The organism is Streptomyces sp. NPDC053432 (genome assembly GCF_055585365.1).
This window is the reverse complement of record NZ_JBVJKF010000024.1, coordinates 52,149-106,592: the sequence shown is the minus strand read 5'-3', so window position 1 is coordinate 106,592 and position 54,444 is coordinate 52,149. Positions and strand designations below refer to the sequence as shown.

The following is a 54,444-nucleotide window of genomic DNA, read 5'->3' as shown; positions in this document are numbered from 1 at the left end:
GCCGCCCCGTCCACCCCGCCGCCGGTGCGGGAGCCCGGTCCGGAGGAATGCTGGAGCACGCCGACGGGGCGCCCGAGGCCGCCGAGTTGGCCCGCCCGCGGCTCCCGCGGAGCCCGTTCTGCCAGCTTTCCCGACGCCGACGAGCGGGCCGGTGCGGCACGGGACATGGCGTTCCGTGCCGGAGGGCGACGAAATGTGTGTCGCTGCGCGCGGTCTCCGGTTCCGGCTCGCGCTGGGGCCGCTCCCCGCCCGGGGGCGCGGGTGCGGCCGATCCGCTGAAATCCGGGGGTTGCGCGCATCGCCCGCGGGCCGGGCGGGCAGCCAGCCACCGTGGTCCGTCCCGCCTCCCGTCCGAAGAGCCGGCCCGCCGCGGCGGCCGTGGCCGTGCGCCCGCCCACCGTCCGGCGCGCCCTCGTCGCCGCCTCCGTCGGCAACTTCGTGGAGTGGTACGAGTTCGGCGTCTACGGCTCCTTCGCCACCGTCATCGCCGCCCGTTTCTTCACCCCCGAAGGGGGCGACCGGGGGCAGGCGCTCATCGCGGCCTACGCCGCCTTCGCCATCGCCTTCTTCTTCCGCCCGCTGGGCGCCCTGCTCCTCGGGCGGCTCGCGGACCGGGCGGGCCGCCGGCCGGCGCTCGTGCTCGCCGTCTCCCTGATGACGGGCGCCACCGCCCTCATCGGCGTCCTGCCCGCGTACTCCGCCGTCGGCGCCCTCGCGCCCTGGCTGCTCACCCTGCTGCGCTGCCTCCAAGGGCTCTCCGCCGGAGGCGAGTTCGGAGGCGCCGTGAGCCTGCTGACCGAGACCGCACCCCCCGGCCGGCGTGGCCGCCACGGTGCCTGGCAGTCCTTCACCGTCGCCCTCGGCCTCCTGACGGGCGCCGGTCTCGCCGCCGCACTGGCGACCCTGCTCTCCGAGAGCGCCCTCTACGCGTGGGGCTGGCGCGTACCCTTCCTGCTGGCCCTGCCCCTGGGCGCGGTGGCGCTGTGGCTCCGGCTGCGCCTGCCGGAGGACACCCCACCGCCGCGCCTTCCGCACCGCCCCGCTCCGGCGACGATGCCGCGCGTCGTCGTGCTCGGGGTCGGCCGGATCATGGGATGGTCCGCGGCCGGGTACACCTTCCTCGTCGTCCTGCCCTCCTACCTCCAGGCCACCCTCGGCACGAGCTTCCGGACGGCCCTCGCCGCCACCTTCGTCGCCAACCTCGGCTTCGCCGCCGCGATCCTCCCCGCCGGTGCGCTCAGCGACCGCGTGGGCCGCCGGGCCGTCATGCTCGCCGGCAGCCTCCTCGTCGTCGTGACCGCCCTGCCCCTCCTGCACCTGCTGCGCGACCCCGGCACCCCCACCGCGGCCAGAGCGGCCCTGCTGGCAGCGGCCGGCGCGATGACCGGACTGCTCGCCGGACCGGGCCCCGCCCTGCTCGCGGAGATGTTCCCGGCAGCCGTGCGCAGCACCGGACTGGGCCTGGCCTACGCGCTCTCCAACGCCGTCTTCTCCGGCTGCGCGGGCCTCATCGTCACCACGCTCGTACGGCACACCGGCAACCCGGACGTCCCCGCCCTCTACGCGGCGGGCGCCTGCGCACTGGCCGTACCCGCGCTGCTCACCCTGCGCCCCGACGACCACCTGAGGCCCCTGAGATGACCCCGACCCCCGTGCCGGCCACCCCGCGGGCGACCCGGACCACCGTCATCGGCCTGATGTCCGGCACCTCCTGCGACGCCGTCGACGCCGCGGCCGCCCGCATCACATACGACGGCACCGCCCTGCGCCTGACCCCGCTCGGCATGGTCAGCGCACCGTACGACGACGAGCTGCGCCACGCGCTCGCCGAGGCGCTCCCGCCAGGCCGCACCACCCTCGCCGACGTGTGCCGCCTCGACACCCGCATCGGGCAGGCCTTCGCCCGGCTCGCCGTCCGGGCCGACCGCGAGCTCTGCGCGGGGCGCGCCGAACTGGTCGCCTCCCACGGCCAGACCGTCTTCCACTGGGCGGACGGCGGCCGTGTGCACGGCACGCTCCAGCTCGGCGAAGCCGCCTGGATCGCCGAGGCGACCGGACTGCCCGTCGTCTCCGGCTTCCGCACCCGGGACGTCGCCGCCGGCGGACAGGGCGCACCCCTCGTCGGCCTGATCGACCGCCTGCTGCTGCGCGGACACCCGGGCGTCCCGGCCGCCCTGAACGTCGGCGGCATCGCCAACGCCACCGTCCTCACCCCCGACGGCACCCCGGCCGCGTTCGACTCGGGCCCCGGCAACGCGCTCCTCGACGCGGCGGCCCGCCACCTCACCGCCGGCCGGCTCGACCACGACACCGACGGCCGCCTCGCGGCCCGCGGCACCGTCCACCCGCCGCTCCTCGACCGGCTGCTCGCCGAGCCCTACTACGGGCTGCCCGCGCCCAAGACCACCGGCCGGGAGCTGTTCCACTCCGGCTACCTGCGGACGGCCCTGGACGCAGTCGGGCCGCTCCCCGCCCCCGACGTACTGGCCACCCTCACCCGGCTCACGGCCCGTACGATCGCGGACGCGCTGCGCCCGTTCGGCGTCACGGAGGTTCTGGCGTCCGGGGGCGGCACCCGCAACCCCGCGCTCATGACCGCACTCCGGCAGGAACTCGGTGCCGCGGTACGGCTGCGCACCTCGGACGCGCTCGGACTGCCCAGCGCCGCCAAGGAGGCGTACGCCTTCGCGGTACTGGGCTGGCTCACCCTGCACGGCCTGCCGGGCACCCTGCCGCAGTGCACGGGCGCCGCGGGCCCGCGGGTCCTCGGCAGCATCACCCCGGGCCGTACGCCCCTGCGCCTGCCCGCCGGGCCGGCGGAGGCACCCCGCACCCTCACGGTCGACCCGGCACCGCTCACTCCGCGTCGACGCCGGCGGCCCTGGGCGCCCGGGCCGTGACCAGCAGGCCCGCGGCCAGTGCCGCCAGCAGCAGCGCGCCGGCCGCCCACGCCAGGGTGTCCGTGTAGCCGTGCATCATCGCCTCGGCCTGGCTGTCCTCCGACGAAGCGGCCAGACGGGAGCTGACGAGGCCGACGAGGAGCGCCGCACCGATCGCCTCGCCCAGCTGCTGGGCGGTGACGACGATCGCCGAGGCCGCGCCGGAGTGCTGCGGGGCGACGCCCGCGGTGGCGGTGGCGAAGAGCGGCCCGAACGCGAGTCCGCTGCCGAACCCGGCGAGGACCATGCCCGGCACCAGCTGGGGACCGTACGCGCTGCCGGAGTCGACGAGGGCGAGGACCAGCAGCCCGGCCGCGGCGGTCACCAGGCCCGACACGATCAGCACGCGGGGCGCGGTGCGGTGCTGCAGGCGCGCCGAGACCTGAGTGGCGGCGATGACGGCCGCGGCGGCCAGGGGCAGGAGCATCACGCCGGCGAGGATCGGGGCGTAGCCGAAGACGTACTGCAGGCAGACGGTGAGCGCGGGGAGCAGCGGCAGGAGCCCGGCGCCGGCCAGGACCGCCGCCAGGACGCCGCCGAGGCGGTCCCGGTCCCCGGTGAGGTAGCCGGCGGACAGGGAGCCGGCCGTGGCCTGCCGCCACAGGAAGGCCACGAGCAGCAGGACGCCCGCCGCGACGAGACCCGGGGCCAGGGGAGTGGTCCAGCCGAGCCGGCCGGCCTCGTCCAAGCCGTAGATCAGGGCGGCGAGTCCGGCGGTACCGAGCAGGACGGCGAGCCAGTCGGAGCGGGCACCTGCGCGGGCCGGGCGGCCGGGCAGCAGGGTGGCCGCCCCCGTCAGCGCCAGCGCCGCGAGCGGCACGCACGCGTACTGGGACACGCGCCAGGACGCCATCTCCGCGAGCCAGCCGCCCGCCAGTACCGCGACGGCCCCGCCGCCGGAGGCGACCGCCCCGTAGATCCCGAAGGCCCGGGCGCGTTCCCTCGGATCGGTGAATCCGGAGGAAAGCAGGGACAGCGCGGAGGGCGTCAGCAGCGCGGCGAAGGCACCCTGCAGGGCGCGCGCCGTGATCAGCAGGACGGGACCGCCGGCCGAGCCGCAGAGTACGGACGCCAGCGCGAAGCCGCCCAGACCGATGACGAGGGCCCGCTTGGCCCCCACGAGGTCGGAGATCTGCCCGCCGAGGAGCAGCAGCCCGCCGAAGGCGAGCACGTAGGCGGTGACCGGGTTGAATCCGTCGCTCGCGAAGCCGAGATCGGACTGGACGGTCGGCAGGACCGTGCTGAAGCCCATCACGTCGAGCAGCACCAGCAGCTGCGTCAGGGCGATCACGGCGAGGCCCCACCAGCGCCTGGGGTGGGGGGCCGCCGGATCCGCAAGGGCGGCCGGGGGCGGCCCGAAGCCCTGCGCGGGGACGGAGCGCGGCTCGGCCGGGGTCGTGGGCGCGTACGGCGGCGGGGCCGGCACCGGCTGGTGCTGGCGGGGCACGGAGGGGATGCGGGGGTCCGGCCGCGCGGCAGGCTCCACCTCGGCCACCACGACGGGATCCGTGGCCGGCTCCGCGGCCGGTGTCTCGGGGGCCCAGTCCAGCAACCGGGCGGCACGCCGCCCGAGTTGGGCCAGAACCGTGCCAGGCAGCCACTCCTCGGCCTGGTCCACCGACGTCCGGTCCGCGACCTCCCGCGGGGTGGGCCGGGCGGCCGGGTCCTTCTCCAGGCAGGCGCGGACGAGACCGGTCAGCGGCTGCGGCACGTCGGTGAGGTCCGGCTCCTCCTCGGCGACCCGGAAGAGATGGGCGTTCAGCCCGGAGTCGGCGGCACCGAACAGCAGTCGGCCGGTGGAGGCGTACACCAGGACGGCACCGAGGCAGAAGACATCGCTGGCGGGGGTCAGTTCGCGGCCGCGGACCTGCTCCGGAGACATGAAGCCGGGCGATCCGATCAGCATGCCGGTGCGCGTGTGCAGGCTGTCCCCGGTGAGGCTGTCCATCGCGCGGGCGATGCCGAAGTCGATGACGCGGGGGCCGTCGACGGTGACCAGGACGTTGGACGGCTTCAGGTCACGGTGGATCAGACCCGCGTCGTGCACGGCCTGCAGGGCGACCGCGAGCCGGTTGGCGAGGGTGTGCACCGAGTACTCGGGCAGCGGCCCGAAGTCCTCGGCGACCACCGTGCGCAGGTCCGGCCCCGGGATGTACTGCGTCGCCACCCACGGAACGGCGGCCTCCGGGTCGGCGTCGAGCACGGCGGCCGTCCAGTCCCCGCCCACCCGCCGGGCAGCCGCCACCTCGCGGGCGAAACGCCTGCGGAACTCGGGGTGCCCGGCGTGCTCGGCCTGTACGACCTTCACGGCGACGGTGCGCCCGCCCTCGGAACGGCCCAGATAGACCAGGCCCATGCCGCCCTCGCCCAGCCGGGCGATCAGACGGTACGGGCCGATGCGGGTCGGGTCTGCTGCGATCAACTGGTCCACGGGAGCGAAGTATGCCAACAGTCCGGCGGGGGCGGACCCGGCACCGGACACCCGTACCCGGAATGTAGTCTCTGCCCTTCCGCACGCGGCCGGACTGCCGATCGGACGCGTGGAGCAGCCGGTGACGGGAGGCGGGCCATGGGGACGGTCGAGGAGCTCTGGCGGGCCGGGGAGATGCCGCTCCGCGACGGTCTGTACCGCCCGGACGACACCGCCTCGGAACTGCACGTCGACGGTCCGGGGGCCTACCACCCGGACGCCGGCCGGCCGATTCCCTTCCGTATCGGAGGGCCGTTCGACGTGGCCCCGGCCATCGACGAGGACGGCGTCGAAGAGGTGGACACCCGTTTCACGGCCCCGCTTCCGGACGGCTCCGGGTGGATGTCCGGCGGGGGCGGCGGCATGGGCAACATCGGCCACCTCGCCCGCCTCGGCGCCGACGGCTCCCTGCGGTGGATCGCCGTGATGTTCCACTCCAACCCGTTCGTCGGGGTGCGCTATGAAGGCACGCGTGCCGTCTTCACCAACGACTGGGGGAACCGGCTGACGCTCGACCTCGCGAGCCCCGCACTCGGCTGACCGGCCGTGCCCCGCCCCCGCGTCCGGGCGCGGCGCGGCGTCGGGCTACCGGCCCCGCCCCCGCCGGTGCGGTATAGGTCCTGTGAGGGCCACCCGATGCCGGCGAGAGGGAGTGGTTGCCGTGGAGCGTACGAGCTGCTGCGTGGTGGGCGGTGGGCCCGCCGGGATGGTGCTGGCCCTGCTGCTGGCCCGCGCCGGGGTCGAGGTGACCGTCCTGGAGAAGCACGGTGACTTCCTGCGCGACTTCCGCGGCGACACCGTGCACCCCTCCACCCTGTCCCTGCTCGACGCGATCGGCCTCGCGGACCGGTTCGCCGAGCTGCCGCAGCGACGGGTCACCTCGGTGCAGCTGCCCATCGGCCCGGACCGGTCCCTCATCACGGTGGGGAACATCGGCGCGCTCCCCGGGAAGTACAACTACATCGCGATGGTGCCGCAGTGGGACCTGCTGGACCTGCTCGCCGACGAGGCCCGCCGCGAGCCTTCCTTCACCCTGCGCATGAACACCGAGGCGACGTCCTTCCTCATCGAGCGCGGGCGGGTCACGGGCGTGCGCTACCGCACGGCCGGCGGCGCCGCCGGTGAACTCCGCGCCTCGCTGACCGTCGCCTGCGACGGACGGGGCTCGCTCGCACGCGGCCTGCCCGAACTCGGGCTGGAGGACTTCCCCTGCCCCATGGACGCGTGGTGGTTCCGGCTGCCACGCCGGGAGGACGACCCGAGCGGCCTCGTGGGCGGTCTCGGGGACCGCTTCTTCACCGCGCTCATCGACCGCGGCGACTACTGGCAGTGCGCCGCGCTCATCCCCAAGGGCACCGACACCGAACGCCGCGCCGAGGGCCTGGAGCGCTTCAACGCCCGCTTCGCGGAGGCGGCCCCCTGGCTCGCCGACCGGGCCCACTCCCTCGGCTCCTGGGACGAGGTCAAACTGCTCGACGTACGACTCGACCGGCTGCGCCGCTGGCACCGCCCGGGGCTGCTGTGCATCGGCGACGCCGCCCACGCCATGTCGCCGGTGTTCGGCATCGGCATCAACCTCGCCGTACAGGACGCCGTCGCCGCGGCCCGCCACCTGGTGCGCCCGCTGCGCGACGGAACCGTCGGACTCGGGGACGTACGCCGGGTACAGCAGCGCCGACTGCCCACGACGGTGGCGACCCAGGGCCTCCAGCGCCTCGCCCACGCCCAGGTCATCGAACCCCTGCTGGCCGGCCGGGTCGCCTTCGGCAACCCCCGGCGGGCCGAGCGGCTCACCGGGCTCGTCACCGGGTCACGGTGGCTGAACCGGCTGCCGGCCTATTTCCTCGCCTACGGGGCCCTGCCCGAACGTCCTCCGAGGGAATCACTCCGTACGAGCGGCTGACCGGAGGGACCGCCGGGTCGAGACGGGCGGTCAGGGTGACGGCGTCCACGGCGTGGCCTCAGTACGCCTCGGTGAGAACGGCGGTCAAGGCCTGCGCGATGTCCGCCCGCAGAGCGTCGTGCCGGGGCCCGAGGCGGCGTTCAGCGGCCCTGCGTTCCTCGCCGTAGTCCCAGACCGGGCCGTGCAGGACGGCGGGCGGCTCCCATCGGTAGCGCGGGTGGACGTGCCCGTGCAGGAGCACCGTGGGATTCTCGCCGCGCTCGGCCGCACCCAGGCGGTCATCCGTCCAGTGGGGTCATGTTCCATGCATACCAGCCACTGCCCGCGAGATCCCCAGGGAGCCGTGAGAAGCACATGCCGGACATTCGCCCGTACACCTCCCTCTCCGCCACGGACATCGCCGGCCTGGTCAACCAAGGCGAGGTCACGGCGAGCGAAGTCGTCCGCACCGCGCTGTCGTTGAGCACCGGCCGCGACCGCGCCCTGCGTGCCTTCACCGAGCTGTGGGCCGGCCCGGCCCGGGCCGCGGCCGCCGAGGTCGATGCCGCGGTGGCCGGTGGGGCGTTCCTTCCCCTGGCCGGGGTGCCGATCGCGGTCAAGGCGAGCGAAGGCGCCGACTCCGTACAGAACCGGCGTCTGGTCGCCGCCGGGTGCGTCCCGATCGGAGCCACGTCCGTCCCGCGCGCCGGCTCCGGCTACCAGACCTACGGCGTCACCGACCGCGGCCCCACCCTCAATCCCCTCGACCCGGCCTGGTCCCCGGGCGGATCATCGGCCGGGTCCGCGGCCGCGGTCGCCGCGGGTCTTGTGCCGCTCGCCACCGGATCGGACGGGGCCGGATCCGTACGCATCCCCGCCGCCTGGTGCGGCGTCATCGGCTTCAAGCCCACCAACGGTCTCCTGCCGGCCCGGGACCGGGCCGGACTCAACAGCCCCGGCGTCCTCACCCGTACCCCGGCGGATGCCGTGGCCTACCTCCGCGCCGTAGTCCCCGGCGGCCTCCCGTCGATTCCGGCGCCCGGAACGCCCGATGTCGCCTGGACATCCACCCTCGGCTACGCCGACACCGACCCGGCCGTCGCGGACAGCGCCCGCCGGGCCCTCGACCGGATCGCGTCTGCCGGCCTGTGCCGCCTCGTCCGCCACCCCGTCCGACTCCGCGACCCGGCACCGGCCTGGACCGCCCGGCGCACCGGCACCCCAGACCGGGACACCGAGGCACTGATCCAGGCCAACGCACAGGTCCTGCACGAGGTCTTCGAGGAAGCCGACTTCCTCGCCACCCCCACCACGCCCCACCCACCGCACGGCCACGACGGCCCGGGGGCCCGCATGAGCGTGGCCCTCACCTGGGCCTTCAACCTCTCGGGCCACCCCGCGATCACCCTGCCCGCCGGCACGACACCCGACGGCGAGCCGGTGGGCCTCCACCTGATCGCCCGCCACCACGCGGATGCCGCACTCCTCCACACCGCCGAGAGATGGTTCTCACCACGGCCGCACGGCCGGTGAAGGCCGCGCCGGGCCGGCGGCATGTTCCGTTCGGCCTGCTGAGGCCCGGCGCGGAATGGCGAGGTGGACGACGGGAACCGGTTCTTCGGCCGCCACCTGAAGTGAGGCCGGAAGGTCACGGCCGGAGGCCGGCCCGCCGGAGGGCCACCCTGGACAGGTCGTCGATGACCTGCGCGTCGCCCCGGCGCCACGCATCGGCGAGGCCCCCCGGCGGAACGGCGACCGCGGCGAGGTCCTTCACCGGCCCGGTCAGGGCGCGCAGGGCGAGCAGATCGGCACCGCCGGGGGCGTCGAGGAGGCCCCGGACACGAGCACTGCGCCGGATCCAGCGCACGCGCGGCGGAAGCCAGAGGGCCAGTACGAAGGCCACCGAGACGACGATCAGCGTGACCGCGGTGAGGTCGGCGACACGGCCCACCAGGTCCTGCATGGACTGACCGGCGTCGGCAAGCCCGTCGCTGGCTTCGGCCGCGGACTGGAGCGGCTTCTTGAGGATGCCCCCGACCAGCGGAACGTCCGAGGCCGCTTCGCCCGCGTCGCCGAGGCCGGAGGCGAGACTGTCACCGGCGTCCTCGACCTTCCGTCCCGGCCCGGCCAGCAGCATGATCACGTCGCGGACGGAGAGCGCGAACCACACGGCCGCCGCCACCAGGACCACGGCGATGATATCCGCGAGGATCTGCCGGCAACGACGTGTTCGGGTCTGGGCGTAAAGGCGCATCGGGGCGCTCCTGTTCCGGCGGCATCGAAGACAAGGACCGGGCTCCAACGGGGCGGGGCGGGCGTCCGTGACCGCGAGCCACGACCCCACGCCCCACCCCCCGACCGTACGCGCCACCCGCTTCGGCCGGAGGCCATCGCACGGCGACGCCACCGACATCCGACACGTTCACCCCGGACCGTTGCCCGGGTCCGCGCCCCGCGCACGGACCCGTTCCGGGGCCCCGCCTCACGCCCCCGGACCCATCGGGCCCCCGGACCCATCGGGCCTCAGACCCCTCAGGCCCGGCCGAGCAGGCCCGCCCCGGCCGTGCTCTCGGTACGGGCGGTGAAGAAGTCGCAGAACGCGGCGACGAACTCCGCCTCCTCGACCTGCCCGTCCCCGTCCGCGTCCAGCTGCCGGAACCCGTCGTTCAGTTCGGCCGGATGTACCCGTGGCCCTCCGAACAGCTTCCGGTACTCGTCCGCCCCCAGCCGGCCGCTGCCATCGGCATCGGCGGCGTGGAACAGGGCCCGCACCGCCGGTACGAGACCCTTCTCCAGGTACCCGGGGTCACGGTCCACCCCGGCCAGCATCGCGGAGACGAACTCGCGGCAGTCCACGCCCCCGTCGCCGTCGGCGTCGGCCGCTTCCCGGAGCTGTCGCCACCAGCCCTCGAACGCGGCGTAGATCTCGTCCTCCCGCTCGGCGGGCAGTTCGAGCCGCCAGCACATGGCGTGCACCATCGCCTGCAGGTCGGCGGAGTCGACGCGGCCGTTGCCGGTCTGGTCCAGCACCTGGCGGTAGAACGCCTCCAGCCGGGCCGGACGCGCATCGCCGCCGCCGCGGGCCTTGGGCACCACGACCCGCGCGGGCGCGCCGCTCACGGACCGGCGGCGGTAGCGCACCCGGTCGGGAGCCAGGTTCATGACGTGGCGCAGCCCGTGGTGCAGCGTCCACGAAAGCGCCGCGCCCCCGGGCCCGCGTGACGTCCCGAACCGCTCGTGCCAGGCCGGCGGCAGATCGCTGACGGTGAGGGCGGCCAGCGCGCGGGCGACCACCACCCGCAGCAGCGGCCACGCGGGCGCCAGCCGTCCCAGCCGACGCGGTACGGGGGCCTGGCGGAGCATCCCGTACAACATGTCGCGGACCTCGGGCCCGTACTCCAGGACCTCCCGCACCATCCGCTCGACGTACGCCGGGACATCGGCGGCGGTCGCCGGCAGGACCTCGCCCGGAATCCCGAGGGCGGCGCACACGTCCAGGAACTCCGCGTACAGCGCGTCGCGTTCGGCGTTCGACAGCGGGTCCCCGGACAGCTCGCGCATGGCGGTCATGGACTCGTACAGCGTCACCATCACCCAGCCGCGGACCTCGGGATCCTCGGCGCTGTACGCCCGCCCGGCCGCGTCGGTCCCCTGGATCCGGCGGTGCGTCCGCTGGAGACGGGCCACTTCCAGGCGCCGCTCCTCGGGCCCGGCGAAGAACAGCCGGCTGCCGCTCTCCATGGTGTGCTCGATCCGCCGCCAGGGGTGGGCGCGGTAGGTGGAGTAACGGTCCATGCCCGCGGCGACGACGGGATGGGCGATCTGCAGCACGAGCAACCGCCACGCAACGAGGCCCATGCGCCGCTCGCCGAGGGTCCGCCGCAGGAGGGTCTCGACAGCGGGTAACGCCACAGAGGTCACAGGAGATTCCTTTTCTCACAGAGATACCGACTCCCCGTACAACGCCCCGGCGCCCCGCCCGACTCACCCGCACCCCGCCCTCCACCCTGACGTGCGTCCCCCCGAACGCCCGAACGCCCGAACCCTTGGCTGAGCAGCGCGCGACAGTGTTCGGCGGGCCGCTGCCCCGCGCGGTGCACGTCGCGGCGGCCGCGACTACGTCGGCAGCCGCGGCCCGGCCGGGCGCTGGGCCCGCAGCCAGGCGTCGGCGGCCCGCGGCGAGCGCAGGCGTACCACCTGCAGCGGGGCGTACCGCGTGTCGCCGGCGAGCCGGCCGATCTCCGTGCGCCGGGACGCGTACCTCGACCAGGCCCACCACACCGGGTGATCGGCGCGCAGCCACTCCCGCCACCGCTCCCGGTTGCCGCCGAAGAGCCGTTCCCGGGTCAGGCTCCGCCTCAGTGAGCGCAGAAGGACCCGGCGCATGACGACACGGCGCGGGTGGTCCAGCCACACCACCGTGTCGGCCCGCCGCCACAGGAGGTCGCGCGCGGCTTCGGGCCCGTGGGAGTCCAGGACCCACCGCTCGCCCGCCGCGATCGCGGTGACGTCCGCGGCGTACGAAGGGCTGACGGCCCACCGCGGTCCGGAGAAGTGGAGCGCGTCCACTTCGTGGTGGGGAAGCCCGAGCCGCCGTTCCAGCTCCCGGGCCAGGGTCGACTTGCCGGCTCCGCTGATGCCGACCACGAGTACACGGTGCATCGGCGGAGCCTACGACGACTGGTCCCGGCGCGGAGGGTGGAGTCCCTCCCGCGCCCGCCTTTCGTCCCAGCCGCCGGCCCGGCAACGCTGATCACGACCGCCGAAAAGTCGCTGGCCTCCCCTTCCCCGCAGCGGCGAGACTTGCGTCGTGACGCTTCACGAGGACGAGATCCCGGTCGACGAGAGGCTGGTCCGGTCGCTGCTGGAGGCGCAGCGCCCGGAGTGGGCCGACCGGCCGCTGACGCCCGCGGGCGCGGGCACCGACAACACCATGTACCGACTGGGCGACGACCTTCTCGTGCGACTCCCGCGGACCGCGGGCACCGCACAGGCGGTGAGGAAGGAGCAGGAGTGGCTGCCCCGCCTGGCACCGCTCCTGCCCTGTCCGATTCCTCGGCCCGTCCACACGGGGACGCCCACCGGCGCCTTCCCGCTCGCCTGGTCGGTCTACCGCTGGATCGACGGTGACGAGGCCGGCCCGCACAGCGTCCGGGACTGGGCCGCCTTCGGGGCCGACCTGGCGGAGGTCGTCGGCGAGCTCCACGGCATCGACCTCATGGGAGCGACTCGCGCGGACGGCCTCAGCTGGTACCGCGGAGGCACTCTGGAGCCGTGCGACGAGTGGGTCAGCAGGTGCTTCGACGCGTGCCGGCCCCTCGTGGGCTCCGAGCTCGACATCGACACGCTGGAACGGCTGTGGCGAGCCGCGCTGGCACTGCCCGAGCCCTCCGGCCCCCACGTCTGGCTCCACGGGGACCTCAAGCCGACCAACCTGCTGGTCCGCGACGGCAGGCTCCACGCGGTCATCGACTTCGGCGGACTCTCGATCGGCTTCCCCGACGCAGAGCACTCCACCCTGTGGGACCTGCCGGCACCGGCTCGACAGGCCTACTGGGACGCCCTGAACCTCGACGACCGGACCTGGACCCGCGCCCGCGCCTGGGCCATCGCGGTGGCCGTCAGCGGGATCCCCTACTACTGGCGCACGCTCCCCGCGTTCGTCGCCGAATGCGGGGCGCGCCTCCGGGCGGTCCTCACCGACGCCGCCGCACGCTGACCGGGGCGCCGAGGCTCAGCTCCGGGGCGCCACCGCTTCGAGTTCGTCGACGGTGCCGGACATGACGACCCGGATGTGCCGCGTGAGGTGCTCGACGGGCCAGTCCCACCAGGCGATGCCGAGCAGGCGGGCGACGTCGCCTCCGGGATGGCGCGTACGCAGGACCCTGGCCGGGTTGCCGCCGACGATCGCGTAGTCGGGGACGTCGTCGACGACGACCGAGCCCGAAGCGATGACCGCGCCGTTGCCGATGCGGACTCCGGGCATCACCGTGCTCCGGTAGCCGAACCAGACGTCGTGACCGACGACGGTGTCACCCCGGCCCGGCAGCCCGGTGATCAGGTCGAAGTGCTCGGCCCAGGCGCCGCCCATGATGGGAAAGGGGAAGGTGGAGGGCCCGTCCATGCGGTGGTTGGCGCCGTTCATGATGAACCGCACACCGGTGCCCAACGCGCAGAACTTGCCGATGACCAGCTTCTCCGGCCCGTAGTGGTAGAGCACGTTGCGCGTTTCGAACCCCGTGGGATCCGTCGGGTCGTCGTAGTACGAGTACTCGCCGACGTCGATCAAGGGCGACGTCACCAGCGGCTTCAGCAGCACCACGCGCGGCTGGCCGGGAAACGGGTGGAGCACCGTCGGGTCCGGGGGAAGTCGTGTCACGGCAGTCTGCTTTCGACTCGGCGGCGGTGGCTCGTGCGGGCGCGCCGACGACCGGGCGGCCCGGCGACGAGGAGCCCTCCCGGCTGCTCCGGAAAGGGCTGATCGGGAGGATCGCCGGGCCGGGTGGGCGGAGACGGGCAGGACCGGCCGGATTCGAACCGGCGTCCTCACGGTTTTGGAGACCGCGCGCGACGACCTCTGCGCTACGGCCCCGCCCGCCCGGAATCCTACGGATCAGCCGGCCCCCTGAACAGCTCCCGCCCGCGGCGCCCCGTCGACCGCCCCGGCCGGTCAGCCGGCCAGCCGGTCAGCTCAGGGGAGTGAAGTCCCGCGAGGCGATGTATCCGGGACGGCGCACCGGAGCGGCGAAGGGCTTCACCGGCCGGTTCTCGACGCTGTTGAAGACGAGGAACACGTTGCTGCGCGGGTACGGCGTGATGTTGTCGCCCGAGCCGTGCATCGCGTTGCAGTCGAACCAGGTGGCCGAGCCCGCCCTGCCGGTGAAGAGCCTGATGCCGCAGGCCGAGGCGAACTTGGTCAGGGCCTCGTCCGACGGGGTGCCGGCGTCCTGCATCTGGAGGGACTTCTTGTAGTTGTCCTTCGGCGTCGCACCGGCACAGCCCAGGAAGGTCCGGTGGGAGCCGGGCATGATCATCAAGCCGCCGTTGGTGGCGTGGTTCGGTGTCAGGGCGATGGACACCGACACGGTGCGCATGTTCGGCAGGCCGTCCTCGGCGTGCCACGTCTCGAAATCGGAGTGCCAGTAGAAGCCGCTGGCGCCGAAGCCGGGCTTCACGTTGATCCGGGACTGGTGCACGTACACCTCCGAGCCCAGGATCTGCCGGGCGCGCCCCACCACCCGCGGATCGGCGGCGAGGGCGGCGAACACCTTGCTGATCCGGTGGACTTCGAAGACGGAGCGCACCTCCCGGGACTTCGGCTCCACGATCGACCGGTCGTCGGCCAGCGTCGAGGGGTCGCGCAGCAGCCGGTCCATCTCGGTCCGGTAGACCTCCACCTCGTCGGGCGTGACGAGCTCGTCGACGGACAGGAACCCGTCGCGCTCGTAACTCTCCAGTTCGTGGGCCCACATCGGGCCGGGCGTGCCGGGCTCGGACCAGACGACGGGGTCCGACCGGCCCGTCAGCACCTCCTGGGCGCCGCGGGTGGGATAGAGGTCGTTCACCGTGCGGATGGATGTGCGGGTCATGGTGGTGCCTGCCTCTCCTCTCAGGGCGTGTGCGTACGTCAGCGGCTGTGGTCGGGCTCGGTGAGCAGGGGGTACACGCCGTTCTCGTCATGGTCCTCGCGGCCGGTCACGGGAGGGTTGAAGACGCACAGGCAGCGGAAGTCCCGCCGCACGCGCAGGGTGTGCCGCTCGTGGCCGTCGAGGAGGTACATGGTCCCCGGCGTGATCGTGTAGGTCCGGCCCGTCTCCTCGTCCGTGAGCTCGGCCTCGCCCTCCGTGCAGACCACGGCCTCCACGTGGTTCGCGTACCACATGGACGTCTCCGTGCCGGCGTACAGGACGGTCTCGTGCAGGGAGAACCCGACGCGTTCCCTGGCCAGGACGATGCGCTTGCTCTCCCAGGTGCCGGATGCCGCCCTGACGTGGCGGTCGGTTCCCTCGATGTCCCGGAACGATCGGACGATCATGGTGGTGCCCTTCGTGATGTCTGGCGGGGTGCTGGTCAGGCGGTGGCACGGACGGACCGGGCCAGGACGGCGAGGCCCTCCTCGAGCTCGTCGCCGCTGACGGTGAGCGGCGGGAGCAGCTTCACGACCTCGCCCTCCGGGCCCGAGGTCTCCAGGAGGAGCCCCTGCTCGAAGGCCCTGCGGCACACCTCCGCGGCGCGCGCCCTGTCGGCGAACTCGATGCCCCAGACCAGTCCACGGCCCCGGTACGCCGCGCCCGACCCGGCGTGTTCGGCGCACAGCTCGCGCAGCTCGCTCTCGACGCGCCTGCCGAGGATGAGGGTCCGCTCGCGCAGGACGCCGTCGCTCCAGTACGTCTCCAGGGCCGCGGTCGCGGTGACGAAGGCCGGGTTGTTGCCGCGGAAGGTGCCGTTGTGCTCGCCGGGCTCCCACAGGTCCAGTTCGGGCTTGAACAGGCACAGGGACATGGGCAGTCCGTAGCCGCTGATGGACTTGGACAGGGTGACGATGTCGGGCGTGATGCCCGCTTCCTCGAAGGAGAAGAACTCGCCCGTGCGGCCGCAGCCCATCTGGATGTCGTCGACGATCAGCAGCATGTCGCGGCGCCGGCACAGGTCCGCGAGGGCGCGCAGCCATTCCGCGCGGGCCACGTTGATCCCGCCCTCGCCCTGGATCGTCTCGACGATGACCGCCGCCGGATGGTTGAGCCCGGAGCCCTGGTCCTCCAGCAGCCGCTCGAACCAGAGGAAGTCGGGCGTCCTGCCGCCGAGGTAGTTGTCGAAGGGCATCGGGGTGCCGTGGACCAGGGGTATGCCGGCACCGGCCCGTTTGAAGGCGTTGCCCGTGACGGCCAGGGAACCGAGCGACATGCCGTGGAAGGCGTTGGTGAAGGACACGACCGCCTCGCGGCCCTTGACCTTGCGGGCCAGCTTCAGCGCCGCCTCGACGGCGTTGGTACCGGTCGGGCCGGGGAACATCACCTTGTAGGGCAGGGCGCGGGGTTCCAGGACGTGGGACCGGAAGGTCTCCAGGAACGCCCGCTTGGCGGTCGTCGACATGTCGAGCGCGTGCGTGATGCCGTCGCGCTCCAGGTAGTCCAGCAGGGCCCGCTTGAGGACGGGGTTGTTGTGGCCGTAGTTCAAGGATCCGGCGCCGGCGAAGAAGTCCAGGTAGCCGCGGCCCTGTTCGTCGTACAGCCGGCTTCCCGAGGCGCGCTCGAAGACGACGGGCCAGGCCCGGCAGTAGCTGCGGACCTCGGACTCGACGGTCTCGAAGACGGACGTGACCGGCTCGGTGATGGTCAAGACAGTTCTCCAGTGGGTGCGGGGGGTGTGGGGGGTGTGGGGCGGGACGGGGCCGGGTCAGAAGTGGAGCGGCCCGATGCGGTGCAGGACCTCCGGGGCGTGCCCGCCGTCCGGGAACTCCTCGGCGGTGAACAGCACCTCGCGCGTGACCGCGGCGTGGTGGCGTGTGGCGTACGCGTCGAAGAGCCGCTCCGAGGCGAGGTTCCCGGGCGAGATGGTGGTCTCCAAGGACCTCAGCCCGTGTTCGTGTTCCGCCGCCACGCGGGCGGAGAGTCCGTCGAGCAGCGCCCCGGCGACGCCCAGACCGCGGACGGATTCGTCGACGGCGATCTGCCAGATGAACAGCGTCCCGGGGCTCTCGGGCCGCATGTATCCGCTGACGAATCCGACGGCGCGCCCGGACCGGTCACGGGCGACGGCCGACGTGCCGGCGAAGTCACGGCACCAGAGGAGGTAGCTGTAGGAGGAGTTGAGATCCAGGACCCCGGAGTCGCGCGCCAGGCGCCACAGCGGCGGGCCGTCACCCGGGCGAGGGCGGTCGATGCGGGTGGCGGGAGTGGGCGTGGCGGGCGGGGTCGGTGGGAGGGTCTTCCTGTAATGGGCCAGTTCTGCATGAGCGGTCATGCAGGCCGAAGCTACCCAGGGCTGGAGCGAAATGCATGGCCCTGAGGGGTTACGGGGGCAGGGTGAATCGTGATAGGTGCGGGGCCCACACGGGGGGTGGTGAAGTGCAGGAGTCACGCCAGGATATCCATGAAAAATACCGACATTTACACCCCACTCCCGCTAAGGTAACGAACGGATAACGTCTTTTCCCTGTCTCACTTTCACCCCTTGAAATGTGATGCCTTCCTCAGCCGTTCGGGGTTTCGATCGCGGCGACGGGGGTGCGAGCCACCCGGCAGTCCTCGCCCGCCGCGCTGGGACGGTCGCGCCAGTACGGGCGTGCTCACTCCCCCCTGCTCCAACCGACCCGCTCGACCGGGATCCACAGCTGGGAGCGGGTATCCGCGCCGAGTTCCACCGGCCGGGTCCGCAGGAGCTCCGGGCCCGGCCGGCTCGTGTACGGGCCGGAGGGGAACCACTGCGCGAACACGTCCCGCCACAGTCGCTGCAGCGCGGCCGGATAGGGGCCGTGGTCGTCGAAGACCGCCCAGGTCCCGGCCGGCACGTCCAGGGCGTCGAGTTCCCCGGCGGCCGTCCCGGGACCGGCGGCCACGCCGACCCAGTAGTCCGCCTCGGCGCCTTCCTCCCGGCTGTCGGTCAGGTACACCGCCGCCGACAGGATCCCCTCCGGCTCTCGGCCTGACAGCTCCTCGATCCGCTTCATCCGTGCGACCGTCCGCTCGTCCAGGCTCTGGACGTGCGCCGCTGCGGCCGCGTTGAGGCCCTCTTGCACGAGCGGGACCCGGGCCCTCCTGCCGAGGAACCGGAACGCCTCCTTCTCCACGATCCGGTAGCGCATGGTCGCGCTCCCTTCGACGACCACGCGGAAGGACATGCGCGGCTGCGCCGTGAGCACCGCACCCGTGCGCCGGGCCTCGCCGGGCCCGACACCGTGCACCGACCGGAAGGCTCGGGCGAACGCCTCGCCCGAGCCGTAGCCGTACCGCGTCGCGACATCGAGCAGCGTGGGCTTCCCCGCCAGCACGTCGGCCCCGGCGAGCGTCATCCTGCGGCGCCGCACGTAGACGGGGAGCGGCATCCCCGCGAGCGCGGAGAACAGCCGCCGGAAGTGGTACTCCGACACCGCGGCGATCCGGGCCAGCTCGGCCACGTCGACCTCGCCTTCGAGGCAGGCCTCCAGGTGGTCCAGCGCCTGATTGAGCCGCTCCAGCACGCGACGTCGTCCTTCCTTCTCGCCCGCCCGACAAAACCGGTACGGGAACGGTCGGGCGGCGGACCCCCGGCCCACCCGAGGCTTTCACCCATGACTGATATCAGAGGACTGTGCGAGCCGCGGTTCGCCGCCGTACGTGAGGCCCTTGCCGCCTCCCTCGCCGAGCACGACGTCGGCGCCTCGGTCGCCGTGTACCTGGACGGCGAACCGGTGGTCGACATCTGGGGCGGGTACGCCGACGCGGACCACTCCGTCGGCTGGGAGCGCGACACCCTCACCGGCGTGAACTCGACGACCAAGAACATGACCGCCCTGTGCGCGCTCGTCCTCGCCGACCGGGGCCTGCTGGACCTGTCCGCGCCGGTCGCCGCCTACTGGCCCGAGTTCGCCGCGGCCGGCAAGGAGGGCGTCCTGGTACGGCACGTGCTGTCCCATACGGCGGGGTTGCCGCACCTGTCCGGGCTGACGGCGGTCGAGGAGCTGTACGACTGGGAGAACGTGACCGCCGGGCTGGCCGCGCAGGCACCGGAATGGGAACCCGGGACGGCCGCCGGCTACCACGCGCTCACCTTCGGGTTCCTCGTCGGCGAGATCGTCCGCCGCGTCACCGGCCTCGGCATCGGCGAGTTGTTCGCGCGGGAGGTGGCAGGGCCGCTCGGCGCAGACTTCCACCTGGGGCTCGGCGCCGAGCACGACCACCGCTTCTCGCCGCTCATCGCGCCGCCGACGCTGACCGACGAGTACGCAGCCGACGCACCGCCCGGACCGGACGGCGTCCGCCGGGAGACCACCGGTGCCGCGATCCGGGTCCGGGACGTCAACTCGGTGGCCTGGCGGCGCGCGCAGATCCCCGCGGTGAACGGCTTCGGCAACGCCCGTTCCGTCGCCCTCGTCCAGTCGGTACTGGCCAACGGGGGAACGGCCGGCGGCGTGCGGCTGCTGTCCCCCCAGGGGTGCGAACCCGCCTGGCGGGAAGTGTTCCGCGGTGAGGACCGCGTCCTGGGGACACCGATGTCCTGGACGGCGGGCTTCGGCAGGTTCGGCAACACCTTCGGCTGGGGCGGCTGGGGCGGTTCGCTCGTCGCGAGCGACCCCGGCCCCCGCATGACGGTGGCTTACGTCATGAACCGGATGATCGACCGGGGCCGGCAGGAGGACAACCGCGGGATGGAGATCATCATGGCCGCGTACGGCGGACTGGGATGACGGGGGACGCACCGGTCAGACGGGCGGCATCAGATCGCTCTCGCTGACCGTGTACGTCAGCCGCGGATAGGCGAAGTCCGTTTCGTCGTTCTCGCGGCGCCGCAGCCGGTAGAACTCCTTGCGCTGCTCGTCGTCGGCCAGCGTGAGACGCGGACCCCCAGGGAGGTGCGGCTGTCCGTCGCGAAACCGGACGAGCGTCTTCGACGTCCGGAAGGTCACGCCCAGCCAGGGGTTCTCCTCCGCCTGAACCGACGTGTCCAGCACGATTCTGTGCTTCAGGCGCCGGTTCGATGCCACGGAGAACACGACGATGCCGTGGTGGGCGAGGGGGATTTCGAATCCGTCCCCGCCGGCCCCCTTCGGTTCGAAGACCAGCTTTCTCGTCGCGCGCGCTCCGGGATTCCGGTAGCAGGAGAAGACGGCGATGAACGAAGGGTCGGTCAGATCGAGGGCTTGGTCGCAATGGCCGCCCATGGTTCGGTAGGCGTCCGTGTAGGTCTCGACGAGTGCGTTGTTGAAGGCGGCCGGCAGCTCCGCACGGTCCTGTATCCGCCGCGCCAACCGTTCGTGCACCGCGCGGAAACGCTGGGCGGGGCTGCCGTACCGGCTGGTGGTGCGTACGAGGGGCACGCCACCCGTCTCGTCGATCCTGGTGAGCACGGCGCCGCGGCGGCCCTTGCCCACGTCCTCCCACTGGACCGACGCGGACAGCTCGGCGAAGAGGCCCTCCTGGGCCGGCAGATGACGGGAGAGGATCTCGTCCGCGATCCTAGGCTCGGGGCGCAAGGTAGTCTCCCGTGTTCATGCTGAAGGGGAACGCGTCGCCGTAGTCGATGAAGCCCGAGGTCCGGTTCTCCTCGGCGTACAGCCTGCGCAGCTCGTCCATCCCGTCAGGCGTCGGCGGCCCCAGCCTCACCAGATCGCCGTCCCCCTTGAGGTACGTGTGGCCGTCCTTGTGGACGGCTTCGGCGCTCGAACAGCGCACCACGTATCCCAGGCGGGTCGGGAGCAGTGCGGCGTCCAGGGTCGAAGGCCGGATCTCGTGGGTGTACAGGCGGTTGGTGGACAACGGCATGAAGAACACGGAGCCGGGGTGGAGGGTCACGGTGAACTGTGCGGGGAGCGTGCCCCCGTCGCGTTCTCCGGGCGTCTCCTTGAGGCGGAAGTGGAGTCCGGTCAGTCCGCTGGCACCCTTCACGCCGTAGTCGAAGGCGTCGCCGGCCAGGGGCCGCAGCATGTCGAGCCGGTCGTAGAAGGTGCAGAAGGCCATGACGCCGTTGACGGGCATGTCCTTGGTCTTGTCGGCATGGGACGAGATCTTGGCCTTGGACTGCTTGCGCCCGGCCGTCGCGGCGGTGTTGTGGTAGATCTGGGCGAGGACGTGATTCAGCGGCGCCTGGTTCCGGAAGACGGCGGCGGCCTCGCTGTTCAGGGCCTCGACGATGTGCGTGTCGGTCGGGCCGAAGCCCTCCGTGGGCCCCGACAGGTTCGTGGAGCAGCGGAGCAGGCGGAAATGCAGTTCGTCGCCGTTCCGCGTCACGGGCGTCAGGTAGATCCCGCTGCGGTGGGCTGTTCCCGGCTTGGTGGACTCCGTCAGGGACTGGAACGCGTGCTCCGTGCTGATCCGTTGGAAGTGATCGGTGCCGGGCCCGAAGAAGCGGGGGTAGTACACGCCGACGCCCTGGACGCGGAGGGGGACCCGGCCCACGTCGATGAGGGTCCAGGGCCCGTCGGCGTGCTCGTGGTGACCGTGTGACAGCTCCCGGACGACGAACACGCGGGCGGCCGCGTCCAGTCGGCCGCTGCTGATGCCGGAGACGTCCCCGCACAGGTAGACGGTCTTCCGCGCGAGGTCGGCCGAACCGGAGGAAAGGTCCTCCGGCGTGATCACGGACCCGAAGAAATCCCTGACCAAGTCGGAGTCCCGCAGCTTCGAAGGCGCGACCAGGACGTGGTCCGCATCCTCGAGGAAGGCTTCTGTCGGCTCTGTCGTGTACATCAATCGGTACCTGCAGCTCCAAACCGTGGACACGGCAAAGGCCCGCACACTTCCGTTTCGCGCTGGGAGGCGTGAACGAAGGGAGGCGGACCGTTGAACCTTGATCCTCTCACGGGGGGCGGCACCGGGCAACGGGCTTCCTGGGCGGGGGAGCGCCGGAGCGGAGGAGCGCCTGAGGCCGCCCGGCATCCGGGCGCCCTGTACCCCGTATGCGCGTTCGGTTAGGCTTGCCTTGCCTGACATGGAGGCGTGCGGGTTCGGGGTTCCTGTGCCGCAGGCGGCAACCCACAGGACGGAACGGGTAGGGCAGGATGCAGGTGGGAGACGTTGACCGGCCGGGTTCCGGCCCGGGGCCCGGGATGAGGCGTCGTGGATAAGATCGCGCTCACGGCCGGAGCCCTGTACGCCATCGTCCTGCTCCGGGCCGGAGGGACGTTCGCCGTCGGGTGGCTCGCCGGCGCAGGCGCCCGCCGCAGCAGGTTCGCCGAGCGGATCTCGTCGGCGAAGTTCCAGCGTGCCGAGCGGGCGATCCAGCGGTGGGGCGCTCCGGTGGTGGCCGTCTCCTTCCTGACCGTCGGCTTCCAGACCGCCGCCAACTTCATCGCGGGCAGCATGCGCCTGCCGTTGCCGCGCTACCTCCCCGCCCTGTTCGTGGGCGGAGCGGCCTGGGCGCTGATCTACGCGACCGCGGGACTCGGCGTACTCGAAGTGCTGGGAAGGCTCTTCGCCGAACGGACGGCCCTCGGGGTGTCCGCCGTGGCCGTACTCCTCCTCGCGGTGTGCGGGGCGGTCCTGTACCGCAGGAGAAGGGCGGCCCTGTCCCCGGCCGACACCCTGGCCGAGGAATCGTAGCCGGGTGCGGGGACCGGGCCCGAGCACTGGGCCACGGACGGCGTGCACCCGACGCCGGCCGGCAAGGCCGCACTCGCGGCGGCGTGGCTGCGTCTGGTCGAACGACGGCACGCGGCATGCTCGGCGAGGCCGCTCGGCCAGTCCGACGATGACGCCCTCCGGTCCGCGCAGGCAGCAAAGCGGACGGCTGTCCTCGTACCGGGCCACGTCGCCGACGAGTTCGGCGCGCCGACCCCGGCGGGCGCGTGCCCGCCGGGTGGGGCGTCAGACCACGGCGAGCCGGTCCACCAGCAGTTCCACCCGCTGCTCGGTGAGCTCCGCAGGCAGCCGCCCCGCCCGGGTCAAGGTGGCGAGCCCGTGCAGGGCCGCCCAGAACGTCTCGGTGAACAGCCCCGGGTGGACCCCGTCCCCGGCGGCCCCGGCGAGGGTTTCCAGCAGGGCGGCGAAAGCGTCCTTCAGCGGCTCCGGGGTGTCCTCGCGGGCGAACGCCAGGCCGCCGTCGAGCCGGAACATGGCGTCGTAGACCGCCGGGTTGCGCTCGGCGAAGTCGAGGTAGGTGCGGGCGAGCGCGGTGACCCGGGTGCGGGTGCCGTCCGCCGCGGCGGTCGCGGCCCGCAGTGCCGAGGCCATCTCGGAGGCGCCTTCGAGGGCGACGGCCCCGATGATCTCGCGCTTACCGCGGAAGTGGCTGTAGAGGACGGGCTGGCTGTACTCGATGCGCTCGGCCAGCCGGCGGGTGGTGACCGCGTCCCAGCCCTGCTGCTCGGCGAGTTCGCGGGCCGTGGCCACGATGAGGCGCTCGCGGTCCGCCCGTTCGCGCTGCTTTCGTTCCTGTACCGACATGATTCGATCCTAGCACCGCTAGACAATCGAGCGACAGTAGAGCTAGCGTTGCCTCACCAGCTAGCAGCGCTAGATCCCGGAGGGGTCCTCATGCTCAACGCACTCGAGGTGTTCACGACCGTGGTCGTCGGCCTGATGGTGGGGGTGGAGTTCTCCGTCGCCTTCGTCATGAACCGGATCTTCAGCGCCCTCCCCGAGGACAGCGACCAGCTCGCCCGCTCGCACGGGGGCCGGATGCTCGGCGCCCTGATGCCGTTCTGGTACATCGGCTCGCTCGTCCTCGCGGCCGTCTGGGCCGTCACGGCATGGCACCGCCCCGGCACCGGTCTGGTCGTCATCGCCGGCGCGCTGTTGATCCTCAGCGTGATCATGTCGGTCCTGCTGCTCGTCCCGATCAACAACCGGGGCAAGACCTGGACGCCCGAGAACCGGCCCGCCGACTGGAAGGAGCAGATGAACCGCTGGGACCGCTACCACTACGTCCGCGTCGCCGTCATCGTCGCCGCCTTCACCCTGCTGGTCACCGCCCTCGTGTGAACCCGAGGCCGCGGCGGTCCGCTCAGGGGGCCGCAGGGGGCTCGAAGCGGATCTCGGTGATGCGCTCCCGCTGCCCGCGATCGAGCGCCACGACGGAGCGGAACCCCGGAACCCCGGCCGGGCCGCCCCGGTCCACCTGCCTCAAGAGCCTGACCAGCCCCCGCTGGTGACGGGCGAACACCCGGCGCGACGCCAGCCGCCGACGGGCCCGCTGACCCGACAGGGCCTCTCGGGGGCCGACGTCCAGGACCACCATGTGCAGGGTGCGCCCGGCCCCGCGCGCGGTACCGGCGAGCCATCGGCGCATCCAGCTCCTGCTTCCGCAGTCGTGGATCAGCAGAGGGCCGCCGCGGCGCATCTCGTCGCGCAGCCGGCACATGTGCATCAGCCGCGCCCAGGGCCGGTAGAGCGCGTAGGGGAGCCACGCCGGCATCCACGCCTCGAAGGAGGTGCGCGTGTCGCGCGGGTCGACCACGGAGGCCGAACCGGACCATGCGCGCAGCAGCGTGCTCTTACCGCTCCCGGGAAGCCCGCAGACCACGACCGCCGCGTCGAACGGGTACGAGAGCCACACGTCCCGGCCGGCCGCCCCGCGCAGATCGAGCACTCCGCGCGGGTCTATCAGACGGCTCGGATCCGAGTCACGGCGCCGTTCGGCAGCCGGCCGGGGGACCGGCAGGCTTCCGAGCGGGTCGGCGCTGAGGGGTGCAGTCACAGGTGCGAGCCGTCCGTACGAGGTCCAGAGGACTCCGACAGTACGTCACCCGTTCGGGGGACGCCTTCACCCCACCGGCTACCGTGGGAGGAGGCGGGCCGGGGCCTGCGGAGGGGGTGGCGGGATGAGGCATTCGGGGCGGGGAAGCGGTGTCAGCAGCGCCGGAGGGCGGGCCGGCTACCTGGTCACCGGCTACGCGGAAGCCCGGCAGGCCCTCGGCGACGCCCGTCTCTCGAAGGACACGGTCGCCTTCTTCGCGGGCGGGGAATCGCGGCGCCGCCTGCATCCGGCGGTCGCCCACAGCATGCTGGCCACCGACCCGCCCGGGCACACCCGGCTGCGGAAACTGGTGACCAAGGCGTTCACGACCGGGGCGGTGAACGAACTGCGTCCCTTCATCGCCCGGGTCACCGACGAACTGCTGGACCGGTGGCCCGTAGGCGAGCCGATCGACTTCGTGGCCCGCCTGGCGGTGCCGCTGCCCGTCATCGTGATCTGCCGGCTGCTCGGAGTACCGCGGGCCGACCGGCCCGCCGTCCAGGGCTGGTCCGCCGAGCTGTTCGCGGCGGGACAGCCCGAGGTCATCGACGCCGCCTCGCACGCGATGGCCGGTTACATGACGGACCTCATCGCCGCCAAGCGCCGGGACCCCGGCGGCTCGCTCCTCGACCGGCTCATCTCGGCCCGGGACGGAGAGGACCGTCTGAGCGAGGAGGAACTGGTCTCCCTGGCCGTGCTGCTGCTCGTGGCCGGACACGAGACCACCACCAACACCCTCGGCAACTCCCTCCTGGCGCTGCTCCGGCACCCGGCGGCCCTGGACCGCCTCCGGGAGAACCCGGACGGGATCCCCGCCGCGCTGGACGAACTGCTCCGCTTCGACTCGGCGGTGAACACGGCCACTTTCCGGTTCGCCACGGAGCCCGTCACGCTCGGCGGCACCGAGATCCCGGCCGGTGTCCCGGTCGTCGTCGCGCTGGGGGCGGCCAACCGGGACCCGGCCCGGTTCCCGGCGCCGGACCACCTCGACCTGGACCGGGACGCCGCCTCCCACCTCGCGTTCGGCCACGGGATCCACCGCTGCGTCGGAGCCCCCCTGGCCAAGGCCGAGGTGGAGATCGCCCTGCGGGCGGTGCTGACCCGGTTCCCCGCCATCCGCCTCGTCGTACCGCCCGACCGGCTGCGATGGCGTCCCACCCGCCTCGTCCGCGGGCTGGCCTCGCTTCCCGTCCTGACCGCGGGCTGACTGTGCCATCCGGCACCGGAGCGGCCGCTCTGCTGTGCAGGGAGTACCTGGGCGTTCACCACGGTGCGATCTAGATTCACCTCGCGTCGAGAGCGTTCTTCGAAGGGCGGGAAGTCGCCGCTCCGCGAAGGCGTGACCAAAATCGATTTCACCATGGGGGAACGAACATGCTGAGGTTCAAGAAGTCCGGACTGACGGCGCTCGGGGGAGCGGCCGCGGCCGCGACGGCGCTTCTGGGGCTGGCCGCGGCGCCGGCCTCCGCGGCGACCTACGGGAAGCTGATCAACACGGCGACCGGGTACTGCCTGGACGGCAATGGCACCGCGGCGTACATGCACAGCTGCAACGGCGGCAACTACCAGCAGTGGGCCCTGGAGAAGAAGGCGAACGGCTACTACCAGATCAGGCAGTCGTCCACACTGAAGTGTCTGGACGTGAACAGCAACGGGGTGCGCATGAACCCCTGCAACGGTGGCCGTTACCAGGAGTTCGACCTGTCCACCAACACGTACGGCTACCGCCTCGTGAACAGCCAGTGGGCCAAGTGCCTGGACAGCAATGCCGTCCCCGCCCTCTACGTGGGCACGTGCAACACCGGCAACTACCAGCGCTGGCACCGCTGATCCGCTGACATGGGGTGATCCGTTCGCCCCGGACCCGACCCACGCGCGCGCGGGCCGCCACCATCCGGTGGCGGCCCGCGCTGTCGTTCGTCTCCACCGGTACCAGTCGTGCGTCCCCGCCCTCGTCCGCGAGGGGCCGGGCGAGGCAGTCCGTCAGGTCCCGGCCCGGCTCCGTCGGCGGGCTCGCGGAAATTCAACCTCGCCACACGCCTGACCTGCTACTTCTCGCCACATGTGCGCAGCTCAGGGCGACCGGAACACGAGCGACCCCGGCCGGGGTGAGCCGCGTCTCATCGGGGGAGCGGCCCTTGTCTATGCAACGAGTTGCATAGAAGGATCGGGGGCATGGCACTTGAGCACGCGATCCTCGTCTCCCTGCTGGAGAAGCCGGGTTCGGGATACGAGCTGGCCCGCCGGTTCGAAAGGTCCATCGGCTACTTCTGGACCGCGACCCACCAGCAGATCTACCGCGTGCTCAAGCGCATGGAGGGCGACGGCTGGCTCGACGCCCGCGAGGTGCCCCAGCAGGCCAGGCCCGACAAGAAGGTGTACTCCGTCGCCGCCGACGGCCGGGCCGCCCTCGCCGCCTGGCTGCACGAACCGATCCAGCCCGACAGCGTCCGGCACGAGCTCGCCGTGAAGATCCGCGGCGCGGCCTTCGACGACCCGGCCGCGCTGATCCGCGAGGTCGAACGGCACCACCAGGCGCACCAGGACCGGCTCACGCACTACCTCGCGGGCGAGCTGCGGGACTTCACGGGCCCGGAGGCTCCCGCGGCGCGCGACGCCGGACAGGAGCTCCAGCACGTGGTGCTGCGCGGGGGCATCGCCTACGAGCGGATGCAGCTCGCCTGGCTGGAGGACGTACTCGCCACGCTCCACCGGCTGGCCGCCCGCTGACGGCCCGCCCCGCCCCGCCCCTCACCGCATTCCTTCCGCACCCCTCTCATCCCCGGCTGAAAGGCGAAGCTCCATGAGCGATCCGCTGCTGTTCAACCCGCGCACCTACGACCCGGCGCACTTCGACCCCGAGACCCGCAGGCTGCTGCGCGCCACCGTCGACTGGTTCGAGGACCGCGGCAAGCGAAAGCTGATCGAGGACTACCGCACCCGCGCCTGGCTGGCGGACTTCATCGCCTTCTCCGCGAAGGAGGGGCTCTTCGCCACCTTCCTGACCCCGGCGCCCGCCGCCGGCGAGGGGGAGCCGGACAAGCGCTGGGACACCGCGCGGATCGCCGCGCTCAACGAGATCTTCGGCTTCTACGGCCTGGACTACTGGTACGCCTGGCAGGTCACCATCCTCGGCCTCGGCCCGGTCTGGCAGAGCGAGAACGCCGCCGCCCGCAGCCGTGCCGCCGAACTCCTCGCCCAGGGTGAGGTGTTCGCCTTCGGTCTCTCCGAGAAGACCCACGGCGCCGACATCTACTCCACCGACATGCTGCTGGAGCCGTCCACCGACGGATCCGGCGGATTCCGGGCCACCGGCTCCAAGTACTACATCGGCAACGGCAACGCCGCCGGCATGGTCTCCGTCTTCGGCCGCCGCACCGACGTCGAGGGCCCCGACGGCTACGTCTTCTTCGCGGCCGACAGCCGCCACCCCGCGTACCACCTCGTGCAGAACGTCGTCGACTCCTCCAAGTACGTCAGCGAGTTCCGACTCGCGGACTACCCGGTCCGCGCCGAAGACGTCCTGCACACCGGCCGCGCCGCCTTCGACGCGGCCCTCAACACGGTCAACGTGGGCAAGTTCAACCTCTGCACCGCCTCGATCGGCATCTGCGAACACGCCATGTACGAGGCCGTCACCCACGCGCACGGGCGCATCCTCTACGGCCGCCCCGTCACCGCCTTCCCGCACGTGCGCCGGGAGCTGACCGACGCGTACGTCCGGCTCGTCGGGATGAAGCTGTTCAGCGACCGGGCCGTCGACTACTTCCGCTCCGCCGGTCCCGAGGACCGCCGCTACCTCCTCTTCAACCCGATGACGAAGATGAAGGTGACCACGGAGGGCGAGAAGGTCATCGACCTGATGTGGGACGTCATCGCCGCCAAGGGCTTCGAGAAGGACACCTACTTCGCCAACGCCGCCGTCGAGATCCGCGGACTGCCCAAGCTGGAGGGCACGGTCCACGTCAACCTCGCGCTGATCCTCAAGTTCATGCGCAACCACCTGCTGGCCCCGGCCGAGTACGCGCCCGTGCCGACCCGCCTCGACGCGGCCGATGACGCCTTCCTCTTCCAGCAGGGCCCGGCCCGCGGCCTGGGCTCCGTACGCTTCCACGACTGGCGTACCGCCTACGACGCCTACGCGGCCGTGCCCAACGTCGCGCGCTTGCGCGAACAGGCCGACGCCCTGTGCGAGTTCGTCGAGATCGCCGCCCCCGACGAGCAGCAGAGCCGCGACCTCGACCTCCTCCTCGCGGTGGGCCAGCTGTTCGCCCTGGTCGTCCACGGCCAGCTGATCCTGGAGCAGGCGCGCCTCACAGGCCTGGACGAGGACGTGCTCGACGAGCTGTTCGGCGTTCTGGTCCGCGACTTCTCCGCGCACGCGGTCGAGCTCCACGGCAAGGAATCCGCCACGGAGGCCCAGCAGGCATGGGCCCTGGCCGCGGTGCGCCGCCCGGTTGTCGACGCCGGGCGCACGGCCCGCGTCTGGGCCCGCGTGGAATCCCTGGCCGGGGCGTACGAAATGGCGCCCTGACCCGGTGCGCGGTCCGGGCGGACGAGTCCCACCGGGTGGGCCGTCCGCCCGGACCGGGCGCACGCGCACACAGGCGAACGCCTACCCTGGTGCACTCCACGTGGCGGTTCGAACAGTGCGAAGAACGGGGTGCGACAGGTGACGGGGGCGAACGGGGCGGATCTGGTCGGCGAGGTTCTGGGCGGGCGGTACCGCGTGACCGGGACGATCGGCCGCGGTGGCATGGGCGTGGTCGCCCGGGCGGTGGACCAGTTGCTGAACCGCGAGGTCGCCGTCAAGGTCCTGCGGGCCTACACCGACGCCTCCCCGGCCGAACTGGCGGAACTGAGGGTCCGGATGCAGCGGGAGGCGCAGGCCGCCGCCCGTATCCGGCACACCGGCGTGGTCACCGTGCACGACGTGGTCGAGGAACAGGGCCTGCCGGTCATCGTCATGGAACTGGTCGACGGGCCCTCCCTCGACGCGGTGCTGGCCGAGCGCGGCTCACTGGATCCGCGCGAAGCGGCCCGGATCGGCGCCGAGCTGATGGACGCCCTCGACGCGGCACACCGGGCCGGGGTCCTCCACCGGGACGTCAAGCCCGGCAACGTACTGCTCGAGCGCGGCGGCCGGGTCGTCCTCACGGACTTCGGCATCGCCAGCATCGATACCCCCGGCGACGAGGCCCTGGCCCAGCTGACCCGGGCCGGTCAGATCGTCGGCTCTCTCGACTACCTGCCGCCGGAGCGCGCCCAGGGCCGGGTACCGGGTGCCGCGTCGGACATCTGGGCGCTCGGCATGACGCTGTACGCGGCGGTGGAGGGCGCCTTTCCCTTCCGCCGCACGTCGGTGTGGTCCACGCTGGCGGCGATCGTCGGCGAACCGCTGCCCGAGCCCCGGCGCGCCGGACCGCTCACCCCGGTGCTGCGGGCGCTGATGGCCAAGGACCCGCTGCAGCGGCCCGACGCCGCCCAGGCGCGCGAGATGCTGGAGGCGGTGGCCGCCGGCAGGGAGGCCGGCCTCACCGCGGCCCCGGCCCAGGCCGCGCTCCCGTCCCCGGCCCAGCCCGCGGTCCCGCCCCCGGCGCCCGTGCCGCAGGCCGCCGTCCCGCCGGGCTTCGGCCCCGCCCCGGCCGCGCCGTTCGCGCCGCCCGCCGTTCCCTACCCGGCCGGCCCGTACGCGATCCCGCCGTCACCGGGCGCCGGGCAGCCGGGCATGGCGCCCGGCACGCCCCCCGCTCACCACGGCGGTTCCGAGACCCGTCCCACGACGGTCGGGGCGCGGCGCCGCCGCACCCGCACGATCGTCGCCGTGGCGGTCACCACCGTCCTGACCTGTGGCGGAGTCGCCTACGCCCTGATGGACACACGGGGCACCGGGGGCGGCGGCGGGTCGAACACGGCGCTGCCAACGGCACGCACGACCGACGGTCCCGCCTCCCCGGCGGGCCGGACGTCCGCCGGCCCCTCCAAGAGGCCGGAGGGCCGGACGACCGCGGCCACGCCGCCCCCGACGGCCTCCCGGAAGGCGACGCCCAGTGCCACGGTGAAGGAGCCCACCCCGGTCTCGACGGCCTGCACCGGCTGGGCCCACTCGAACCGCAGCGACGGCTCCGGCCGCGCGGCCCAGAACACCCACCTCTACACCGGGCCCTACGCGGAGTGCTCCACCGTCACCGAGGTCGCCACCGGCACGAAGCTCTACTACCACTGCTACGTGACCAATGCCCACGCCAACAAGTGGATCTACGCCCGGATCTCGGGCACGAACACCGAAGGCTGGGTGTTCGCCGACAAATCCACCCTGGACAGCGGCGCCCTCGCCCGCTGCCAGGGCTGAATTCGTTTGATCCGGTCCCGGCCGGGGCCCATGATCAGGGGTGATGAGCAACGCATTCGACGACGTCCGGCGCCACGTGGCGGCCGGCGACATACCCGGCGCCGTCCGAGCACTGCGCCCCCTCGCGGACACGGCCGCACTCGGTGACCTCGCGGGCGAAGTCCGCCCGCTCGCCGAGGCCGTCGGCTTCGATGACCTCGCCAAGGCGGCCAGAAAGGCGGCCCGGAAGCCCGGCGACCCGCGCAGGCTCTACGAGTTCGGCTACCTGTGCATCGAGCACGGGATAGCCTTCGCCGCCGTACCGGCCATGCGCGAGGCACTGCGCCTGGCCCCGGGCTCGGCCCGGCGGATCCTGTCCGAGCTGGTCGCGGCCCTGGAGGCGGAGGACCGGCACGCCGAGGCGACGCGGGAACTCCTGCGCCACGAAACCCTCCTCGAACCCTGGCCCGGTCATTACCTGGTCGCCTACAACGCCCTCCTCTCCGGCGACCTCGCCACCGCCCGCGACCGGGCCGCCGGCCTGCCCGCACCCGACGACGACACCTGGAGCTGGGCGCACGGCCGGCTGCGCCGCATGCTCGACCGGGCCGAGGCCGCCGCACGCGTGGCCCCGCTGGACGCCACGGACCTGCGCGGCTGGCAGTTCGTGCTCACCGGGACCCTGCTCGGCACGCTCTCCCCGCACGGCTTCGAGGTCATGACGGGCCGTTACGCCTACCTGAGCGACAGCTACGAGGCCTGCCGGCGCGGCCTGGACCGGCTGTCGGCAGCCCTGGACGCGGCCGGACACCGCCCGGACGCGGTGAGCGCGCTCCCGGGCCGTTCCGACGCCATCCTCGCGCTGGCGGCGGCGGAGGTCCTGGGGCTGGAAACGGTCCCGTACGACCCGGACCGTCCGGGCACCCTGCTCGTGGCCTACGACCTCAGTGAGCACGAGGAGGACGTACAGGCCGGACTGCGCGACCGCGCGCCCGGTCAGGTCCTGTACGAGCACGCGAGCCGCTGGACCGAACCCGGCACGGTTCCGGCCGACTTCAGCTGTCTGCAGCGGCAGGTCGGCTCCGAGCCCTGGGGCGGGCAACTGAGCGTGGACGGCCGCGGCGAGGCGGACAGCCGGCATCCGGAGGCGATCGCCCGCGACATCGTGACGGCCGACGGCGCCGACGCCGACCCCGGCGACGGTTCCGCTCCCGCGGAGGCGGACACCGACGCGGCGTTCCGCGCCTTCGCCGCCGCGATCGCCCCGCTCTGGCTCACGGGCCCGCGCGCAGCCGTCCACTCGGCGGGGCCGGTCCGGAGCAACCGCTTCTGAGCCGGTGGAGCAGGGTCGACCCGGCCCGCCGGGGCGCTACGCGGTGAGCCAGCCGCGCAGGAGTCTGCTCACGGCGGGCATCGCCGCATACGTCATGAGCACGTTGAACACGGCGGCTGTGACCAGGCTGTTGAGCAGGAGGGGGAGTGCGGTCAGGTGCGGCATCAGGAAGAGGCCGCCGAGCACCGAGATCGGGTAGATCGCCAGCGTCGCGCTGATCGCCATCTTCCACCGGGGCGGCGCCGGCCGCGTGGAGCCCGGCTTGGCGAACCACGTCTCCATGCCGGTCAGGTGGCGCCGGGCGATCTCGGTGTGGTGGTGTCCCTCGCAGTCGGCGAACCAGGCCGCCCGCTCGGGGGACTCCTGCCAGGCCCGGCAGGCCTCCGCGTCCCTGAAGCGGTGCACGAGGAACCAGGGGGCGTCGCCGCCGGAGGAGCGGAAGAGCCCGTACCCGAGGTGGCCGGGGAAGCTCGCGGCACTCTCCAGGATGCCCTTCGCCCACAGCTCGAAGTCGGCCTCGTGGCCGGGGTCGACCCGCCGGGCTATCAGAAGGGTCACCTCACCGGCGTCGGCGGGGACGGTTGAGTGCTCAAGGCTGACAGCGGTCACACGTACTCCTCATGATCACACCGCGCCCGGCCCCACTCTACGCGCCGTACGGTTCCGCCACGGGCTCAGCGCCCCAGCACGCCGTCGAGCCAGGTGAGGATCTCGGGGGTCACGGGATCCGTGATGTCGTCGAACTCCTTGTGCTTGGTGAGGAACTTGGCCACATACGGGCAGACCGGCACGATCCGCATGCCCGATGCGCGGACGTCGGTGAGGGCCTGCTCGACGAGGACGGCGGCCAGCCCCTGACCTGCGTGGGCGTCGTCGATCTCGGTGTGGAAGAAGACCCGGCGGCCGTCCTGGTCGCGGTAGGCGGTCAGGCCCGCACGGTCGTCGCCGACGAGGATCTCGTAGCGGTGACGGGCGTCGACACGGCGGACGAGGGGGGCCTGGGTGGTCCGGTCGCTCATGGTGAAAGGCCTTTCGGTACGGGGTTCAGCTGCGGGCGGGGTTCTTGCGGGGTGCGATGACGGCGTTGGGCAGCGCCGGGGCGGGCAGCCGGTCGCCGGGGTAGCCGTCGACGCCGCCGAAGCGGTCGGAGGCGCTCTCCCACTCCTCCCGCGCCTCGACGATGTCCTGGTGGCTGCGGCCGATGAAGTTCCACCACATCACGATCTCCTCCTCGAAGGGCGGGCCGCCGAGGAGGACCGTCCGGGCGGGGCGGTCCGACGCGTTGGTGAGGGTGAGGGTGGTGCGGCCGGGGGAGGCGTAGCCGAGCTCGGCGGGGCGCAGGTCGGTCCCGTCGAAGCGGACGTCGCCCTCGTCGACGAGCAGGCCGTGTTCGAACACCGGGTCGACGTCGAGGGTGACCCCGGCGCCGGCGTCGATGACGATTTCGGCGCCGAGGAGGGGGGTGAAGGTGGGCACGGGGGAGGTCTCGCCGGCGAGGGTGCCCAGGAAGACCCGCAGTTCCGCGCCGTCCACGCGCAGCCGCCCGGGCGCGTGGTGCTGGAAGTCGCGGGGGGCGTGGCGGTGTTCGCCGGGGAGGGCCACCCAGAGCTGGACCCCGTGCAGGACGGTGGTGCCGGGAGTGGACACCTCCGTGTGGCTGATGCCGTGGCCGCCCGTCATGAGGTTGAGCTCGCCGGGCCGGACGAAGGCGTGCGTGCCCAGACTGTCGCGGTGCTCGATCTCCCCGTCGAACAGCCAGCTGACGGTCTGCAGCCCGGTGTGCGGGTGGGGGGCGACGTCCATGCCGCCGGAGTCGGCGACCCGGTCGGGCCCGTAATGGTCGGCGAAGCACCAGGCCCCGATGAGGGTCCGGGCCCGCTGCGGGAGCGTGCGCCGTACGGTCATCGCTCGCGGGCCGCCCAGCGGGACGTCCCGGGCGGTGAGGACCTCGGTACCGGCGCCGGCCGCGGCCTCGACCTCCGTGTGATCCATCTCCCGGCCCCTCTCGCACCCAAGTAGTTCCGCTTTCAACAATCATGGGTGATCATAGTCGCGAAGACGACCCGCGACAACAGGCGAAGGAGCACAGGATGATCGAGACGGAACAGGCCACGCAGGCCCCCGGGGCCACCGGGCGGATCTACCTCGACAAGCAGAGCCCCGCCGCGTACCAGGCGCTGGTCAGGGCCGCCGACACCGTCCGCACGACGGCGGCGGAGGCCGGCCTCGACCGGATCCTGGTCGAGCTGGTCAACCTCCGCGTGTCCCAGCTGAACGGCTGCGCCTACTGCCTCGACGTCCACACCCGCGCCGCGCTGCGCGCCGGGGAGAGCGACCGGCGCCTCGGCGTGCTCGCGGCCTGGCGTGACACCGAGCTCTTCACCGCCAGGGAGCGCGCCGCCCTCGCCCTCGCGGAGGCCACCACCCACCCCGGCGACGCCCTCGCCCAGGAACGGGCGTACGCGCAGGCACGTGAGGTGCTGGACGACGGCGAGCTCTCGGCCGTGGTCTGGGTGGCGATCACGATCAACGCCTTCAACCGCGTCTCGATCCTCAGCAAGCACCCGGTACGGGCGACACCCGGCCGCTGAACCCCTCCTCGAAGCGGCAGCAGCTCGGCGGGCGGCCCCGCGGGCAGGCGGGAGGACAGCCCCATGCCGATGCCCCGCGCGGCGCGGAAGACGAAGCCCCGGTGCCACGCGGGCGGCACCGGGGCTCCCGGACTCCCGTGTCAGCCCGCGACGCGGGCCATCCACGCCTCGACCTCGTCCGACGAGCGGGGCAGACCCGCAGAGAGGTTCTCGTAACCGTCGGCCGTCACCAGCAGGTCGTCCTCGATCCGGACCCCGATGCCGCGCCACTCCTGCGGCACCGTCAGGTCGTCCGGCTGGAAGTACAGGCCCGGCTCCACCGTGAGCACCATGCCCGGCTCCAGCACGCCGTCGACGTACTCCTCGTTGCGGGCCTCGGCGCAGTCGTGGACGTCCAGGCCGAGCATGTGCCCGGTGCCGGCCATGGTGAAGCGCCGCTGCAGACCGAGCTCGTACGCGCGCTCCGCCGGGCCCTCGATGAAGCCCCACGCGACCAGCTGCTCCGCCAGGTACCGCTGCGCCGCCCTGTGGAACTCCCGGTACGCGGCTCCCGGCTTCACGGCGGCCATGCCCGCCTCCTGGGCCCCGTGCACGGCGTCGTACACCTTGCGCTGCACGGGCGTGAACGTGCCGCTGACCGGCAGGGTGCGGGTGACGTCGGCGGTGTAGAGGGTGTGCGTCTCCACACCGGCGTCGAGCAGGAGCAGCTCGCCCGGGCGTACCGGCCCGTCGTTGTCCGTCCAGTGCATGATCGTGGCGTGGTCGCCCGCGGCGCAGATCGAGCCGTAGCCGACCGAGTTCCCCTCCAGCCGGGCGCGGCGGAAGAAGGTGCCCTCGATCCACCGCTCGGAGGACGCGACCGCCCGGGAGAGCTCGCCCACGCAGTCGGTGAAACCGCGCACGGTGGAGTCCACCGCCTTGCGCATCTCGCCGATCTCCCACGCGTCCTTGACGAGGCGCAGATCGCTCAGGGCCTCCTCGAGTGCGGCGTCGCGCTCCGCGTCGGTGGTGACGGCAGCCTCCAGCACCGGGTCGATGCCGCGGACGATGCGGGTGGGCGCGTCGCTCGCGGCGGCCAGCTCGCTCGCCGCCGTACGGACGTCGCGGCAGGCCAGGCCGAGCCGGCGCTCGGACTCGGCGAGTGAGGAACGCCGGCCCATCCACAGCTCGGCGGTGTAGCCGAGCCAGAACTCGTCCGTGTCACGGCCGTCCCGCGGCAGCTGGTAGCAGTACGCGTCGTGCCCGCCGTCCGGTCGGGGTTCGAGGACGAGCGCGCCGTCGCGGGCCTGGTCCCCGGTCATGTGGACGTAACCGGAGTACGGGCGGAACGGGTACGTGTCGTCGTTCGAGCGGGCCTTGAGGTTGCCGGACGGGACCACCAGCCGCTCGCCGGGGAAGCGCGCCGAGAGTGCGGCGCGTCGGCGGGCCGCGTACGGGGCCTGCTCGTCGAGCGGGACGTCGCGCCGTTCGGTGTCCGCCCAGCCCGTCTTCATGAGAGCGGACAGCTCTTCGGAGACCCCCGAGTAGAGGCCGTTCTTCCGACCCTTCGCCACGTCGTGCACCTTCTTCCGGATGGGTTCGACTGCCGCGCGAGGCCTCGGCGACACCCGGACGGTACTGCGGCACGGCGCGCGGGGGAGGAGCTGTGGTGTCAGTGGCACTGATCAGCCACCGGCGCCTCGCGGGCGTCGATAATGCCGTACATGGCGAACACGAAACTGGGCGAGGCCCTGCGGCTGCTGGGGATCGACCCGGCGGCGGGCCGCGTGTACCTGGCACTCCTGGAACTGGCCCCCGCCCCGCTCGGCGCGATCGGGGAGGCGGCCGGACTGGACGGCGCCGGGCTCGCCGCGGCCTACGGCGAGCTGGTCGACGCCGGACTGGCCAGCGCCGCCGAGGAGGGCGCGGACGTCGTGGCGCCGGTGCCGCCCGCCGCCGGCCTGGAGATCCTCGCGCGGCACCGGGCGGCGGAGCTGGAGGAGTCGCGGATCACCGTGGGCGGCGCGTTCGAGTCGTTCCGCCGCCAGCGGCTCGCGGCGTACAACGACAACCTCGTCGAGGTGGTGACGGGTGACGCCATCGGCCCGAGGATGCGCCACGCGTGGGCCAGCGCCCGCGAGCAGATCCGGCAGCTGGACTCGCCGCCGTACTTCCCGCTGGTCGGCGCCACCGACGACGCGCTGGCGACGCTCGCCCGCGGCGTGACCCAGCGGGTGGTCTATTCGAGGGCGTCGCTGGAGGTGCCCGGGCAGCTGGAGACGGCGATCGAACCGTGCATCGAGGCCGGCGAGCAGGCCAAGGTGGCGCCGTCGGTGCCGGTCAAGCTGGTGATCATCGACGAGGCGTACGCGCTGGTGTCCCTGTCGATCAGGGAGGCGGACGTGCACAACACGATGCTCGTGGTGCAGCCGTGCGGGCTGCTTTCCGCGCTGCTCGCCCTGTTCGAGCAGACCTGGCAGACGGCCCTGCCCCTGCACGGCCGCACCACCCGCCCGGCCGGCCTGCCGCCGGCCGACCGCCGACTGCTCCGTCTCCTCGCCGGAGGCGCGAGCGACGAGGTCATCGCCCGTGAACTGGGCGTCAGCCGGCGCACGTTCTTCCGCCGGCTCCAGATCCTCATGGCCCGACTGGGCGCCGAGAACCGCTTCCAGATGGGCATCCAGGCGCAGCGGTGCGGATGGCTGTGAGCGGGCCCCCGGCCCCGCCGGGGAAGGCGACCGGCCGCCCGCCCGCGGAAAAACCACCGGCCGACCGGCGGCACCGGCCGTTACGATCGGGCGCTCACCTTGACCGCGGCGGCTCGACGGAGGCACCGGCACCGATGGCACAGGCCCCCGGGCGGACCCCCGCCCACCCCGAACTGCTGGAGCGGGGACACCCCTTCCGCCAGTGGAAGACCTGGCGCATACCGGGCACCGAGCTGACGCTCACCGGGTATTCGCGCGCCAACGACAAGACGTTCTTCCACGTTCCCGAACTGCGCTGCGCGCTCGACGCCGGCCTCGTGGAAGGCCGGCAGCCGGAGACGGTCTTCCTCACCCACACCCACCACGACCATTCCAAGGACCTCGACCACCTCGCCGCAAGGCCCGCGGGCGTCGACATCCACCTCCCCGCCCCCGCCGTCCCGTACGTGGAGCGCTTCCTGCGGGCCTCCGCCGAACTCAACCACGGCACGGCATACGATCCGGCCCTCGCCGCGAACTGCCGGCTGCACGGCGTGCGCGGCGGCGACGAGTTCACCTTCGGCCGCCGCGGGCACCACGTACGCGTGGTCGAGTGCGCGCACAAGGTGCCGTGCGTGGGCTATGCGTTCTCCGAGCGCCGCAGGGAACTGCTGCCCGAATACGCACAGTTGCGGCGCTCCCTCGCCGAGCAGGGCAGGGGGGCCGAGCTCGGGCGCATCCTCGCCCAGCGCCGCAAGGAGGGCGCCGAGGTGGAACAGGAGGTGCTGAAGCCGCTGTTCGCGTTCCTCGGCGACACGCACGTGAGCGTCTTCGAGGACAACCCGTGGCTCTTCGCCTACCCCGTGGTCATCACCGAGTGCACCTACCTCGACGACGCGGAGCTGGACCGGGCCGACCGGGTCGGGCACACGGTGTGGAGCCGGCTGCGGCCCGTCGTCGAGGCCCACCCGGACACCCTCTTCGTCCTCACCCACTTCAGCCTGCGCCACTCGGACCAAGAGGTCCTCGCCTTCTTCGCGGACGAGCGCCCCGACAACGTGCTCCTGTGGGCGCACCCCGACAGCCAGCTGCCCGAACAGCACCAGCACGGCGGCGGTCGGCATGGCGGCTGACAGCGGCTGGTCGCCGTACCCCAAGATCCCCTCCCGGGTCCGGCTGGGCGAGACGCCGGCGGCCCGGGAGTGGGTCGCCTCGGAGAAGGTCCACGGGGCGAACTTCGCCGTCGTCTGCGACAGGGCCGGAGCGCGCCCGGCCAAGCGCCGTGAACTGCTGGGCGAGAGCGGCCTCGACGACTTCTTCGGCGTGGGACGGATCTGGCCGGGCCTGGCCGTTGCCGCGGAGCGCTGCGCCGCCGCCCTGCGCCGCGCCTACGGCACCGGCCCCTCGGCGCCGGTCACGGTCTACGGCGAACTGGCCGGCGGGCGGTACCCGCACCCGGACGTACCGCCCGACCCGGGTACGGAGCCGGTGCAGACCGGCGTCTGGTACGCGCCCGGGCTGCTCTGGCTGCCGTTCGACGCCACGGTCGAGGCGGCCGGGGACGGAACCCGCTGGGTCGGCGACCGGGCGCTGCGGGAAGCGGCGGGCGCCGCGGGCCTGCACTGCGCCCCGCTGATCGCCCGGGGAACGCTCGCCCTGGTGCAGGAGCGGACGCCGGTGTTCCCGACCCGCGTGCCGGCCCTGCTGGGCCTGCCCCAACTGCCCGGCAACCTCGCGGAGGGGCTCGTCGTCAAACCCGCCGAAGGGTGGGGGAGTCCTGACGGCACGGGCCCCGCCGCGCGCCCGGTGGCCAAGTTCAAGCACCCCTCCTTCGCCGAGGACGACCGCTTCGACGGCTCGCGCCCGTACCGCGCGCCCGCCGAGGGCGCGGCGGGAGTGCCCGGCTGGCTCCTCGGCCAGGCCGCCGTGCTGCTCACCCCGGCCCGGGCGGCGGCGGCCGTCAGCAAGCTGGGGCCGCGTACCCCCGTCGAGGAGGTCGCCGCCGAGGTCGTCCGGGACGCGGTGGAGGAGGCCGCCGAGGCCCTCGGCGGCCTGGACGACGGTCTCGCCCCGGCCCTGGAGCGGGCGCTGCACGCCGGTGCGCTCACCCTCGCGCGCTTCGACGCGGCCGACCGGCGGCGGACCCCGTAGTCACTGCCCGGCCAGCGTGTCGTGCAGCCGTCGGGCCTCCCTGAGGAGCCGGGACGAGCCCGGCCGCTGCGCCAGGGCGGTCACCTCGGGCAGTTCGCCGCGGGCCCCCGACAGCCGTGCGGCCTGCGCCGCGACGGCCAGCAGCGCGCCGTGCGCCCGCGGCCGGGTGCGGGCCAGGAGGGACGGGAGCGCGTCGGCCAGGACCGCCCAGACCGCCGCGGCGCCCGCCGGGTCGGCGGCCGCCGACCCCAGCGAGTCGGTCAGCAGGTCGACCTTCAGCGTGCCCAGTCCCACGAGTTCGACGAGCTCCCGGCCGAGCAGCCCCGCGTCGAGCCCGCCCCGTTCGGCCAGCCGGAGGAGCGCCCGTACGGCGGCCTCCCGGTCCTCCCGGGGAACCGAGGCGAGCCCGTAGGCGACGGCGAGGTGCACGGCCGGTCCGGCCGGTCCGCCTGCGTCGGCGAGGGCCTCCAGGAAGGCGGGAGCCCCGCGGCCGCCGTCCTGGTCGGCCGCCGACGCGACGCCCGTCAGCAGCCGGGCCGCGGCGATCTCCGGGTGCCAGGGCAGGGCCGCGACCGTGTGGGCGTCCCGGAAGGCCTCCAGGGACCGGTGCGGGCAGGAGATGCCGGGCTCGAACTTCCGGAACAGTGACCAGAACCGCCGGGGGAACTCCCCGCGGCCCTCGATCGCCTCGTGCCCCACCAGGATCCGGCGCCCGGCGCGCGCACCCCGCCGCCTGCTGGGGCGTTCCGCCACGCCGGACTCGCGCTCCCGCCACCCCGCCGGCTGCGGCAGCCCGCCCCGCCGCAGCCAGTCGGCCACCCGGCCTGCCTCCCCGAGGTCCAGCTTCTCCGCGGCGCGCACGGCTGCGCCGTCGACGGGGCCGCCGCACCGGAGCAGAGCCTGCCCCAGGTCCGCCGGCCCGGGCCGCACCCCGAGGCGCGCGTACCGTGCGAGCCGTTCGACCAACTGGCTCGGCTCCACCGCGCCGGTCGGCCCGCTCGGCACGGACAGCGGGAACGGGACGGGGTCGCCGGACCGCAGCCGTGCCTGGAGCTCGCCCGCCCGTGCCCCCGCGACGTAGTCCAGCGCCACGTGCTGGCACAGTTCGAGCCAGCCCGCCCCGGCGTCCTCCCAGGACTCCCCGGCGCGTACGGGTCCCACCGCGGCGCCGACGATGCCCGCGAGGCGCGCCACCTGCGGGTCCGGCCGCGCCGCGCACTCCAGGGGGACGGAGCTCAACGCCGCGGTCAGCGACTCCCGGTCCCGGTGGGCGTGCACCGTTACGGCGCTGAGCAGCCGTTCGAACGTCTCCACGCCCGGGTCGCGGCGGCCGGCCAGGACGGCCGCGACCTCGTCGGCGAGCGCACCGGTTGACGGAACGGCGTATTCCCCCTCGATCATGGATCGCAGGTTAGACGGTCCCACCGACATCGCCGATGACGGCTGGTTCGACGGCCGTCGGTGAAAGGGGGCTCAGAGGTGGCTGGGGCGGAAGGATGGGCGTACGGGCTGGTCAACTGCATCCTGTACCAGGCGATGTACCACGGGGGCGGCGCGGGGCTCGACGACGAGCTGGTGCGGCGGTACGCGACGGCCATGCAGGTCGAACCGATCTCCGACCGGCCCATGGGGGAGCAGGTGGCCGCGCTGCGGGCGGTGCTGACGCGGGACGCGCCCCTGGCGAGCACCTTCGACCCCTACCCCGGCCAAGAGCCCTTCGGGGAAGCCGAGTTCCGCGCCTTCCTGTCCCGGCTCGCCGACGAGCTCGAATCCCGCGGGCCCTGGCCGTCCGCGGCGAAGCGCCGCGAGGGCCGGCGCCGGGCACTGTTCACCCGGCGCAGGCGCCTGCCCGAGTGACAGGGCGACCGGCCGTCAGCGGTAGCGGGCCGCCTCCGCCGCGAAGGCGGCGGCGTGGGCGGCGGGCGAGGCGAGCAGGGCGACCCACGAGCCGTCCGTGAACTCGATGTCCATCCTCCCCTTCTGGATCATTCCCCTGGGATTGACCCGCAGGGTGGCGACGGCCTGCCGGGGCGCATCCCACGCCTGCCGCATCACGGGGGTGAGCTGCCACAGCGGCGATACGTCGGCCAGGGCGAGCCAGCGCCGGTCGGTGACGGCGAGCACGCCGCCCGTGGCCGAACCGCGGGCGCCGGCGAGGCTGATCACGAAGTGTCCGGCCGCGCTCTGCCAGCCGCCCTCCATGCTCTTGCCGTGCATCATGCGGGTACCGAGGTCGTCCACCGCGTCCGGCAGCCGGTCCACGGCGTTCGCGGCGGCCGCGGGCCGGGACCGGCCGGGATCGAGCAGACGCGACCGGGTCAGCCGGCGCAGGGGCTGGGGCAGTCTCTCCTCGATGCGCCGCTGGAGCTCGGAGGGCTGGGGCGGGGGCACCAGCGACTCGGGCGGAGTCGGCACCCCCGGACCCAGTTCGTAGGAACACGCCGCGACGAGCTGCTCTTCCCTGTGCATGAACGGTCGTACCTGTTCACGCCTCTCCGCGTCCACGGTCAACGCGCATGCTCCTTCATCCTGTTACCGGCCGTCGCTCGCTCTCGCTCGCTCGTGTGCATTCTGCTCGATGCGCGCGCAGTCATGATCACCGGGTGCGTGTCACGACGGCTTTCGCGACGGCTCCCCGCGGAGGTACGGGCTTCAGCGGCCCAGTGCGCGCTTCAGCTCGGCCTTGTCCATCTGTGAGCGCCCCCTGATGTTGCGCTGCCGGGCCTCGTTGTACAGCTGGTCCTTCGTGGGGCCCTGGGCGCCGCTGTGGGACCGCATGCCGCCACGCTTCGGCGCCGGCATGTCCTCGAGGGACGAGCGGCTGGCGGTCTTGGACTCGCCGGCCTGGGCACGTTCCTTGTTCACCGTCCGGGCGGCGATCTCCTTGGCGCGGTCCTCCGGCTCGCCGCGCCGTTCGGCGGACTCCTTGATGTGTTCGTACTGGCGCTCCCTCTTCGGGGAGGATCCACGGGGCATGGCGATCTCCTTTCCCTCTCGGGTCGCCTACCCGCATCCGGCGCGTTCACGTCGGCCGGATACCGGACGCCTTCCGTTTCAGGCCCGGCGGTCCGGGCACGCGGCTGGTATGGACGGGCCGTACCGTGCGCGAGCAGCCGTACCCCCGGAGTCCGGTGCCGCGTCCGCAGGGCGACCGTCCCCGGAGGTGAGTCTTGACCGGCCGCGGTGACCACTCGAGCGATGGCGGCGCCGGTGCGGAACCGGCACCGGCGCATACCGCGCCGCTCGACGGCGCCCTGGCCGAGACGGTCCGGCGTACCGGAGCCTCCGGCGGCGCCGTGTACCTGTGGGAGCGGACACGGCGGGGCAGCCTCGCGCTGACGGTGCTCTGCGGCATTCCGCTGGACGTGGCCCGCCCCTGGCAGCGGATACCGGTGGACGCCCACACCCCGGTCGCCGACGCGGTCCGCGAGGACCGGCTCGTGTGGGTCGGCTCCCAGGCGGACCTCGCGCACACCTATCCGCGCGTCGCCGTGCCCCTGCCGTACCAGTTCTCGCTCGCGGCCGCCCCGCTGCCGAGCCGCCGAGGACCGTGGGGAGCGCTGCTGCTGATGTGGCCCGCCCGGCACCCCGTGGACGCCACCCGCCGCGAACTCGACCACATCGCCGCGGAAGCCCGCCGCCTCGCACGGATCCTGGACGGCACCGGGGCCGGGACCGGGACCGGGTCGGGGACGGGGACCGCCATGGCCATGGCCCCCGAACAGCCGCGCGTCGTCCCGGCCGCACCGCCGCGCCGCAACGCCGGCCCCGAACCCGCCGCGGACTGGGCCGAGCGGCTTCCCGAAGGCGCCATGGCCCTGGACCTGGAGGGACGGATCACCTTCCTCGACGGCACCGCCGCGGAGCTGCTCGGCCGCAGCGCCGCCCAACTGGTCGGCACCCGGCCCTGGCAGTCCCTACCCTGGCTCGACGTCCCCCTGGTCGAGGACCGCTACCGTACGGCCGTGATCAGCCGGGAGCCGGTCGAGATCACCACACCCAGACCACCCGACGGCCGTCTGCGCCTCGAACTGTATCCGGACGCCAGCGGCATCAGCGTCCGCATCACCGACCCCGACGCCGCCGCGCCGGAGCAGCCCGCCCCCGCCCCCGGCTCCGGCCGCCCCCGGCCGGGGCCGGCCGAGCCCGGAGTCGAAGTGGGGCGGGTCTTCCAGCTCCTGCACCTGTCGGCCGCCCTGACCGAGACCATCGCCGTCCGCGACGTCGTCGATCTCGTCGCCCACCAGATCCTCCCGGCGTTCGGGGCGGACGCCCTCGTCCTCTCCGCGGCCGACGCCGGCCGACTGAAGATCACCGGCCACCACGGATACGACCAGGCAGCCATCGACCGCCTCGACGCCCTGCCCCTGGACACGGAGCTGACTCCCGCGGGGCGGGTGCTCACCACGGGCGCCCCGGCCTTCTTCGGCAGCCCCCGCGAAATGGCCCACGCCTATCCCCGCGCCCCCTTGCTGAGCGACAAGCAGGCCTGGGCCTACCTGCCCCTGATGATCTCCGGCCGCCCGGTCGGCTGCTGCATCCTCTCCTACGACCGGCCGCACGCCTTCACCGCGGACGAACGCGCCGTCCTCACCTCGCTGGCGGGCCTGATCGCCCAGGCACTGGACCGCGCCCGCCTGTACGACAGCGCCCACGACCTCGCCCACGGCCTCCAGCAGGCACTCCTCCCGCACCGCCTGCCCACCGTGCCCGGACTCGAGATCGCCGCACGCTACCTGCCGACCGGCCACGGAATGGAGATCGGGGGCGACTTCTACGACGTCATCGTCCTGGACGCCACCACCGTGGCCGCCGTCATCGGAGACGTGCAGGGCCACAACGTCGCAGCGGCCGCCCTCATGGGGCAGCTGCGCACCGCCGTCCGCGCCACCGCGGGCGCGCCGCCCGACGAGGTCCTCTGCCGCACGGCCCGCCTCCTGGAGGGCCTGGACACCGAACTCCTGGCCTCCTGCCTGTACGCCCACATCGACCTCGCGGCCGGGCTGGCCACCCTCGCCAGCGCGGGACACCCGCCGCCGCTGCTGCAGGTACCCGGCAGCCCGCCACGCCGCGTCGATCTCGATCCGGCCCCGCTGCTCGGGGCCGGTGCCCCCGCACCCTGCCCGGTCACCCGGCTGGAGCTCCCGCCGGGCACGCTGATCGCGTTCTACACCGACGGCCTGGTCGAGAAGCCCACCGCCGCCGGCGTCGACGCGGAGCGGGGCACGGACGCGCTCGCCTCCGTCCTCGCCGCCAACGCGAGCAGCCGCCTCGACGACCTGGTCGAGGCCGTGCTCGACAGCTCCGGCCCGGCCTCCCGCACCACCGATGACATCGCGCTGCTCCTCCTGCGCACCCTGGGCTGACCTGGATCCCCGGGCGGGTGGAGCGGTCACCCGTGCGGTCGAACGGCCCGCCGCCGGTGGGTCCAGAACCAGACCGCCGCGGCGGCGCCGCCCACGGCGCCCGCAGCCGTGCCGACGGCCCGGGTCCTTCGGTCCCGGAGCCCGGCCCCACGCCGGCCGCTGCTGCGGAGACTTCCGCGCACGGCCTGGACCAGGCCCTTCGTCCCTTCGGCCAGCGGGGCAGGCAGCAGGGTCAGGCTCCGCGGCACCCGTTCACGGGTCCGCCCGGTCCGGCCCGCGCCGGACCGGGCGGGCACGGCCGCGGCATCGTCGTATTTCCTCGAGGCACTCATGCCCTCCCGTGTTCACCTCGAAGACGTGCCGCAAACCCGGGCGGACGAGCCGTCGGTTGAGCGGGGGGATCGGGGGTAGGCGCCGTGAGCCGTGCACACCCCCGGCTCCGGTGGAGGTGACCCGTGGAGGAATCGGTGGACCGCATCGCGGACCCGTGGGGGGCCCGTACCCCGTACGCCCCCGGCACGGACTGGCCCGAACGCACGGACACGTACCTGGAGCCCGGCACGACTCCCTCCGACGTCGAGCACTGGACACAGGCGGCCTCCGTCCTGCACTCGAACGGCGACGCCATGGACATCGCCGTCCGCGGCGGGCGCATCGTCGGAGTGCGGGGCCGTGCCGCCGACCGGGTCAACCGGGGGCGTCTCGGTCCGAAGGACCTGTTCGGCTGGCAGGCCAACGCCTCACCGGACCGCCTCACCCGGCCCCTGGTCCGGGAGGGCGGACGACTGACCGAATGCGACTGGGACACGGCCATGGAGCGGGTGGTGGCGCGGTCACGTGAACTCCTCGACCGGAGGGGACCCGGATCGATCGGCTTCTACACCAGCGGCCAGCTGTTCCTGGAGGAGTACTACACCCTGACCGTGATCGCCCGCGCCGGGATCGGCACCAACCACCTCGACGGCAACACGCGGCTGTGCACGGCCACCGCCGGCGAAGCCCTGAAGGAGTCGTTCGGCTCCGACGGGCAGCCCGGCTCCTTCGGGGACGTGGACCACGCCGACGTGATCGCCCTGTTCGGGCACAACGTGGCCGAGACGCAGCCCGTCCTGTGGTGCCGCATGCTGGACCGGCTCGAAGGCGCCGACCCGCCGCTGCTGGTCTGCACCGACCCGCGGCCCACCCGGGTGGCCCGGCGCGCCGCGGTCCACCTGGCACCCCGGGCCGGGACGAACGTCGCCCTCCTCAACGCCCTGCTGCACGAGGTCATCCGTACCGGGCGCGTCGACCACGACTACGTGGAGGCGCACACCGTCGGCTTCGAGGAGCTGGAGAAGCAGGTCGCGTCGTGCACCCCGCAGTGGGCCGCCGACGTCTGCGACGTGCCCGCCGCCGCCATCGTGGAGGCGGCGGAGATCCTCGGGGGCGCCGAGCGGCTGCTGTCCACCGTGCTGCAGGGCGTCTACCAGTCCCACCAGGCGACGGCCGCCGCCGTACAGGTCAACAACCTGCACCTGATCCGCGGCATGCTCGGCCGGCCGGGAGCGGGAGTCCTCCAGATGAACGGGCAGCCCACGGCCCAGAACACCCGGGAATGCGGAGCCGACGGCGACCTGCCCGGCTTCCGCAACTGGCAGAACGACGAACACGTCGCCGACCTCGCCCGCATCTGGAACGTCACCCCGCAGGACATCCCGCACTACGCGCCCCCGACACCGGCGATGCAGATCTTCCGCTACGCCGAGCAGGGGTCGATCGGGCTCCTGTGGATCAGCGGCACGAACCCCGCCGTCTCCCTGCCGGACGTCGCCCGCATCCGGTCCCTCCTCGCCCGGGAGGGGCTGTTCACCGTCGTCCAGGACCTGTTCCCCACCGAGACCGCGCAGCTCGCCGACGTCGTCCTCCCGGCGGCCGCATGGGGCGAGAAGACCGGCACGTTCACCAACGCGGACCGCACCGTGCACCTGAGCGCGAAGGCCGTGCAGCCGCCCGGCGAGGCCCGGCCCGACCTCGAGATCTTCCTGGACTACGCGCGGCGCATGGACTTCCGGGACAAGGACGGCCGGCCGCTGGTCACCTGGGACCGCCCCGAGGCCGCGTTCGAGGCGTGGAAGCGCTGCAGCGCCGGCCGTCCCTGCGACTACACCGCCCTGACCTACGACCGGCTGCGCGGCGGCAGCGGGATCCAGTGGCCGTGCGACGCCGGCCACCCGGACGGCACCGAGCGCCTGTACACCGGCGGACCGTCCTGGGCGCACCCCGACACCGGCGAGAGCTACGGCAAGGACCTCGTCACGGGCGCCTCGGTGGAGGCGGTGGAGTACCGGTCCCTCAACCCTGACGGCAAGGCGGTCATCAAGGCCGCCGCATACCTGCCCCCGCACGAGGAGACCTCGCGGGAGTACCCGCTCCAGCTGACGACCGGCCGTACGCTGTACCACTTCCACACCAGGACCAAGACGGGCCGCGCGCCCCAGCTGAACGCGGCGGCCCCCGACGTCTGGGTCGAGATGTCACCCGCCGACGCGGCCGCCCACGGTCTCGGCGAGGGCGACCTCGTGGACGTGACCACCGCGCGCGGCTCCCTCCGGGGCCGGCTCAGGGTCACCGGCATACGCGACGGACTGGTCTTCGTGCCGTTCCACTACGGGTACTGGGATACCCCGGAGGGACACCGTCCGCCCGACGGCGGGCCCGGCAGAGCCGCCAACGAGACCACGCCGACGGACTGGGACCCGGCCTCCAAGCAACCACTGTTCAAGCTCGCCGCGGCCCGGGTCCAGCTGGTGGAGAAGGGCGGCGCCACCCCGGCCCCCGCCCCCACGACGACGGCCTCGGCCCCTCACGACACCGGCGTCCCGGCCACCATCGGCGGCCCCTGGGCACACGCCACCCAGACGGCCGGCGGACAGGACGGCGACGGGGACGGGAGGCGGACGTGAACGGCATCGCCCTCACCCTGGGCGCCCTGCGCGACGCGGAACGGCGTCTGGAGCAGGAGCTGCTCGCCACCGCGGAACGGTACGCGGACGACCCCGAAGTCCACTTCATCGGGGCCGATCTGGCCCGCTGGTCCCACCTGCACGCGGCCCGGCTCGCGGAGGCCGCCCAGGAGCACGGCACCCCGTCCGCCACACCGTCGCGCGGCACCGGCACCGTCACCGGCGCGAGGGCGGAGGGAAGTCCGGTCGACGCCCTCGCAGCCTCCGACGGCGGTTCGGGGGAGGGCCTGGTACTCCTGCGGGACCTCGCGGCGCTCCACCTGGCGGCCGCGGAGTGCTCGCTGCTCTGGGAGATGCTCGGCCAAGCCGCCCGGGCAAGCCGTGACGAGCCCCTCCTGGACCTGGTGTCGTCCTGCCACCCCCGGACCCTCAGACAGCTCCGCTGGACCAACACCATGATCAAGAACCGTTCGCCGCAGGTGCTCACGAGCTCGTAGCCGCGACCACGCGGAAGGAGACGCCATGTCCCCGCACGCAGGACCCGGGCCGGTGCCGACGGCCTCCGACGGGGCGGCCGCATGCCGGTTGCTGCTGGTGCGGCACGCCAAGGCCGTACCTAAGGGCCGGCCCATCGACGACTTCGACCGTCCGCTGAGCGAGCGGGGCAAGGCCGACGCGCCGCGAACGGGCCACTGGCTCGCCGACTCCGGCCACACCCCGGACCTGGTGCTCTGCTCCCCGGCCCGCAGGACGCGCCAGACCTGGCAGCTCGCCGTCCCCGCGCTGCCGGACCCACCGCCCGCCGTTTACGACGAGCGGCTGTACAACGCGCCCCCGAGCATGCTGGTGACCGTACTGCAGGAGCGGGGACATGGCCTCGGCTCGCTGCTGCTGGTCGGTCACAACCAAGGCATCCACGAACTGGCCGCCGGCCTGTGCGGGAGCGGCCCCGCGGATCTTCTGGAGCGGGTGAAGGACGGGTTCCCGACCTCCGGCGTGGTGGTCGTGGACCTGCCCGGAGGCTGGGAGCGGCTCTCCCCGGGCAGCGGGACCCTGACGGACTTCTGGGCACCCGGCGACTGAGCTCGCAGCCCTCCCCCGCAAGTCATCCCAGAGCGGCGTTCTCGCTGTCCAGCAGGTCCAGCAGCACCGGCCGATGGAGCGCGGCCACCGGTTCGAGCAGGTCGGGATGGCGCAGCAGAGGCGCGGCGTCGTGTTCGTGGTCGCCGGGGCGGGTGAGACGGGTGACCTCGCCGGCCTGTGCCCGGCCGGCGAGGCGGTGGGCCCCGGCGGCGAGGGCCGGGTCCGCGAGGAGGCAGGCGGCCCAGCTGACGACGGTCTCGTCCACCCAGGTGCGCCAGTCATCGGCGTCGGACACCTCACCGCTGCCGTGATCGGCGCCGGTCACCCAGTCGAGCCGGGCGCTCCCGCCGGGGCCGAGCAGGTGCAGCAGCTGTGCGTCGAGCGGAGTCGGGTAGCGCAGCGCCGCGGCCAGGGCGACGGCCTGCCTCGCCTGTGCCTCGGCCAGGGCCCGGCTGAACGCGCCGGCGGCGGGCGGGAAGGCGGTCAGCAGCCAGCGGGTGCCGGCGGCTATGACAGGGGTGAGATCGGCGGACACGGGCTTCCTCGGGGGGCGTGCTCGCCCTGACCCGCACCGGGTCCGCGAGCTGCGGCGCGAAGCTGCGCCGCTCCGCTCGTGGCCGACCAGCGTAGCCGCAGGGGACGGCCGCGCGGCATGACGCACGTCACCGTCCGCCCTGGGGCGGCGGGCCCGGACCTGCGCCTCCGGGCCCGCCGCCTCCGGGGCGTTCTCAGGACTTGCCGCGGCCGGTCACGAAGTCGCGTGCCCGGTCCACCAGGCCGGCGCCCGGTGCGAGGAGTTTGCTGGCCATCGGGGAGCTCGGTGCGGCCGGATGCGGCCGGGTGGGCGCCATCGCCTTGGCGCGGCGGATCTTGTCACCGAGATCGTCCAGCTGCTGCGGGGTACAGGCCCGCCTCAGCATGGGGAAGAGGTTGGTCTCCTCGTCCTGGACGTGGGCGGAGACCTCCTCCATGAGCTGCTGCAGGAGCGGGCTCATCTGCGCGTCGTCGGTACTCATCTTCTCCAGCCGCTTGAGCATCTTCTCGACGCGGCCGTGGTCCTCGATCTCCTTGTCCGCCAGCCGCCCGCCGCCGTCGACGTGCTCGCGCACCGCCGGATAGAGGTACTGCTCCTCGGCGACCGAATGGCGCACCAGCTCGATGGTGACCTCGTCGATGACGTTCCGGAGCTCCTTCCCGGTGCCGCTCATGGCCTGGATGCGGCTGAACATCTCCTCCACCTCCCGGTGGTCGGCCATCAGCTCGTCGATGACGTTTCCGCCGTGTCCCATATCGCCTCCATGTGGATTCCTGTCGGGCCGGTCCGGCCCGACCTGATGGGTGCCCCACGGGCCCCGGCGGCGCCCGGCCGCACGCGTGGTATCACCCGCTCGGAGGAAGCGGTTGCCCGCTCGGACCGGATCCATGTCAGGTCTCGGCCCGCGGGAGGGCCCGGGCGGCACGCGAGGCGGCATAGTGGGGGAGTGAGCACGGAACGTGACGACGTAGACGGAGACGGTGCACCCGACGGCAGCCGTGCGCGGCCGGAGGGTCCGTGGGACGACGAGGCGCAGGTCATCGTGGTGGGGGCGGGACCGGCCGGTTCGGCTGCCGCGGCGCACCTCGCGCGGGCGGGGGTGGACGTGCTCCTGCTGGAGAAGGGTTCGTTCCCCAGGGAGAAGGTGTGCGGCGACGGCCTGACGCCCCGCGGCGTGCAACAGCTGGTGCGGCTGGGCGTGGACATCGACACGCCCGGCTGGATGCGCAACCGGGGGATGCGGTGGGTGCGGGAAGGCGAGCAGGTGGAGCTGGACTGGCCACGGCTCGGCAGCCTTCCCGACTTCGGGCTCACACGGAGCAGGCACGACTTCGACGATCTGCTCGCCGCACACGCGCGTGCCGCAGGGGCGCGCCTGCACACCCGGGTCAAGGTGACGGCCCCGCTGACCGACAGGGCGGGGCACATCACGGGTGTGGCCGCTTCGCGCGGGCCGGACGCGGAACCGGTCCGCTACCGGGCGCCGCTCGTCATCGCGGCCGACGGCGCCTCCGCACGGACCGCCGTGGCCCTGGGACTCGAACGTGATCCGCGTCGGCCGGTCGCGGCAGCGGCTCGGCGCTACTACCACAGCCCGGTCCGCACCGACGATCCGTACCTGGAGCTGTGGGCCGATCTGCGCTGCCCGCGGACTGGACTGGATCTGCCCGGTTACGGCTGGGTCTTTCCGCTCGGCGACGGGCGCGTCAACGTCGGCCTCGGTGCCCTGCCGCAGCGGCGGTCCCGGCCGGTGGACCTCAGGGCCGCCATGGAGCACTGGCTGCCCCGCCTGCCCGCGGAATGGGGCGTCCGGGAGGAGAACGCCGTCTCGCCCCTGCGCAGCGCGCCCCTGCCCACGGGAATGAACCGGCGGCCGCAGTACCGCAGGGGCCTGCTGCTCGTCGGGGACAGCGCCGGCATGGTCAGTCCCTGGAGCGGCGAGGGCATCGCGCAGGCGATGGAGGCCGCCGAGGTGGCGGCGCAGACCATCGCCCTGGCCCTGGCCAGGCCGGCGGGGCCGCGGCGGGAGCACGCGCTGCGACAGTATCCGGTGGAGATCCGCCGGCGTTGGGGCCGGTACTACCGTCTGGGCAACCTCGCCGGCGATCTCGTCTTCGCCCGGTACGGCTTCCGGCCGCTCCTCCACCGCCGCGTCATGGCCTCGCCCCCGCTCCTGCACGCGCTGGCCCGCCTGCTCACCCACGTGACGCCCGAACCCGCCGAGGACGGCATCGACGCCGTCCTGCACGCCCTCGTGCGCCTCGTCCCGGCCCCACGACGCTGATCTGCCGGAAGACCGTTTGAAGGGCGCCAATGCGGACATACGCCTGAGCGCCTGGAGCCGTGGGGCTCCAGGAAGGAGCATGGACGCACTGGAGGAAGTGGGCCGACATGAGCGCCAATCAGAAGGTCATGGCCCAGGTGGAACAAGTCGCGGGGAAGGCCCTGCGGAAGGCGGCGCACGCGCTGGGCAAGGAGACCCTGGCGGCCAAGGGCGCGGCGCTGGAGACGCGCGGGAAGGCCCGTGAGACGAAGGAGAAGGCCGCGGACACCTTCCGCTGACCGGGCACGCCTACCGGTCCCTGCAGTGCCTGGGCCTTGCCTCACCGAAGGCCTTGGCGGTATCGCGTGATCTCGTCGAGGCGGTCGAGGAGTTCGTCCTCCGCGAGGTCGAAGGTGTCCTGGTCGATCTCGCCGCGCCGGAGCCCTTCTTCCAGCTCGCCGAGCGCGGCCCATACGGGCGCGGGATCGTAGTACTCCTCCTCGGCCTTGTCGGCGATCCGCTGTGCCACCCACACCGCGGCCCGTACGGGCGCCAGGGGCGCCGTCAGCAAAGCGCTCAGCAGTCCCATGGGGTCCTCCGGGGGCTCTACACGAAGCTGTAGGGGGGCAGGGGCCCCGCGAAGCGGAACGAAACCTCGTCGGTTGTGCGGGCCAGCTCGCCCTCGGCCTCCAGCAGGCGGTTCTTCTGGTCGTCGTGTACCAGGAGGGAGAGGCTGAGGATGTCGCCGTCGGCCGGGGGCCGGACGCTGTGCTCCCGGCAGAGGGGGATGAGGGCCTGGACCAGCTCGGCGGCCAGGGCCTCCTGCCGGTCGCGGACCTCGCCGGCGACGAGCTCTCCGAGCTGCAGTGGCAGCCTGGGGTCGGGGTCGCCGCCCCGGATCCGGTCGTTGAGCTCCCGTGCCTGCGGGGAGTCGTCGAGGATTTCGCGCAGGAGCGCGTTCTCGTCCTGGGACGCCTTGACGTTGTACTCCGCGCAGCCCCGGAGCCTCTCCAGAGCGTCCAGGTAGGCGTCGGCGCGCTCCTGGAGCACCTCCGTGACCGTGGCGTGGTCCGGGGCGGTGTACCCGAACTGCAGGGGAAGGACCGTGCCGTCGGCCATGAGCCGCTCCTGGACCTCCTGGTGGGCGGCCAGGTCGCGGCGCTTGGGCCTGATCTCCTCGTCCACGTCGCTGACGACCGCGCGCAGCCGCCCGGCCGTGATGGTGCGAAGGGGCGCCGGGTCCGTTCCCACGCCCGTCAGGCCGTCCAGCCGGCAGGGGTGCGCGGCATCGATGATCGAGTACACGTACAGAGCCATCGTCTACTCCCTCTCGCGGCGTACGGGCCGGCGGGTGGGCCGACGGCGGCGGGGAGCCTCTTCCTCTTCGGGTTCCTCCTCCGGCTCCTCCTCCTCGTCCGACTTGCCGGTCAGGGACTGCTTGACTCCCTCGATGGCACCGCTGAGTGCGCCCTTGCTCTTGCCGCTGGCGCCGCTCTCCACCATGCCGCCCACGACGTCGGTCAGCTGGGCGGGGGCCTTGCGGCCGGCTTCCAGGTCGAGCCGGTTGCACGCTTCTGCGAAGCGCAGGTAGGTGTCGACGCTCGCCACGACGATGCGCGCGTCGATCTTGAGGATCTCGATCCCGACCAGGGAGACGCGGACGAAGACGTCGATGACGAGACCGCGATCGAGAATCAGTTCCAGGACGTCATAGAGGCTGCTGGTGTTCCCGCCTCCGCCCGCGCCCCTGCTGAGGCTGTTTCCGCCCTGCGGCATCACAGTCATGTCCGCTTCCCTTCAGGTGGCCGCCCCTCAGGCCAGCCGGTCGATCATGCCCCGGCTGTACCGCCGGGTCCGCGCGTAGGAGATCAGCTCGCCTTCCTCGTCGATCGTGACCTTGTAACTGGCCATGACGCTGGTGGTATCGGGGATGCGCTCGAGCTCGACGACCTCGACCTGCGCCTCCCAGCCGTCCTCGGTGGGGCGGAGGGAGGACACCGAATCGGGGACGCGTCCCAGCAGCTGAGCGAGCTGTTCGGCTGCCAGGCGCATGGCCGCGGCCGCGCCAGTCACGCCACGGCGCGCCGGCGCCTTGCCGGCCGGGCCTTTGCGGCCGGGCCGGGTGGGCCGTGCGTCCGAGGCATCGCCGTCGTCCGGAGACCGGCGTCGGCGCGTCGGCTCTGCTGAGGCCATGAGCCCGCTCCCCTCGCGGATTGACTTGGGGACTGCCCGGTCACACAGTCATCAAACGGGGTTTTTCGGACGAAATGTAGATTTTCATTGCATAGCAGGCATATCTGGTGCCAGGTGGAGCAGCCGCCTCTTGACCGTGCGAAACGAGGGTGACGACGGCCCGCGCACTCGGTGAAGGGAAAGGCTCATGGAGGACACGACCAAGATCGCCTTGGTGGCCGCCATTTTCGGAGGCTACATACTGGGCCGGGCCAAAAAGGGACGAATGGCCCTCAGCCTGGCGACGTACGCCCTCGGCCGCCAGTTCGGCCTCGACCCGCGCGAACTCG

Annotated in this window: 55 protein-coding genes, 1 tRNA gene and 1 pseudogene (1 of these 57 cut by a window edge); 27 read left to right on the top strand and 30 right to left on the bottom strand. The window is 73.1% G+C overall.

Annotated elements, in window-relative coordinates:
* Window positions 1–378: 378 nt before the first annotated feature.
* Together ACZ6Y1_RS31185 and ACZ6Y1_RS31180 are read left to right on the top strand one after the other, a co-directional pair.
* Entirely contained in the window at window positions 379–1,641 is a 1,263-nt protein-coding gene (locus ACZ6Y1_RS31185; protein ID WP_469637574.1) for an MFS transporter, read from the top strand.
* The gene (locus ACZ6Y1_RS31180) at window positions 1,638–2,900 is read left to right on the top strand and encodes an anhydro-N-acetylmuramic acid kinase (protein ID WP_469637504.1); all 1,263 of its coding nucleotides are present in this window, start codon (window positions 1,638–1,640) and stop codon (window positions 2,898–2,900) included. The genes ACZ6Y1_RS31185 and ACZ6Y1_RS31180 overlap by 4 nt, the downstream gene beginning before the upstream one ends.
* Here the strand turns inward: ACZ6Y1_RS31180 and ACZ6Y1_RS31175 are convergent.
* Window positions 2,857–5,370 (bottom strand): MDR family MFS transporter, encoded by a 2,514-nt coding sequence (locus tag ACZ6Y1_RS31175; RefSeq protein ID WP_469637502.1) that lies wholly within the window; start codon window positions 5,368–5,370, stop codon window positions 2,857–2,859. The two genes, ACZ6Y1_RS31180 and ACZ6Y1_RS31175, sit on opposite strands and share 44 nt — an antisense overlap.
* A gap of 138 nt (window positions 5,371–5,508) precedes the next feature.
* Between ACZ6Y1_RS31175 and ACZ6Y1_RS31170 the strand changes: the two genes are divergently transcribed.
* Window positions 5,509–5,949, top strand: coding sequence for a hypothetical protein (locus ACZ6Y1_RS31170; protein ID WP_469637500.1), 441 nt, complete (start codon window positions 5,509–5,511; stop codon window positions 5,947–5,949).
* A 121-nt stretch (window positions 5,950–6,070) separates the two neighbouring features.
* Window positions 6,071–7,312: an FAD-dependent oxidoreductase gene (locus ACZ6Y1_RS31165; RefSeq protein ID WP_469637497.1), complete on the top strand. Its 1,242-nt coding sequence runs from the start codon at window positions 6,071–6,073 to the stop codon at window positions 7,310–7,312.
* A 58-nt stretch (window positions 7,313–7,370) separates the two neighbouring features.
* On the opposite strand, the gene ACZ6Y1_RS31160 is transcribed toward ACZ6Y1_RS31165, so the two are convergent.
* Entirely contained in the window at window positions 7,371–7,553 is a 183-nt protein-coding gene (locus ACZ6Y1_RS31160; RefSeq protein ID WP_469637494.1) for a hypothetical protein, read from the bottom strand.
* A 113-nt stretch (window positions 7,554–7,666) separates the two neighbouring features.
* Here ACZ6Y1_RS31160 and ACZ6Y1_RS31155 point away from each other — a divergent pair, with 113 nt between their 5' ends.
* Window positions 7,667–8,824: an amidase family protein gene (locus ACZ6Y1_RS31155; RefSeq protein ID WP_469637491.1), complete on the top strand. Its 1,158-nt coding sequence runs from the start codon at window positions 7,667–7,669 to the stop codon at window positions 8,822–8,824.
* A gap of 115 nt (window positions 8,825–8,939) precedes the next feature.
* Here ACZ6Y1_RS31155 and ACZ6Y1_RS31150 read toward each other — a convergent pair whose 3' ends face one another.
* The 3 genes from ACZ6Y1_RS31150 to ACZ6Y1_RS31140 all read right to left on the bottom strand — a co-directional run bounded on the left by ACZ6Y1_RS31150 (window position 8,940) and on the right by ACZ6Y1_RS31140 (window position 11,953).
* Window positions 8,940–9,545 (bottom strand): hypothetical protein, encoded by a 606-nt coding sequence (locus tag ACZ6Y1_RS31150; RefSeq protein WP_469637488.1) that lies wholly within the window; start codon window positions 9,543–9,545, stop codon window positions 8,940–8,942.
* Window positions 9,546–9,823: 278 nt separating this feature from the next.
* Complete coding sequence (locus ACZ6Y1_RS31145; RefSeq protein WP_469637485.1) at window positions 9,824–11,212, bottom strand: oxygenase MpaB family protein; 1,389 nt, start codon at window positions 11,210–11,212, stop codon at window positions 9,824–9,826.
* A 195-nt stretch (window positions 11,213–11,407) separates the two neighbouring features.
* A complete protein-coding gene (locus ACZ6Y1_RS31140) occupies window positions 11,408–11,953 on the bottom strand; it encodes a P-loop NTPase family protein (RefSeq protein WP_469637482.1) in 546 nt (181 codons plus the stop codon).
* 148 nt (window positions 11,954–12,101) lie between these two features.
* Here ACZ6Y1_RS31140 and ACZ6Y1_RS31135 point away from each other — a divergent pair, with 148 nt between their 5' ends.
* Entirely contained in the window at window positions 12,102–13,010 is a 909-nt protein-coding gene (locus tag ACZ6Y1_RS31135; RefSeq protein ID WP_469637479.1) for an aminoglycoside phosphotransferase family protein, read from the top strand.
* 15 nt (window positions 13,011–13,025) lie between these two features.
* Here ACZ6Y1_RS31135 and ACZ6Y1_RS31130 read toward each other — a convergent pair whose 3' ends face one another.
* The 7 genes from ACZ6Y1_RS31130 to ACZ6Y1_RS31100 all read right to left on the bottom strand — a co-directional run bounded on the left by ACZ6Y1_RS31130 (window position 13,026) and on the right by ACZ6Y1_RS31100 (window position 18,470).
* Window positions 13,026–13,670, bottom strand: a complete 645-nt coding sequence (locus ACZ6Y1_RS31130) for a CatB-related O-acetyltransferase (protein ID WP_469637476.1) — start codon at window positions 13,668–13,670, stop codon at window positions 13,026–13,028.
* Window positions 13,671–13,808: 138 nt separating this feature from the next.
* Window positions 13,809–13,883, bottom strand: a tRNA-Trp gene (locus tag ACZ6Y1_RS31125).
* A 94-nt stretch (window positions 13,884–13,977) separates the two neighbouring features.
* Entirely contained in the window at window positions 13,978–14,880 is a 903-nt protein-coding gene (thpD, locus tag ACZ6Y1_RS31120) for an ectoine hydroxylase (protein ID WP_469637473.1), read from the bottom strand.
* Between the two features lie 38 nt (window positions 14,881–14,918).
* Window positions 14,919–15,326 (bottom strand): ectoine synthase, encoded by a 408-nt coding sequence (locus tag ACZ6Y1_RS31115; RefSeq protein ID WP_469637470.1) that lies wholly within the window; start codon window positions 15,324–15,326, stop codon window positions 14,919–14,921.
* A 35-nt stretch (window positions 15,327–15,361) separates the two neighbouring features.
* A complete protein-coding gene (gene ectB / locus ACZ6Y1_RS31110) occupies window positions 15,362–16,630 on the bottom strand; it encodes a diaminobutyrate--2-oxoglutarate transaminase (RefSeq protein WP_469637466.1) in 1,269 nt (422 codons plus the stop codon).
* A gap of 57 nt (window positions 16,631–16,687) precedes the next feature.
* Entirely contained in the window at window positions 16,688–17,254 is a 567-nt protein-coding gene (gene ectA / locus ACZ6Y1_RS31105; protein ID WP_469637463.1) for a diaminobutyrate acetyltransferase, read from the bottom strand.
* 325 nt (window positions 17,255–17,579) lie between these two features.
* On the bottom strand, window positions 17,580–18,470 hold the full coding sequence (locus tag ACZ6Y1_RS31100; protein ID WP_469637460.1) for an AraC family transcriptional regulator: 891 nt from the start codon (window positions 18,468–18,470) through the stop codon (window positions 17,580–17,582).
* A gap of 90 nt (window positions 18,471–18,560) precedes the next feature.
* Between ACZ6Y1_RS31100 and ACZ6Y1_RS31095 the strand changes: the two genes are divergently transcribed.
* On the top strand, window positions 18,561–19,676 hold the full coding sequence (locus tag ACZ6Y1_RS31095; protein WP_469637455.1) for a serine hydrolase domain-containing protein: 1,116 nt from the start codon (window positions 18,561–18,563) through the stop codon (window positions 19,674–19,676).
* Window positions 19,677–19,691: 15 nt separating this feature from the next.
* Here ACZ6Y1_RS31095 and ACZ6Y1_RS31090 read toward each other — a convergent pair whose 3' ends face one another.
* Window positions 19,692–20,462, bottom strand: a complete 771-nt coding sequence (locus ACZ6Y1_RS31090) for a hypothetical protein (protein ID WP_469637452.1) — start codon at window positions 20,460–20,462, stop codon at window positions 19,692–19,694.
* Entirely contained in the window at window positions 20,446–21,675 is a 1,230-nt protein-coding gene (locus ACZ6Y1_RS31085) for a hypothetical protein (protein WP_469637449.1), read from the bottom strand. Before ACZ6Y1_RS31085 ends, ACZ6Y1_RS31090 begins: the two co-directional genes overlap by 17 nt.
* 369 nt (window positions 21,676–22,044) lie before the next feature.
* Between ACZ6Y1_RS31085 and ACZ6Y1_RS31080 the strand changes: the two genes are divergently transcribed.
* Window positions 22,045–22,527 (top strand): DedA family protein, encoded by a 483-nt coding sequence (locus tag ACZ6Y1_RS31080; protein WP_469637446.1) that lies wholly within the window; start codon window positions 22,045–22,047, stop codon window positions 22,525–22,527.
* A 129-nt stretch (window positions 22,528–22,656) separates the two neighbouring features.
* Here ACZ6Y1_RS31080 and ACZ6Y1_RS31075 read toward each other — a convergent pair.
* A pseudogene (locus tag ACZ6Y1_RS31075) lies at window positions 22,657–22,764 on the bottom strand (VOC family protein); the annotation flags it as partial.
* A gap of 27 nt (window positions 22,765–22,791) precedes the next feature.
* A complete protein-coding gene (locus tag ACZ6Y1_RS31070) occupies window positions 22,792–23,370 on the bottom strand; it encodes a TetR/AcrR family transcriptional regulator (RefSeq protein ID WP_469637442.1) in 579 nt (192 codons plus the stop codon).
* Between the two features lie 90 nt (window positions 23,371–23,460).
* On the opposite strand from ACZ6Y1_RS31070, the gene ACZ6Y1_RS31065 reads away from it, so the two are divergent.
* A complete protein-coding gene (locus ACZ6Y1_RS31065) occupies window positions 23,461–23,907 on the top strand; it encodes an anthrone oxygenase family protein (RefSeq protein WP_469637439.1) in 447 nt (148 codons plus the stop codon).
* Window positions 23,908–23,929: 22 nt separating this feature from the next.
* On the opposite strand, the gene ACZ6Y1_RS31060 is transcribed toward ACZ6Y1_RS31065, so the two are convergent.
* The gene (locus ACZ6Y1_RS31060) at window positions 23,930–24,514 is read right to left on the bottom strand and encodes an AAA family ATPase (RefSeq protein WP_469637436.1); all 585 of its coding nucleotides are present in this window, start codon (window positions 24,512–24,514) and stop codon (window positions 23,930–23,932) included.
* A gap of 232 nt (window positions 24,515–24,746) precedes the next feature.
* Between ACZ6Y1_RS31060 and ACZ6Y1_RS31055 the strand changes: the two genes are divergently transcribed.
* The 6 genes from ACZ6Y1_RS31055 to ACZ6Y1_RS31030 all read left to right on the top strand — a co-directional run bounded on the left by ACZ6Y1_RS31055 (window position 24,747) and on the right by ACZ6Y1_RS31030 (window position 32,325).
* Complete coding sequence (locus ACZ6Y1_RS31055) at window positions 24,747–25,868, top strand: cytochrome P450 family protein (RefSeq protein ID WP_469637433.1); 1,122 nt, start codon at window positions 24,747–24,749, stop codon at window positions 25,866–25,868.
* A gap of 167 nt (window positions 25,869–26,035) precedes the next feature.
* Window positions 26,036–26,491 carry an RICIN domain-containing protein gene (locus ACZ6Y1_RS31050; RefSeq protein WP_469637430.1) on the top strand — a complete coding sequence of 152 codons (456 nt, stop codon included), beginning with the start codon at window positions 26,036–26,038 and terminating at the stop codon, window positions 26,489–26,491.
* A gap of 345 nt (window positions 26,492–26,836) precedes the next feature.
* Window positions 26,837–27,391: a PadR family transcriptional regulator gene (locus tag ACZ6Y1_RS31045; protein WP_469637427.1), complete on the top strand. Its 555-nt coding sequence runs from the start codon at window positions 26,837–26,839 to the stop codon at window positions 27,389–27,391.
* 73 nt (window positions 27,392–27,464) lie between these two features.
* Complete coding sequence (locus ACZ6Y1_RS31040) at window positions 27,465–29,195, top strand: acyl-CoA dehydrogenase family protein (RefSeq protein WP_469637424.1); 1,731 nt, start codon at window positions 27,465–27,467, stop codon at window positions 29,193–29,195.
* A 138-nt stretch (window positions 29,196–29,333) separates the two neighbouring features.
* Window positions 29,334–31,013, top strand: a complete 1,680-nt coding sequence (locus ACZ6Y1_RS31035; RefSeq protein ID WP_469637420.1) for a serine/threonine-protein kinase — start codon at window positions 29,334–29,336, stop codon at window positions 31,011–31,013.
* Window positions 31,014–31,056: 43 nt separating this feature from the next.
* Window positions 31,057–32,325 (top strand): hypothetical protein, encoded by a 1,269-nt coding sequence (locus tag ACZ6Y1_RS31030; protein WP_469637417.1) that lies wholly within the window; start codon window positions 31,057–31,059, stop codon window positions 32,323–32,325.
* A 36-nt stretch (window positions 32,326–32,361) separates the two neighbouring features.
* Here ACZ6Y1_RS31030 and ACZ6Y1_RS31025 read toward each other — a convergent pair whose 3' ends face one another.
* The 3 genes from ACZ6Y1_RS31025 to ACZ6Y1_RS31015 all read right to left on the bottom strand — a co-directional run bounded on the left by ACZ6Y1_RS31025 (window position 32,362) and on the right by ACZ6Y1_RS31015 (window position 34,317).
* Entirely contained in the window at window positions 32,362–32,934 is a 573-nt protein-coding gene (locus ACZ6Y1_RS31025) for an antibiotic biosynthesis monooxygenase (RefSeq protein ID WP_469637414.1), read from the bottom strand.
* Between the two features lie 65 nt (window positions 32,935–32,999).
* Window positions 33,000–33,344, bottom strand: a complete 345-nt coding sequence (locus ACZ6Y1_RS31020) for a GNAT family N-acetyltransferase (protein WP_469637411.1) — start codon at window positions 33,342–33,344, stop codon at window positions 33,000–33,002.
* A 25-nt stretch (window positions 33,345–33,369) separates the two neighbouring features.
* Window positions 33,370–34,317 (bottom strand): pirin family protein, encoded by a 948-nt coding sequence (locus ACZ6Y1_RS31015; protein WP_469637406.1) that lies wholly within the window; start codon window positions 34,315–34,317, stop codon window positions 33,370–33,372.
* Window positions 34,318–34,415: 98 nt separating this feature from the next.
* On the opposite strand from ACZ6Y1_RS31015, the gene ACZ6Y1_RS31010 reads away from it, so the two are divergent.
* Entirely contained in the window at window positions 34,416–34,916 is a 501-nt protein-coding gene (locus ACZ6Y1_RS31010) for a carboxymuconolactone decarboxylase family protein (protein WP_469637403.1), read from the top strand.
* Between the two features lie 140 nt (window positions 34,917–35,056).
* Here the strand turns inward: ACZ6Y1_RS31010 and ACZ6Y1_RS31005 are convergent, their stop codons facing one another.
* Window positions 35,057–36,469: an aminopeptidase P family protein gene (locus tag ACZ6Y1_RS31005; RefSeq protein ID WP_469637400.1), complete on the bottom strand. Its 1,413-nt coding sequence runs from the start codon at window positions 36,467–36,469 to the stop codon at window positions 35,057–35,059.
* A gap of 150 nt (window positions 36,470–36,619) precedes the next feature.
* On the opposite strand from ACZ6Y1_RS31005, the gene ACZ6Y1_RS31000 reads away from it, so the two are divergent.
* The 3 genes from ACZ6Y1_RS31000 (at window position 36,620) to ACZ6Y1_RS30990 (ending at window position 39,733) form a co-directional block, all read left to right on the top strand.
* Entirely contained in the window at window positions 36,620–37,603 is a 984-nt protein-coding gene (locus ACZ6Y1_RS31000; protein WP_469637397.1) for a LuxR family transcriptional regulator, read from the top strand.
* Between the two features lie 134 nt (window positions 37,604–37,737).
* A complete protein-coding gene (locus ACZ6Y1_RS30995) occupies window positions 37,738–38,715 on the top strand; it encodes an MBL fold metallo-hydrolase (RefSeq protein ID WP_469637394.1) in 978 nt (325 codons plus the stop codon).
* A complete protein-coding gene (locus tag ACZ6Y1_RS30990; RefSeq protein ID WP_469637391.1) occupies window positions 38,705–39,733 on the top strand; it encodes an RNA ligase family protein in 1,029 nt (342 codons plus the stop codon). Before ACZ6Y1_RS30995 ends, ACZ6Y1_RS30990 begins: the two co-directional genes overlap by 11 nt.
* Here ACZ6Y1_RS30990 and ACZ6Y1_RS30985 read toward each other — a convergent pair whose 3' ends face one another.
* Complete coding sequence (locus tag ACZ6Y1_RS30985; protein WP_469637388.1) at window positions 39,734–41,134, bottom strand: hypothetical protein; 1,401 nt, start codon at window positions 41,132–41,134, stop codon at window positions 39,734–39,736.
* A 78-nt stretch (window positions 41,135–41,212) separates the two neighbouring features.
* Between ACZ6Y1_RS30985 and ACZ6Y1_RS30980 the strand changes: the two genes are divergently transcribed.
* On the top strand, window positions 41,213–41,590 hold the full coding sequence (locus ACZ6Y1_RS30980; protein WP_469637383.1) for a hypothetical protein: 378 nt from the start codon (window positions 41,213–41,215) through the stop codon (window positions 41,588–41,590).
* Between the two features lie 15 nt (window positions 41,591–41,605).
* Here ACZ6Y1_RS30980 and ACZ6Y1_RS30975 read toward each other — a convergent pair whose 3' ends face one another.
* Window positions 41,606–42,202 (bottom strand): hypothetical protein, encoded by a 597-nt coding sequence (locus ACZ6Y1_RS30975; protein WP_469637380.1) that lies wholly within the window; start codon window positions 42,200–42,202, stop codon window positions 41,606–41,608.
* Window positions 42,203–42,385: 183 nt separating this feature from the next.
* On the bottom strand, window positions 42,386–42,709 hold the full coding sequence (locus tag ACZ6Y1_RS30970; RefSeq protein ID WP_469637377.1) for a plasmid stabilization protein: 324 nt from the start codon (window positions 42,707–42,709) through the stop codon (window positions 42,386–42,388).
* Between the two features lie 194 nt (window positions 42,710–42,903).
* Between ACZ6Y1_RS30970 and ACZ6Y1_RS30965 the strand changes: the two genes are divergently transcribed.
* The 4 genes from ACZ6Y1_RS30965 (at window position 42,904) to ACZ6Y1_RS30950 (ending at window position 49,124) form a co-directional block, all read left to right on the top strand.
* Window positions 42,904–45,099, top strand: a complete 2,196-nt coding sequence (locus ACZ6Y1_RS30965; RefSeq protein ID WP_469637374.1) for a SpoIIE family protein phosphatase — start codon at window positions 42,904–42,906, stop codon at window positions 45,097–45,099.
* 455 nt (window positions 45,100–45,554) lie between these two features.
* The gene (locus ACZ6Y1_RS30960) at window positions 45,555–48,041 is read left to right on the top strand and encodes a molybdopterin oxidoreductase family protein (protein ID WP_469637371.1); all 2,487 of its coding nucleotides are present in this window, start codon (window positions 45,555–45,557) and stop codon (window positions 48,039–48,041) included.
* A complete protein-coding gene (locus tag ACZ6Y1_RS30955; RefSeq protein ID WP_469637368.1) occupies window positions 48,038–48,538 on the top strand; it encodes a hypothetical protein in 501 nt (166 codons plus the stop codon). The genes ACZ6Y1_RS30960 and ACZ6Y1_RS30955 overlap by 4 nt, the downstream gene beginning before the upstream one ends.
* A 25-nt stretch (window positions 48,539–48,563) precedes the next feature.
* On the top strand, window positions 48,564–49,124 hold the full coding sequence (locus ACZ6Y1_RS30950; protein WP_469637365.1) for a SixA phosphatase family protein: 561 nt from the start codon (window positions 48,564–48,566) through the stop codon (window positions 49,122–49,124).
* Window positions 49,125–49,146: 22 nt separating this feature from the next.
* Here ACZ6Y1_RS30950 and ACZ6Y1_RS30945 read toward each other — a convergent pair whose 3' ends face one another.
* Together ACZ6Y1_RS30945 and ACZ6Y1_RS30940 are read right to left on the bottom strand one after the other, a co-directional pair.
* The gene (locus tag ACZ6Y1_RS30945) at window positions 49,147–49,659 is read right to left on the bottom strand and encodes a hypothetical protein (RefSeq protein ID WP_469637362.1); all 513 of its coding nucleotides are present in this window, start codon (window positions 49,657–49,659) and stop codon (window positions 49,147–49,149) included.
* 193 nt (window positions 49,660–49,852) lie between these two features.
* Window positions 49,853–50,413: a hemerythrin domain-containing protein gene (locus tag ACZ6Y1_RS30940; protein ID WP_469637357.1), complete on the bottom strand. Its 561-nt coding sequence runs from the start codon at window positions 50,411–50,413 to the stop codon at window positions 49,853–49,855.
* A gap of 285 nt (window positions 50,414–50,698) precedes the next feature.
* Between ACZ6Y1_RS30940 and ACZ6Y1_RS30935 the strand changes: the two genes are divergently transcribed.
* Together ACZ6Y1_RS30935 and ACZ6Y1_RS30930 are read left to right on the top strand one after the other, a co-directional pair.
* Window positions 50,699–51,943: a geranylgeranyl reductase family protein gene (locus ACZ6Y1_RS30935; protein WP_469637570.1), complete on the top strand. Its 1,245-nt coding sequence runs from the start codon at window positions 50,699–50,701 to the stop codon at window positions 51,941–51,943.
* 107 nt (window positions 51,944–52,050) lie between these two features.
* Window positions 52,051–52,221, top strand: coding sequence for a hypothetical protein (locus ACZ6Y1_RS30930; RefSeq protein WP_469637354.1), 171 nt, complete (start codon window positions 52,051–52,053; stop codon window positions 52,219–52,221).
* Window positions 52,222–52,262: 41 nt separating this feature from the next.
* On the opposite strand, the gene ACZ6Y1_RS30925 is transcribed toward ACZ6Y1_RS30930, so the two are convergent.
* From ACZ6Y1_RS30925 to ACZ6Y1_RS30910, 4 genes are read right to left on the bottom strand one after another with little or no spacing between them, the layout of a single operon-like run.
* Window positions 52,263–52,511 carry a gas vesicle protein GvpG gene (locus ACZ6Y1_RS30925; protein WP_469637351.1) on the bottom strand — a complete coding sequence of 83 codons (249 nt, stop codon included), beginning with the start codon at window positions 52,509–52,511 and terminating at the stop codon, window positions 52,263–52,265.
* A 17-nt stretch (window positions 52,512–52,528) separates the two neighbouring features.
* Entirely contained in the window at window positions 52,529–53,239 is a 711-nt protein-coding gene (locus ACZ6Y1_RS30920; protein WP_469637346.1) for a GvpL/GvpF family gas vesicle protein, read from the bottom strand.
* A gap of 3 nt (window positions 53,240–53,242) precedes the next feature.
* A complete protein-coding gene (locus ACZ6Y1_RS30915) occupies window positions 53,243–53,707 on the bottom strand; it encodes a gas vesicle structural protein GvpA (RefSeq protein WP_469637343.1) in 465 nt (154 codons plus the stop codon).
* Between the two features lie 27 nt (window positions 53,708–53,734).
* The gene (locus ACZ6Y1_RS30910) at window positions 53,735–54,115 is read right to left on the bottom strand and encodes a gas vesicle protein GvpO (RefSeq protein ID WP_469637340.1); all 381 of its coding nucleotides are present in this window, start codon (window positions 54,113–54,115) and stop codon (window positions 53,735–53,737) included.
* Between the two features lie 187 nt (window positions 54,116–54,302).
* On the opposite strand from ACZ6Y1_RS30910, the gene ACZ6Y1_RS30905 reads away from it, so the two are divergent.
* Window positions 54,303–54,444: the 5' portion of a histone protein gene (locus tag ACZ6Y1_RS30905; RefSeq protein WP_469637337.1), read on the top strand. The gene runs 875 nt beyond the window's last position; 142 of the gene's 1,017 nt are visible here — the first part of the coding sequence; its start codon is at window positions 54,303–54,305; its stop codon lies off the right edge, out of view.

What these genes read in the sequence shown, in the direction of transcription:
- ACZ6Y1_RS31180 (WP_469637504.1), top strand. Translation starts at nt 1,638, where the DNA reads ATGACCCCGACCCCCGTGCCGGCCACCCCGCGGGCGACCCGGACCACC.
- ACZ6Y1_RS31170 (WP_469637500.1), top strand. Translation starts at nt 5,509, where the DNA reads ATGGGGACGGTCGAGGAGCTCTGGCGGGCCGGGGAGATGCCGCTCCGC.
- ACZ6Y1_RS31155 (WP_469637491.1), top strand. Translation starts at nt 7,667, where the DNA reads ATGCCGGACATTCGCCCGTACACCTCCCTCTCCGCCACGGACATCGCC.
- ACZ6Y1_RS31150 (WP_469637488.1), bottom strand. Translation starts at nt 9,545, where the DNA reads ATGCGCCTTTACGCCCAGACCCGAACACGTCGTTGCCGGCAGATCCTC.
- ACZ6Y1_RS31140 (WP_469637482.1), bottom strand. Translation starts at nt 11,953, where the DNA reads ATGCACCGTGTACTCGTGGTCGGCATCAGCGGAGCCGGCAAGTCGACC.
- thpD (WP_469637473.1), bottom strand. Translation starts at nt 14,880, where the DNA reads ATGACCCGCACATCCATCCGCACGGTGAACGACCTCTATCCCACCCGC.
- ACZ6Y1_RS31115 (WP_469637470.1), bottom strand. Translation starts at nt 15,326, where the DNA reads ATGATCGTCCGATCGTTCCGGGACATCGAGGGAACCGACCGCCACGTC.
- ectA (WP_469637463.1), bottom strand. Translation starts at nt 17,254, where the DNA reads ATGACCGCTCATGCAGAACTGGCCCATTACAGGAAGACCCTCCCACCG.
- ACZ6Y1_RS31095 (WP_469637455.1), top strand. Translation starts at nt 18,561, where the DNA reads ATGACTGATATCAGAGGACTGTGCGAGCCGCGGTTCGCCGCCGTACGT.
- ACZ6Y1_RS31085 (WP_469637449.1), bottom strand. Translation starts at nt 21,675, where the DNA reads ATGTACACGACAGAGCCGACAGAAGCCTTCCTCGAGGATGCGGACCAC.
- ACZ6Y1_RS31070 (WP_469637442.1), bottom strand. Translation starts at nt 23,370, where the DNA reads ATGTCGGTACAGGAACGAAAGCAGCGCGAACGGGCGGACCGCGAGCGC.
- ACZ6Y1_RS31065 (WP_469637439.1), top strand. Translation starts at nt 23,461, where the DNA reads ATGCTCAACGCACTCGAGGTGTTCACGACCGTGGTCGTCGGCCTGATG.
- ACZ6Y1_RS31055 (WP_469637433.1), top strand. Translation starts at nt 24,747, where the DNA reads ATGAGGCATTCGGGGCGGGGAAGCGGTGTCAGCAGCGCCGGAGGGCGG.
- ACZ6Y1_RS31050 (WP_469637430.1), top strand. Translation starts at nt 26,036, where the DNA reads ATGCTGAGGTTCAAGAAGTCCGGACTGACGGCGCTCGGGGGAGCGGCC.
- ACZ6Y1_RS31045 (WP_469637427.1), top strand. Translation starts at nt 26,837, where the DNA reads ATGGCACTTGAGCACGCGATCCTCGTCTCCCTGCTGGAGAAGCCGGGT.
- ACZ6Y1_RS31040 (WP_469637424.1), top strand. Translation starts at nt 27,465, where the DNA reads ATGAGCGATCCGCTGCTGTTCAACCCGCGCACCTACGACCCGGCGCAC.
- ACZ6Y1_RS31030 (WP_469637417.1), top strand. Translation starts at nt 31,057, where the DNA reads ATGAGCAACGCATTCGACGACGTCCGGCGCCACGTGGCGGCCGGCGAC.
- ACZ6Y1_RS31020 (WP_469637411.1), bottom strand. Translation starts at nt 33,344, where the DNA reads ATGAGCGACCGGACCACCCAGGCCCCCCTCGTCCGCCGTGTCGACGCC.
- ACZ6Y1_RS31015 (WP_469637406.1), bottom strand. Translation starts at nt 34,317, where the DNA reads ATGGATCACACGGAGGTCGAGGCCGCGGCCGGCGCCGGTACCGAGGTC.
- ACZ6Y1_RS31010 (WP_469637403.1), top strand. Translation starts at nt 34,416, where the DNA reads ATGATCGAGACGGAACAGGCCACGCAGGCCCCCGGGGCCACCGGGCGG.
- ACZ6Y1_RS31000 (WP_469637397.1), top strand. Translation starts at nt 36,620, where the DNA reads ATGGCGAACACGAAACTGGGCGAGGCCCTGCGGCTGCTGGGGATCGAC.
- ACZ6Y1_RS30995 (WP_469637394.1), top strand. Translation starts at nt 37,738, where the DNA reads ATGGCACAGGCCCCCGGGCGGACCCCCGCCCACCCCGAACTGCTGGAG.
- ACZ6Y1_RS30990 (WP_469637391.1), top strand. Translation starts at nt 38,705, where the DNA reads ATGGCGGCTGACAGCGGCTGGTCGCCGTACCCCAAGATCCCCTCCCGG.
- ACZ6Y1_RS30985 (WP_469637388.1), bottom strand. Translation starts at nt 41,134, where the DNA reads ATGATCGAGGGGGAATACGCCGTTCCGTCAACCGGTGCGCTCGCCGAC.
- ACZ6Y1_RS30975 (WP_469637380.1), bottom strand. Translation starts at nt 42,202, where the DNA reads ATGCACAGGGAAGAGCAGCTCGTCGCGGCGTGTTCCTACGAACTGGGT.
- ACZ6Y1_RS30970 (WP_469637377.1), bottom strand. Translation starts at nt 42,709, where the DNA reads ATGCCCCGTGGATCCTCCCCGAAGAGGGAGCGCCAGTACGAACACATC.
- ACZ6Y1_RS30950 (WP_469637365.1), top strand. Translation starts at nt 48,564, where the DNA reads ATGTCCCCGCACGCAGGACCCGGGCCGGTGCCGACGGCCTCCGACGGG.
- ACZ6Y1_RS30940 (WP_469637357.1), bottom strand. Translation starts at nt 50,413, where the DNA reads ATGGGACACGGCGGAAACGTCATCGACGAGCTGATGGCCGACCACCGG.
- ACZ6Y1_RS30930 (WP_469637354.1), top strand. Translation starts at nt 52,051, where the DNA reads ATGAGCGCCAATCAGAAGGTCATGGCCCAGGTGGAACAAGTCGCGGGG.
- ACZ6Y1_RS30925 (WP_469637351.1), bottom strand. Translation starts at nt 52,511, where the DNA reads ATGGGACTGCTGAGCGCTTTGCTGACGGCGCCCCTGGCGCCCGTACGG.
- ACZ6Y1_RS30920 (WP_469637346.1), bottom strand. Translation starts at nt 53,239, where the DNA reads ATGGCTCTGTACGTGTACTCGATCATCGATGCCGCGCACCCCTGCCGG.
- ACZ6Y1_RS30915 (WP_469637343.1), bottom strand. Translation starts at nt 53,707, where the DNA reads ATGACTGTGATGCCGCAGGGCGGAAACAGCCTCAGCAGGGGCGCGGGC.
- ACZ6Y1_RS30910 (WP_469637340.1), bottom strand. Translation starts at nt 54,115, where the DNA reads ATGGCCTCAGCAGAGCCGACGCGCCGACGCCGGTCTCCGGACGACGGC.